Here is a 57,671-nt window from a genome sequence, read left to right as displayed (position 1 = left end):
CATTTCAGGCTGTTATTGGCAGCCGATGCAACAGTTGAACCTGGATAAAATACGTTATCAAAGTTATAACCATTACTGTTGGCAGTTGGGCCGTAATCAGGGCCGCCGGTTGAAATTTTTACATATTGCGGGCTAACGTTTTCGTTGCCAATAGCGCCATAGCTACCCCTGATTTTTAAATAATCAATAAAAGGTACTTTAAAAAAGTCTTCGCTGGTTACTACCCACCCCAACGAACCGGAGTAGAAATTACCGAACTTATTATTGGTACCAAAAGCGTATGAACCATCGCGGCGGGCCACAAATGATGCCAGGTACTTTTCTTTATAATCGTAGTTTACACGACCGAAGTACGAAACATTCCGGCGGAAGTACTGGTAGTAGTAACCACTAAGCGCATTGGTATTTGTAGCTGAGTTTGTGCCGGTTGCAGCAGTAAAATCGGCAAATTCCCATGAGTTATAAGGCACATCCTGCCTGCTTGCGCCATCGGCGTTGCCCGATGTGCGGTATAATGAGAATCCTGCGGTAGTTTCAAAATGATTGTCTTTATCCAGGTTAAAATTGTAATTACCATAGGTTTCCCATGAGTAATTAAAGTTGCTGTCCTTCTCGTGCGATACGCTGTTGTGCATGCCGGTAACAGTTGTTCCGTCGGCATTCATCGTATTATCTACGTTTTGAGGACCGTAAAATACAAGAGGTGTAAATGTTTTTGCATTTGAATCATATTTGGTATAGCCAAACCTGCTTGTTAAGGTTAAGCCTTTAAATACATCGTACTGTAACTCAAATTTGCCGTACAGTTTGTTGCCTGTGTTGGTATTGTAGGTATTCTCCAGCTTGGTAAGCGGGTTATAAACCTCCGAGAAAATATGGTTACTGAAGCCGTATTTACCTACCGTATTGGGTACATTATTATAAATAGGCACGGTTGGATCAAAGTTTAAGGCGCTACCTAAAATACTGTTGAACGAATTTTCCTGGATACCTTTTGATTTAAGGATAACATCAGTTGCGTTGATGGTAAATTTTAGCTTTTTGCTTAGCTGGAAGTTAAGGTTGGCAGTAAAGTTTCCCCTGTCAAACCTCGATTTATCAATCCCCCCTACTATACCACCCTGGCTTTGGTAACCGCCCGACAGGAAATAGCTCACGTTTTCGCTGCCGCCCGTAGCCGATAAATTATACGTTTGCATGGGCGCTGTATGGAAAATTTGCTTTTGCCAATCGGTACCAACGCCAAGCGTGCTCAGGTCGGGAAATATCACGCTGCCACCCGAAGTAACACTGCCCTCATTTACAATAGCGCCATATTCGGTAGCATTTAACACACCAATTGTGCGCGCTACTTCCTGGATACCATAATTGGTGGTTAGGGCAATTTGCGGTTTCTGGTTCTTTTTACCGGTTTTGGTAGTTACCACTATTACACCGTTACCACCATGTACGCCATATATGGCTGTTGTAGCCGCATCTTTAAGCACGTTGATCGATTCGATATCAATTGGATTGATGGAGTTAAAATCGGTTAAAGTTTGCTGCACACCATCGATGATTACCGTTGGGTCGGTACCCGAAAATGATGGGATACCCCTTACCAGCACCGTAGGTTTTGAGCCCGGAGAACCGCTTTGAATAACGCTTACACCCGCTGCCTGCCCCTGCAGCGCTTCTTCTGCCCGTGTTGGGGTTAATTTTTGGATGTCAGAAGCTTTAATAGTTGATATAGCGCCCGAAACTTTGGTTATTTTTTGCGTTCCGTAACCAACTACCACTACCTCATTCAATGCCTTAGCTGCATTGTCTTCTAAAGCAAAGTCAAGTACGCCGCCTTTTGACGTTGTTTTTTCCGCGGTTTCCATACCCAGGAATGATACTACTATTGTAGCGCCAGCCTGCGGTATACTAAGCGTATAATTACCATTGATATCTGTTATTGCACCTGTGGTTGTACCTTTAATAGATACTGATGCACCAGGTAAAGGTTGCCCATCTGATTTTTGGGTTACTTTACCGGTTAATCGAACGTTTTGCGCAAATGCACCGCTTACAAGGCAAAATAGTAAGGCGATGCACATACAAAACCTGAGTTTTACTTGCATACAATTTTGAATTTTAGGTTATATAATTATCATTGATAGCTACATTCCGGATTTATTACCCGGATGCAGCGCACCTGGTCAGGGTGCGGTTAAAAATATTTGAAATGGTTTATGGCGGAAATTCCGGACTGATTGGCGGGATATTTTCCATACCGTATTTACCGCTACATAAATTAATTATACAGGGCATCGTGAGGCATAATACATTCATACTCGCGTTAAAATTTTTAATATTATAATTGGTTTGGTCAATTGGTTTCGACGCTTCAAATGTAGATGCAAGGGCCATTGCAGCGAAAAAACCGACTACATCACTACCACACAGTTTGAAAAAATCGTCATATTAGTAGCTAATCGCACTTATAGTTGATACATTTATTAAAATGTTCATCGCCGCATTATAACCTGATATGTTTTCACGTACTATTATTTTTTTACTTCTGTTTGCGGGTGTACTGCGGGCATCTTCACAAACTTATATTGGCCAGCGCGAAACGGTTAATTTTGATAAAAAACAATATAACGGCGGCACACAAAACTGGAAAATAAGGCAAGACGCCCAGGGCCGCATGTATTTTGCCAACAACGAGGGCGTGCTTGTTTTTGACGGGGCATACTGGCAGTTATATCCGCTCCCTAATAAAACTATAGTTAGATCTATTGAATTTGGAAAGGACCGGAAACTTTACGCGGGCGGACAAGACGAGTTGGGGTACTTTGCTCCCGGGAACAACGGACAGCTTACTTTTACGTCGTTAAAAAATCTGTTGCCCAAAGCAGACCAGAATTTTTCGGATATCTGGGATATTGTGGCCTATGGCGATGATGTGTTTTTTCGGTCACACGATAAAATTTTCAGGTATAGCTCGGGTAAAATGGCTATCTATAACTCATCATCGTGGTTATTTTTGGGCTTGTACCAGGGCCAGCTAATAGCACATGATGAGCAAAAGGGTGTACTTGTTTTTAAAAACAACAATTGGCAAACCTTTATCGAAAAAAAGGATCTCCCCAATGGCTTCTACATTACCAGCGTTTGCCGGTTTGGCGAAAACTCCAGCCTGGTTACTACTGCCAAAAACGGCGTTTTTGTTTTAACCGGGAATCAGCTCAAAAACTGGCAGCTTAGCGGCTTCGATATAGGTGGCCAGCAGGCATTTTCGGCGGCGGTTGCCATCGGCGAAAACAATTACCTGCTAAGTACCTATACCAACGGCATTTACCAGGTTGATGAAAACGGTACTGTAATAGAAAAGATATCGAAAAAAGAAGGGCTTCAAAATACCAATGTGCGCTGCATGTTTATGGATGTAAACCATAATATATGGCTGGGACTTGATAATGGCATCGATTTTATCGCCTTCAATAATGCCGTAAAACATATTAACCCGGCCGTGTTTAAAGATGGCAGCGGCTATGCCATGGTCAAATACCAAAACGCGCTGTATTTTTCTATGTCGACAGGCATATACAAGTTCCCTGTAGAAGATATTGCCGATTTAAGCTACGCTAAAAATAATTTTAACGTTTTAGCCGAAGGCTTATCATGGCACCTGTCGGTAGTTAACGACGATTTGCTGGCTGGCCGCGATGATGGCATGTTTAAAATAAGTGAAGATAAGCTACTACCAATTTATAATGCCACAGGGTTTTGGCTTTTTGAACCTTTATTAAACAAACCCGGCACCAATTTAATTGCCGCCGGCAATTATTACGGTGTGCGGTTATTTGAACGCACAAATACGGGCTTTATCGATAAGGGAAATATTGGCAAATATTACGAGTCAGCGCGTTTTATGGCCGTGGACGCGGAAAGTAATATCTGGACATCGCACCCCACCCGTGGCATTTATAAAATAAGCCCCGACAATGCGCAGGTGAAAATGTATACCCAGGCGCAAGGCCTGCCATCAACCTTAAACAATTTTGTTTTTAAGATCAGGAACCGTGTAGTTGTAGCTACAGAAAAAGGTGTTTATGAATATGATGCTTCGGCAGATAGATTTGAGCCTTCCGAGGCTTATAAAGGAATTTTCGGAACAAGGAGCCTTAGGTATTTAAGAGAAGATCCATCGGGCAATATTTGGTTTGTGCAGGAAAAAAGCCTTGGCGTGGTCGATTATTCATCCTCCAAACCAACCATTACCTATATCCCCGAGCTAACCGATAAAATATTAAGCGGCTTTGAAAATGTTTATCCCATTAATGATAACAACGTTTTTATAGGGAGCGAGAACGGCTATTATCATATAAATTACGCCAAATACAAGCAGAATATTCATCCGCTGTCGGTTTTTATCCGCAAGGTTAAAGCAACGGCAGGCGCCGATAGCCTACTTTTTGGCGGATATTTTGGATTGGTTAATGACGATAATAAGCAACTGCCATCCAATACCCGTTCCCTGGGTTATTTATGGAACTCACTTCACTTTGAATACTCCTCGCCTGTTTTTGAGGGACAATCAAACGTTACCTATAGTTATTATTTGGAAGGTTTTGACCAGGAATGGTCGGCCTGGTCAAAAAAGACTGAAAAGGACTATACCAACCTATCGGCAGGTACCTATACTTTTATGGTAAAGGCGCGCAATCACCAGAATAACGAATCGCCGGTGAGCGTTTATACTTTCACCATTAGTCCGCCCTGGTATCAAACCATCTGGGCGTACCTTGTTTACCTGATACTGTTTAGCTACCTGCTTTATTTTGTTTACCAGCAACAGGAAAAGCGGCACATTCGCAACCAGCAAAAAGAATTGCTGATACAGCGGCAAAAGAACGAGGAAGAGCAAAAGCAAATGGCCTACCTGCACCAGCTGGAGCTGGAGCGGTCGGAAAAAGAGGTGGTGAAATTGAAGAACGAAAAACTGGAGAGTGAAATTGAATATAAAAACTCCGAACTGGCCAGCTCGGCCATGAGCCTGGTGCAAAAAAAGGAGTTTATTTTAAAAGTAAAGGACGAACTGCAACGCATCAATAAATCGGGTAAGGATGTTGTTGAAACGGTAGAAATTAAAAAAATCCTGCGATTGCTGTCCGAAGAAAAAAAGGTAAACGAAGAATGGGAACAATTCTCGCTGCACTTCAACAAAGTACACGCCGACTTCCTGACTGTGATTAAAGACCGCTACCCCAGCATCAACCAGCAGGAGCTAAAGTTATGTGCCTACCTCATCATGAACCTATCCAGTAAGGAGATTGCCCAGTTAATGGCTATATCTGTAAGGGGGGTTGAAATAAGCAGATACAGGCTGAGAAAGAAACTGCAAATCCCTACGGAGATCAATTTATTTGAGTTTCTGTTTGAAATTCAACGGGAAATAATGAAATAAATACCTTGATGCAGGTATTCCGGGCAAAAAAAGATAAGATTAGTTTTACTGTTACAAAACTATTTTATCATGATGACAATAACCTACAATGGATCAATCCAAATTCTTATTGATGGCGTAGCAGAAGCAAACAAACTTTTGGCCGATGGTGCCTTTTATCAGGCAATTGCTGCCAAACCCGGCTTCTATTTCACCACTGCTACAGGCGCGCAGGTAGCCGCGTCGATGCAAAATTGCAACCTTCAGTTATCTGTAAAAACATTCAAGAAATATTTCACCAGGGAACTGGGGTATGAAGATCCAAACGATCCAACTTCTATCCATATCAATATTGCAGGCAATAAATTGAACAGATCATTAGGGAGTATAACCGGTACGTTCATTCATGAATCAGTACATGCTGCCGACTCTGACGACCAGGCGCTTGATTACCCCCACGATGGCAACAGTTCGGCCGGAAATGAGGATACTGCACCATATTGGATAGGCAACCTTGCTGTACAGCTTGTAGATCAACCCGGATCACCTGTTGACGTAAATGCTGTGGCTTCGGTTGTACATGCGCTTGATGACGTTATGGTATAGTATCCCCAAAACCACTATATAAATAACAAAAACGGGATCTTAATTAAAATTTCCCGTTTTTTGTTACAAATTTAAACAGCGTCTGATAATGAGCTAAACGTAAAGTCCCTGACCTTCAAAGCAGGGATCAAGTAACTGCGATAACTTTCTACACTGATGCTTCGCTCCTGCTTGCCCAGGGCTTCCAGGTTGTTAAGCATTATAACCGGGCTCTCGTTAAACCTGAAGTTTTTAACCGGGAACTTGATTTTGCCGTTCTCGATATAAAAAGTACCATCGCGGGTAAGCCCTGTTAACAGCAACGATTGCGGATCAACCATGCGGATATACCACAGGCGTGATACCAGGATACCCCGTTCGGTGCTCTTGATCAGGTCTTCCAGGCTGGCATCGCCGCCATCCATGATGATATTGCCGGGCCCAGGCAAAGGCTTAACACCTTTTTTATCAGCCCAATAGCGGCTATAGCTTAAGTTTTTAACCACGCCTTTTTCAATCCAGCTGGTTTTTTCGCGTGGCAAGCCTTCACCGCTCCATGTGGTTGATGGCAGGTCGGGGTTAAAAGGATCAGAGTAGATATTTACTTTAGAGTCCATTAGCTGCTCGCCCAGGCGGGTGCCTCCACCCTTTTTACTCAGAAAGCTGCGGCCTTCCTCCGCGCTCCGGGCATCAAAGCGGAACATGTTCTCCAACAAATAGGTAGCTGCAACGGGCTCCAGTATCACGGTATATTTACCTGGCTCTATCGCTTTTGCACCAGACGAACTTAAACATTTACCTGCTGCGTATTTGGTTGCCGAGTAGGTATCCATCTTACTTACATCTGTAAATCCCCTGGCAGCATAGCCAGATGCTGTGCCTTCCTGGTTACGGGTGGTAACAGAGAAAGTAACATCGCTACCTTTGTTATAAGCAAACAGCCCTTTGGAATTCATTACGGCGTTAAAACTGGTAGAATTCTCAAGGAACCCCGCGGCTGTCAATTTTGCATCTTTGGTAACCGCCAGGCTTTTGGCTACCATTTCGGCGCGGGTATCGGGCGTTATGGCTGCTGTGTTGACATTAAAGGTGATAGCCTCGGCAAAAGTTTGCGGGCCTAACATCGGCATATATTCGGGGTTGGCCGGTGCTAACTGTGCCAATTCCTCCGACCGGCGCACAACTCTTTCCAGGGCCGCATCGTCAAATTCGTCAATGGTGGCAGTACCTGCCTTTTTGCCAAAAACCGATGTTACAGCCAATCCAATAGTACTGATATCACCGGCTGTTGAAACGGCGTTTAATGCAGTGCGGATATTCCCACCTTCACTTCCGTTTAAACTTACCTCACACTCCTCGGCTTTTGAATAGGCAAGTACCTTTTTTAGTAAAGCCTGGGCTTCTTCTTTATTTAATATAGGCATAATTCAGTTATCCGATCTTTCTTTTAGTGTTGATTACATTAACTCCCTTAAACAACGCGGTGGATGATCCGTGCGACACCGCACTTGACTGGCCCGGCTGGCCTTTACCGTCGTTAAAGGCTCCGCCTAAACGGTAGTCACGCTCGTCGCAAACCTGGCTGCATGAATTCCAGAACTCCTGTGTGTTGGCCTGGTAGGCAACATCGTTAAGCATCCCGGCTATCTTGCCGTTTTTAATCTCATAAAACAGCTGCCCGCCAAACTGGAAGTTATAGCGTTGCTGATCGATAGAGAACGAGCCATCGCCAATAATGTAAACACCTTTCTCGACGTTTTTAATCATCTCATCAACGCTTAATGGGGTTTTGCCTGGTTGCAGGGATATATTTGGCATACGCTGAAATTGCACATCCTGCCAGCTTTGGGAGTAACAGCAGCCTTGTGATTCGGTAAGCCCGATAATGTGCGCCTGGTCGCGGATGGCCTGGTAGTTAACTAAGGTGCCTTCTTTAATGATATCCCATTTTTTACACTTAACACCTTCATCATCATAACCTACAGCCCCTAATGAACCCACCTGGGTTTTATCGGCCACAATATTTACGGCCTTGCTGCCAAAATTAAACTTGCCCGATTTCCATTTATCCAGTGTCAAAAAGCTGGTACCGGCAAAGTTAGCCTCGTAGCCCAATACACGATCAAGCTCGGTAGGGTGGCCAACAGATTCGTGAATGGTTAACCATAAATGCGAAGGATCAAGCACCAGGTCATATTTGCCCGGCTCAACCGATTTTGCTTTTATTTTATCGGCTGCCTGCTGGGTAGCAAACTTCATATCTTCAATCATGTCATAACGCTTTTTGTAGCGGGTAGTTATGCCAGCCACTTTCTCGCTATCCAATGAGTCAAGATATTCGTATCCCATGCCAACCGGCGAACTTAATGATCTGCGGGTTTCAAATGAACCGGCAGCCGGGTCTATCTTGGTTACCGTAAAACTTGGGAATAAGCGATGTACATCCTGGTCGATATACGAGCCATCGGTAGACGCAAAGTATTTTTGTTCGTTTACAGCAAACATTATCGAGTTTACAAAGTTGGCGCCGCCCGCCATGGCCACGCCGTTGGCGTTAAGCAACAGGTCAACCTTTTCTTTGATGGGTACTTCAAATGCGTTTTTGGTAAGCGGTGTTTTCCAGCTCACTTCGCCGTAACCTTTTTGAGGGGCAAGCTCTACAGGCGCTCCGCCAATTTTGGCATTGGCTTTGGCAACTGCAACTGCTTTAAGGGCAGTTTTAGCCATGCCCTCTTTAGTTACATCGTTGGTTGCTGCAAATCCCCAGCAACCATTAGCTATAACCCGGATACCGATACCATACGATTCGGTATTGGCCACATTAAGCACCTTGTTTTCACGGGTTACCACAAACTGGTTAAGGTATCGGCCAATCCTGACATCAGCATAGGTAGCTCCGTTTGATTTGGCTGCGTTTAAAGCCACATCTGCCAGCTCCTTTTTGATCTTTACATCAACGCCCTCCAGCGCCTGTATAGGATCGATTGTTTTACCGAGGGCATTCATACCGGGCAGCATTAAAGCGCCGGCACCCATACCCGTTAAATAGATAAAGTCACGTCTTCTCAAAGTATATTTCCTCCTTTTGTTAGTAGTAGCTACTGAAACCTGGCCTCTAACCATAAAAAGGCGCAAGCAATCAATAGCAAAATATAAAAATAAATTTTACTTACAGCAATCGTGGCTTTTTCGTGTATCTGTTTCGTTACATTGCTCTTAATCGCATTGTTGGCGATATAGGTCTTGGTGTCGGCTTGTTTTTTTAGCGCTCTTATAGTGTTCCAGTCATTATAATTATAAACATAAAACCAGCTTAAAGCACCGTTACCTTGTTTTACAGATTGCCAGCCATCTGCCTGTGGCCAGTAGTTAACCCTCCATTGAAAAGGGAGTTTGCTATTTTGTATCGGAGAGATAACCGCACTGTCAATTTGTATTACCGATGGCGCTACGGCGCTCTCCAACTGTAACTCAACCAGATTTGAGACTGTTGGTATAGCCGATTTTACCGTCCAGGATTCAGGCGTGGCAACTTTTCGTGCTGCCTTTGCAATTAATAACGACCATAAAGCTGAATAATCGGCTTTATTACCACTCAACACCCAGCTGAATGTATTATTCAGGGGGGTGAATACCAATTTACCTGCACCTGCCAATGTATTGGCCGCCAGAACATGTCCGTAGTAGTCACTAACCAATGATTGTGTATTAGTTTGGGTTGCCAGGTAAACCATTCCGGCATTCAATTTGGCTGTATTACCGGTTTTGCCTTGTATGCTGAGCGATACCGGGGCCGGATCTTTCACCGCCAGCCGGTCAGCAGGAAAATCGCGTTGTAGCCACGAATTTGATCTTAAGGTACTATCGGCCCGGATAACTACCCCCAGGCCTTTTTGGGTTACTTCCTGTTGTAAAGCGGCAGCCTCGGCCCCGTTTAGTGTTTTCAAAACAGAGAGGTCGGCAATTAAAACGTCAAACTTTCTAAAGACTGACGCTGATAAATGATCAAGCGGAAATTGCGCCAGGTTGATGAACTCTTTATTGAATTTATCTTTACTGATTGCCGAGCGGACTGCCACCGCGTATCCGTTTTCGGAAAGCCAGTTCTTTAAAAAACGGCTCTCAAAATCGGGCGATGCTGTTAGCATTAAAACGTTCAAAGCCTTGGCCGGCTCAATTTGCAATGGGATATTTTCATTTCCGAGGGTATCTGTCCCAGCTATAGCCAGTAAATTGTAAACGTTTTTACCCAAATTTTTTGGCGTGCTTTTTAAGTTAAACGGACTGGCCTGCCCTGGCGGTATAATCACCGAATCCAGACCCGTACTTAAACCTTTCAGTACCAGTTTTATTTTTTGAGACAAGCTGTTTTTATACGTTCCGGCAACGTTAATCTCATCTCCTGCTTTCAGGTGCTCATTCCAAGTAACAGCGGTTATTCCTTGTTTAAAAACCGCAGGATGGAATATTACCGGTACATGATCTAATCGCTGCAGTTCTTCCTTATCCAAACCATCGCCCAAAATCCGTATTTGTGTAATTGTCGAATCGGATTTCAGATCTGCTAAATCATAGATCAGCACTGCCTTTGGATTCTTTTTGCTGATTGTGCTATTTAGGGTGAATATTTTTTCGGTATTGTACCTGCTTAAACTATCGCCGCTAAAACCTTCGGTTAGTAATAGCACTTCCATTTTATCCTGCCGGTTTACTTCAACCTGGTAAGTTAAAGGCAAAGCAATACAGGCTAAGGCAATTATGGCCGTTATAGTTGCAAGCAGTCGTAAAACTAAACGCGATTGGTTCGCCCGAACGTACTCTTTCCAAACCGCAAAAGCAGCAATTAAAATACAAATGACGATAACAATGGTGTTCCAGTTCATTTGTATTTAGCGGTTTAAGCGGTTAAGGTTTTTATAATACTGCTGCGATAAACCCAAGTCGGCGGGGCTTTGCGTCGCAACCGGCATTCTATCAACAGGAATTAGTGTTTTTTGAATGGCCCTTTCCACCAACGGGATATCGCCCGGCTTAATTTTACCTGGTTTCGATAATATCCGGCGCATGGCACTCAAAGCCGACAAGTAGGAACCAGGTTGAGCCGAAGCCTTTGAACTGAGCTGCTGGTTGGCTAAAGCAAGCACATGCTCATCTGCAACGGTCATTTTTGGCGCAACCTTAAGCTGCGCTAAAACCTGCACCGCCTTTTTTAAATTTTCATATTGATCGGTCCCGGGTTTAACGTCCGATTTATTGATAGGTTGGTTAATCTTCGACAAATCGCCGCTTAGCCGTTTCTCTAACTTTAACGCCGGTGGATTATAGGATGTTTTAGCTACATACATCCTTGATTTTTGCTGCAAATCTTTTAACAATCGCAGTGCTTTATACTCAAATGGCAACGCGTCTTGCGGCTTGTAAAGCCTTAATTGCAATTCGGCTTTCCACATTTCTGTAAGTGTGGCTTTGAGTTGTTTTTTAAGTTCAGGATCAAAAAACTGGGCGTCTTCGGCATTATCATGTTTATCAGTGTATTTATCCAATATTACCGCCGCATTACCGTAGTTTTTGATATCCCCAACCGGATCATCTTTCACATCCGCAGGGTTAATATCCGATTCTGATTCTTCGCCCAAAAACTTGCCATAGCGCAGCCGAAGCAGCTTTTGATCAACACCCAGATCATTGCTTCGGTCGTTAAACTTTACTGTTGTGATGCTGTCTTTATCCTTCAGTAATTTTTCGGTATCAAGTATAATCTGCCGTTCACTACGAAAAAACTCCGGCTTCTGGTTTACCCCGCTCAGCATACCATCCATGCTTAACAATTGAGCAGTATCCTGTATAGATACCGTATAAACATCCGTACGGCTTTGCTGTTGATGGGTGTCAGTAGCCTGGATATAAAAATAAAGTTCGTCGCCAGGCTCCATGTTTAAAGCCGGCAAACTAATTAACTTTTGCAGGCTATACTGCGGCAGGTGCGAACTGAAGGAGGTAGAAAAATTGAGTTTATACTCTTTAAATTTCACGGCCTCGCCACTTCCCTTGGCGACCGTCGCAAAAACCAGCGCGTTTGCTACACCATAATCATCATTAACAGTTGCATCAATATTTACTTTTTGCGCTTCGCCGGCATCAATATAGGTGTATTGTTTAGGCGATTTGATATGGATAACGGGCGGCTGGTCTGTTATTACCTGTACCTGGTATAAGTCCGAAAGCTTGCCATCAACCTTAACCTGGTAAAAACCGGGCTTGTTAATCAGTTTTTCAATCTGCCAGACGGTTTTATCGGGGTTTATATTTTTAAGGTTGATAGTTTCCTTATCGTTAAAGAGCAATGCCACCTGTTTAACCGCGATATTGGTGGCGATTTTCCAGCTCACCGTCGCACCATCCTCTACATTTAAAGTAAACTTATCCTGGCTGCGTAGCTGTTTACCCGTGTATGTGGGTGGATGAACCATAACATTAACCGAGGATATTTGAGGCAGTACCTTTTCCGGAATAGCATTGTTTTTAGTTGATAAGGCTTTTCCCCTTAAAGATTGATTTGTTGCCGACGGCTTGTTTAGTACCCAGGTCAATCCGAATGAAAATAGCAGCAACAATAGCGCAAGTTTAGCCCGCTTTAAAAACGAATTATGCCACTGCGGAACAACCTGCAACTGGGTTTCTACTTTTTGTAGTTGCAATGTTTCCAGCAGGTTTAATTCTGACGCAGGTTTTAATATCAACCCACTGCTTTCTTCCAGTTCGGGATATTGTTGATCAAGGAATTTAGCTATTAAAACGTCGCTGGTTTTCCAGACCCGATGAATGAAAATAAAAATTGCAAGGCATAATACAAATAACGGTAACACCCAAAGCACCGGCACTTTAAATAAATACTTTAACAAAGCAATTGAAAGCAGCGATATAGCAGCGGCAAAAAACACATCGGCAAGCAGCTGATAACTGATATACCACCTGCGTATCGCGTTTATTTTGTATATACCTGTTTGTTCAATCATTTTAATACAGGCTTGTTTTTATGAGCAACCCATCTTTCGACAATAAACACAGCAACCAGTATCAGCCAGAAATAACGCGACAGATCTGTTTGCACAATTATTTTACTTTCACCAGTGTTTTTTGCTGACCAAATTATATTTGGCACCATTTGCTGGTGGTTAATTTTAGTTAAATCACGACTATTTAACGCCTCATAATCAGGATTAAATAAAACCAGCTTCAATAATAACTTTGCAAAATTATTACTCCAAACCAGGTCATTCCAGGCGGGATTGAAGCGGGAATAAAAGTGGTACTGTGTAGTTTGTGGGCTTTGCTCCCGCGTTAAAACAGGGTTGCCATAACCATCAACCCAAATAGATTTACCACTATAACTTTCATTTTTAACCAGTTTATAAATCACTGTGGGTTCCTCCCTTTCGGCTAAGGCAAAAGCACTGCTGGTTTTTATTGATGATGATTCCGCCTCGATCTTCCCTTGTTGATAGTTTAATACATAGGCTGCTTTACCCAGTACACTGGTACCAACGGGTTTGTCGGAAAGCCAAAATAACCAGTCCTGTTTTGTCGGTATTTGCGCCGCATCAGTATACTTTTTGACTACAACTTTACGTTGGGTAAAATCGATAATAGTCTGTAAAGCAGCACCTAAGTACTTTTCATCAACACTGTATTTATCGCTATAGATAGCTACCCGTAAAGTGCCTGTATCAATTGGCGTACTTTTTTCCGGAGCCGTTTTCAAACTGATAACCAGGCCGCCATGGTTAACATTTACCATGAACGGCGATTTTGGATCGCCTTCGGATTGGATAACATAGCTTGTAAAATAAGTACCCGACGGCCGGCTATTGCCCTCGATAACTTTTATTGAATTATTACTGGTGAACCACGCATTTTCAACCCATGTGCTTACCGAGTCGGCGGGGGTATAAGTTTGCCAATGCAGGTTGAGCGACACCGATGGTTTGCTGCCGTTAAAGTACCTTGCCTGGTTTGGGGTGAGTAAATAAACCGGCAGGGTTGGCGGTAGCTTTTCGTTTAATTTCGCCACCAGGTTCCAGTAATTTTTTACTTCATACTTATCTTTTAATAAACTATCATTCAGCACTTTATTTAGTTCGAACTTCGTAAAATTTTCATCAAAAAAATGAAACTCATAACCCGCTTTAGACAAAGAATCTACAGTAAATTTCAAATTTTCATAGGTCTCTTTCAGATTGGCTTTAGGGATAAGCACCAACCCTTTTACTTGGGCTGTTGCCTGGCTGCGCTGCCAAAAAGGAGCCGCCAATAAAAAAGCAAGCGTTAATAAAAACAGGCATCGTAAAATAAATAACAACACATCGTTCAGCTTAAAACTCCGGCTGCTTTTTTGGGCCGCGGCGGTTATCAGGGCGATGCTGCCAACCTTTAGGGTTTTGCCCGGCCTGATGTTCCATAGGTGTATTACTACCGGGATGCTTATCGCGGCAATGGCAAACAACCATATGGGATTTAAAAACTGCACCTTTTATTAATTATTGAATTAATGAGTTATTGAATTAAGAAATGAATAAAGTAAACAGTTTATTAAAATTTGCTTTTATGTCGTTGTGTTAAAAAATCGCGCAGGGCTTCATCTAATGGCTGTGCGGTGCTCAGCATCCTGTAATAGATGTGCTTGCCCAGTAATTGCATCCGGATTGCCTCTAAATGGCTTTTCAGCTTTTGCTGGTAGTCGGCTGCCTGTTGGGTATTTATTTCGATGGTGTCCCCGGTTTCCAGGTCTTCTAATGAAGCATATCCACCAAAGTCAAAGTCAAGCTCATTTTTGCCCATCAGGTGAAATACTACCACTTCATGTTTTAAAGCTGTTAGTGAATCCAGCAGTTTATTTATCTCGCCATCAGCCTGGTACATATCGGTAACAAATACCAATAGCTCCTTACGGCCATCGCCGGCAAACAACTCTTTGTAATGAACAGGCTGCGTAAACTTACCGTTGGGTTTAACCTGTTGCAGGTGATAAAATAACCGTTGCAAATGTTGCGGATCGGGTTTGGATGCTAACGAAAACAAACCGCCATCCTGAAAAACGTACAACCCTACCGAATCGCCCTGCAAATTGGATAGCCAGGCCAACGATGCCACCAGGAAACGGGCATAATCTATCTTTTTTATCCCGTTATCATCATGATCCATCGAAGCGCTGGCATCAACCAAAAACTTTACAGAAATACTGGTTTCCACCTCCGATTCGCGGATATAATACCGGTCGCTGCGGGCAAACATGCGCCAGTCCAGCCAGCGCAGGTCATCGCCGGGCTGATAGCTGCGATACTGGCTAAACTCCAACCCGGGCCCCTTCACCTTGCTTTTGTTAAACCCATTCATAAAGCCATCAATAACCGTTTTCGCCAGTAACGGCAAATCCTTAATGGTCATTAATACTTTGGGATCAAGCATTTTAATTTCGGATTTGAGATGTTCGATGTCGGATTTTATCTGAAAGCGGATTAATACGCGACCGTCATTGCGAGGTACGAAGCAATCCTCGATTTGCTAAACGGATTTGCATAGTTCACGATTGCTTCGTACCTCGCAATGACATAGTCTTATATAGCTTTACTTCTTTCCACTATTCTTATCAACTCCGCCGTTACTTTATCTGATGTAATACCCTCTGCCTCGGCTTTAAAGTTCATCAATATCCTGTGCCTTAAAACGGCCGGGGCCATAGCGTGGATATCCTCCATCAAAACGGAGTAACGTCCTTTTAATAAAGCACGTGCTTTGGCTGTTAATATTAACGCCTGCCCTGCCCGCGGGCCCGCACCCCAGCGTACCCATTCTTTTACGTAGCCAACCGTGGTGGTATCCGGGCGGGTTGAGCGGATTACCTGGCTCACGTATTTTACCAGGTCTTCGCTTATAGTAACCTGCCTTACCAGTGCCTGGGCCTGAATGATCTCTTCGGCAGTTATTACTGCCTTAATGTCGGCTTTTTGGGTACCGGTAGTACGGTTCAGTACTTCAAACTCTTCCTGCTCAGTTGGATATCCAATTTTTATCAGCAAAAGAAAACGGTCTAATTGTGCTTCGGGTAATGGGTATGTTCCGGCTTGCTCTATAGGGTTTTGAGTTGCCAGGATAAAAAACGGCTTATCTAACGGGTATGTTTGCCCACCGTAGGTTACCTCAAACTCCTGCATCGCTTCCAGTAATGCCGATTGCGTTTTGGGTGGTGTACGGTTAATTTCGTCGGCCAGGATAATGTTGGCGAACAACGGGCCTTTATTAAATTTGAAGAAACGCTTGCCTGTAGCATGGTCTTCCTCCAGTATTTCGGTACCGATGATATCTGTAGGCATCAAATCGGGGGTAAACTGGATGCGCCTGAAGGCCAGGTGCAGGGCTTGCGACATGGTTTTTACGATGAGTGTTTTGGCCAGGCCGGGTACGCCTTCCAACAGGCAATGGCCTCCGGCTAAAAATGCTACCAGCAACTCGTCCAATATGGCATCCTGCCCTACTATTACCTTCTGAATTTCGCCTTTTAAAGCAGGCAACTTGGCAAGCAGCGCTTTTATATTATTTTCGGTCAGTTCCAACTTAATACGTTTTTAATGTACTCCCCCAATATATCACCCTTTTGATTAAAAACCAGTATTTTTTATTAAAAATTAAATAAAGTATCCAAAACTTTACAAGCAATGCAAACAAATGTAGCATCAGCATAAAATATTGTACTACTTTTAAGTTTTTAAAACACGATGGCATTCAGCGGAAAGTTTACGTTTACCAGGTTAAGTTACCACTCCGGCGATTGGGACACCGATCAGCGCATGCCATCAAACCTCCTCAATTCGCTGCTGGAGTATACCACTATTCCCATTGATCAGCAGGAAAAAGTGATCCCCTTAAGCAGCGATGATATATTTTTGTACCCATTTTGCTACCTGAGCGGCCATAAGCTTGTTCAGTTTGACACTAAAGAGCGGGCCAACTTTAAAAAGTATGCAGAAAATGGCGGTTTTATTTTTGTGGACGACTGCAACCATGATATAGACGGCCTTTTCGCCAAATCATTCGAAGCGCAAATGGCAGCTTTGTTTGGCCCAACTGCATTGAAAAAAATCCCCAACAACCATAAAATATACCATTCTTTTTTCTCTTTCGATAAAGGCCCCCCTACCACCAGCTTTGAGTTAAATGGCTGGGGAGATGATTTGGTGCACGATTATTTAAAAGCCATAGAAATTAACGGGCGCATAGCTGTATTGTATAGCAGTAAGGATTATGGTTGCGAATGGGACTATGATTACCGGAATAAGCGTTTCCTGGCCGAAGATAATACCAAATTTGGGGTTAATATTATAATGTACGCGCTAAATTATTGATTGGGATTAATTTGCCCATAATTACAATTTTAGTTAATTTACACAAACCTAAACTGTAAATTAATGATAAACGAATATTATATTTTAAGAGGTAGCCAACAGGATGGCCCTTACACGCATACCCAACTGATGGATATGAACATCGAGGCGGATGATTTCTTATTATCGCCTTTAGCCGATGGATTGCAATACGCCGCCGATTTACCAGAATTTCAGGATTATTTCATTTCCAAAGGCATATACCTGCCTGATGAACGTAATGTTGCCAATTTTTGGTGGCGGCTGCTGGCCTATATTATTGATTACGCACTTTTATTTGTAGCCACTACTATTGGCACTGTTGTGATATTACTTGTTAAAAAGATGCTATTTCATAATATTGATGATGAAACCGAAGATAGCAGGTATTTGCCAACGCTTATAAGCGTACTTGCCTGGATTTTTTATAACGCCGTTTTTGAAGCCACGAAATTGCAGGCAAGCATAGGAAAAATTGCCTGCAAGATGATTGTAGTGGATGCCCGTGGCCAACGGTTAGATTTTAGTAAATCCCTGGCACGGAATTTTGGCAAAATATTATCAAGCCTGTTATGTGGTGTTGGCTTTTTAACAGTTTTGTGGAGCCCTATGCACCAAGCCTGGCATGATCAGCTTGCAAAAACGTATGTAGTCAGAAAATCTTAAGATAATCCGTAACAAATCAACCTGTTTTGCTTCAAACATTCAAATATTCAAACTTCGCTCGTTATATTTAGGACTTAAAACTGACTGACCTTGAAAAGAAAAGATTTCCTTTACCTAACCGGAATGGGCATTAGTGCATCCATGCTTAGCAGGATCCCCGTTTTCGGTTCGCCCGTTTTGCCCGGCCATGATATGAGCCCGGTAGACGTGGCCCTTAAAAAACGAATGGCCGACGTGGTTTTAAACGCCGCCCGGTCAAAAGGCGCAACTTATACCGATGTGCGTATAGGCCGCTACCTTAACCAGTTTGTGGTAACCCGCGAAAACAAGGTTGAAAATATAGTTGATACCCAATCGTACGGTATGGGTATCCGCGTTATTGCCAACGGTTGCTGGGGTTTTGCCGCTACAGATAAGCTGGATAATGATAGCATTGCCAAAGCAGCCGAGCTTGCCGTAGCCATCGCCAAAGAAAACGCACGCATCCAAACAGATCCGGTTCAGCTGGTGCCTCAAAAGGGCCATGGCGAAGTAAGCTGGAAAACGCCGATTGAGCGCAACGCGTTTGAAGTTCCGATGAAAGAAAAAACAGATTTACTGCTCTCTGTAAATGATGCAGCCATGAAAGGCGGTGCCAATTATGTAAACTCTATTTTGTTTTTGGTAAACGAGCAAAAATACTTTGCATCAACCGATGGTTCATATATCGACCAGGATATCCACCGCATCTGGCCTTTATTCGCGGTTACTAAAATAGACTCCAAAACCGGTAAATTTGAAACGCGTCAATCCTTAAGCGCACCACGCGGTATGGGTTATGAATATATGACCCCGCGCGAAAGCGATAAGATAAAAGGTGTAACAACCCTTTATAAAGACAGGTACGATATGCTGGAAGATGCCCGTGCGGCAGCTACCCAGGCTGATCAAAAGCTGAAAGCAAAATCTGTTGAAGCAGGCAAATATGATCTGGTTTTAGATCCAAGTCACCTTTGGTTAACCATCCACGAATCTGTTGGCCACCCTACCGAGCTTGACCGCGTATTAGGTTACGAAGCAAACTTTGCCGGTACCAGTTTCCTTACCCTAGATAAATGGGAATCAAAAAAATTCAATTTCGGCAGCAAAAATGTAAACATTGTGGCCGATAAAACCCAGGTTGGTTCGCTTGGCGCCGTTGGTTATGATGACGAAGGTGTTGAGGCCAAAAAGTGGGATATTATTAAAGATGGTATTCTGGTTAACTACCAGGCCATCCGCGACCAGGCCCATATCATTGGGTTGAAAGAATCGCAGGGCTGTTGTTATTCGCAAAGCTGGCAGGATGTGCAGTTCCAGCGTATGGCCAACATATCCTTGCAACCCGGCAAAGTGCCTATGGGCGTAAATGATATGATCAAAAACGTAGAAAAAGGCATTTATATCATTGGCGATAGTTCGTTCTCGATAGATCAGCAGCGGTATAACTTCCAGTTTAGCGGCCAGCTTTATTACGAGATCAAAAATGGCAAAATTGTAGGTATGCTGAATGATGTGGCCTACCAGTCAAACACTCAGGAGTTTTGGAACTCCTGCGCCGCAGTTTGCGATGCCAATGATTATCGCTTAGGCGGATCATTTTTTGATGGTAAAGGCCAGCCTATGCAGGCCAGCGCCGTGTCGCACGGATCGTCTACAGCATTATTTAAAGGAGTTAACGTAATTAATACAGCAAGAAAAATTTAATATATGGCAATTTTAACAGAAGATGAATGCCGCGCGATATTAAAAAAGGCGCTGGGCTATTCAAAAGCCGATGAATGCGAGATCAACTTTGGCGGATCAGACTCGGGCAACATCAGGTATGCCCGCAATACAGTATCTACCAGTGGTTCGTTAAGCCAAACCAGTATGGTTATTTCATCAGCCTTTGGCAAAAAACTGGGCGTGGTAACCACCAACGAATATGATGATGCCTCGGTTGAAAAAGCCGTTCGCTTATCCGAAGAACTGGCACAACTGGCACCCGAAAACCCGGAGTTTGTATCCTTTTTAGGCCCGCAAACCTACGCACCACGCTCAAAAACTTTTGTATCCGAAACGGCGGCAATTACACCTGCCTTGCGTACAGATATGGTGGGCAAAAGCCTGGACACAGCAAAAGAAAATAAGTTAATAGCAGCAGGCTTTTTGCAAAACAGCGCGGGCTTTAGCTCGATGATGAATTCGCATGGCCTGTTTGCCTACAATACCTCTACAGATGTAAATTTCTCGGTAACCTTACGTTCTGAAGACGGTACAGGCTCGGGATACTCTACCAAGGGTTATAACGATGTGAGTAAACTGGATACATTGGCATTTACCAAAATAGCTGCCCAAAAGGCAACCGGATCGAAAGGCGCCAAAGCTATTGAACCGGGAAAATACACGGTAATTTTAGAGCCCGCCGCCGGTATTGTATTACTTGAACAATTGTATGGCGGCCTTGATGCACGCAGCGCCGATGAAGGCCGCAGCTTTTTAAGCAAACCCGGCGGTAAAACCAAACTTGGCGAAAAAATGGTTGATGAAAGGGTAAACATTTACTCCGATCCATCGCATCCCGATTTGCCAACAGGCAGTTGGGCCGGTGATGGCCAACCCCAGATAAAAAGAAGCTGGATTGAAAAAGGAGTAGTTAAAAACTTCACATACTCGCGTTATTGGGCTCAAAAACAAGGCATTAAATCAATTCCAAATCCCGATGGTATCATTATGGAGGGCGGGAATGCAACTTTAGAAGAATTGATAAAAGGCACCGAAAAAGGGATTTTAGTTACCCGCCTGTGGTATATCCGCCCGGTTGATCCGCAAACATTATTGTTTACCGGCCTTACCCGTGACGGTACATTTTATATTGAAAACGGACAGATCAAATTCCCGATCAAGAATTTGAGGTTTAACGAAAGCCCGGTTATTATGCTTAATAACCTGGATGCTTTAGGTAAACCTGAGCGCACTGTAAGCGGAGAATCAGGCCAAAACGCGTTGATTCCTCCTATGCGAATCCGTGATTTTACCTTTACGTCACTTTCAGACGCGGTGTAGATAGTGAGTGGTTGATTGGGTTTATTAAGTGAGTGGTTTTTGAAAACCCAACATCTTTAACCTTATCAGCTACTCGCTTAATCAACCATCCATCAACCAAGCCCGGCACTATTAAAAGTCGGGCTTGGTTGGTTATGTGATTTATGTTGAATATTTTAACTATACTTAATTTCTGTTTTATCTGAATGAGAAGAAAAGACGACATCCTTTGGAAAGGGATACTCGAAGATGTTTTTGACGATTTCCTATGTTTTCTTAATCCTGATGCCCCGGAGATTTTCGACTTTGACAAAGGGTTCGAATTCCTGGATAAAGAGCTGGAGCAGGTTTTCCCGCCTGAAAACAATGAGTATTCGCCAAAGGTGATCGATAAGTTGGTTAAGGTTTTTACTAAAACCGGTAAAGAAGAATGGATTTTGGTGCACGTGGAAGTACAGGGCCAGTATCAAAAAGATTTTGCCAGCCGCATGTACACTTATTTTTACCGGATACTGGATAAATATCAAAAACCAATAGTTGCCTACGCCATATTTACCGAAGCCAATACAAAAGAAAGGCCCAATTATTTTGCGATAGACTTTATGGGCACCAGCCTACGTTATACATTCAACACTTATAAAATAGCCAGTCAAAGCGATGAGGCACTACAAGGCAGCGAAAACCCTTTTGCCCTTGTTGTACTTACCGCAAAGGCGGCACTTGCAGGCAAAGATTTGAAAAGCAGCCGGGAGCGTGATGAACTGCTGCTGAACTTAAAGCTTAACCTGACAAAGTTATTGCTGACCAAACAGATAGCAAAAGAAAAGATAAGGGTACTGATGAATTTTTTAAGGTATTACATACGCTTTGAAAATCAGGATATAAACACTAAATTTGAACAACAGGTAGAAATTTTAACAGAAAGGAGCAACACCATGGGCATAGAAGAACTTTTATTAGACAGGGCTGAAAAAAAAGGTGAGAGAAAAGGTGAAAAAGCAAAAGCTATTGCTATTGCCCGTGAAATGAAAAAAGATGGCATGCCTGTTGCCCAGATCGAAAAATTCACCGGGCTTTCGGTTGATGAGATAGAAAGATTATAAGCAAATCCGCTGTAAACAGGCAAAAGCTGCTGTTATGGCGTGCTGATACAAACAACAGAGCCCGGGCTTATTACAAGTTCGGGCTTTGTTGTTTGTATATATTAACATCCTTATGTTGAATCTTCATCCACCACCTGGATAACTTACTTGCCCTTTACCTGTCCATGTACTCCTGGTATATTTAAAACTACCAAAAACGCACGTAAATGGCAGATAGAAACAGCAATATTACCGCGATAAGCACTATCGATGACGATTTCAACTTAAACATTCCTTTATCAACCTCGATAGATTTTGCATTAACGACAGGGCCAAATAAGCTTACTAAAACCATCACCCCAAAAGTTGTCAGGAACGACCAGCCAAGGCAGATAAAAAAAGGAATTTCGTAAACACCGGATGGGTTGATAAACGCGGAGTACAACCATGTTTCGGGTCCGAATACCTTAACCGCAAACTGGTTAAAGAACACCGAAGCTGCAAAGCCAGTCAGGATGCCTATGATGGCAGCCTCACCGGTGGTGCGTTTCCAAAACATACCTAACAGGAAGGTAGCCAATACGCCCGGACTTACAAAGCTGCTGTATTTTTGAACAAAAGTATAACCGCCCTCGCCACTGATACCCAGCATATCGTTCCAGGTAAAGGCTACAGCGATTACAAGGCTGCACACAATAACTATGCGCCCTACCCAAACCATATTGCGTTCGGTAGCTTTGGTACTCATATAGTTTTTATACACATCCAGCGTAAAAATGGTTGAAATGCTGTTAACCTTACCAGCAATCGAAGCGACAATTGCAGCGGTTAAAACGGCAAGCGACAAACCTTTTAAACCGGAAGGCAAAAAGGATAATATGGCCGAGTAGGCGCCGTCCTTTTTACCGCCAACAAGCATTGGCAAATCGCCGTGTTTGTACAATACAAAGGCTACAATGCCCGGTAGCATTACAATAACCGGCATCAGGATTTTAAGCAAACTGGCAAACAGGATCCCGGTACGGGCAGTATGCAAATTGGCGCCCAGTGCACGCTGCGTGATATACTGGTTACAGCCCCAATAGTTAAGATTGCTTATCCACTGACCACCCGCGTACATGGCAAACCCGGGCAGTATTAAATATTTACTTATTGTTTCTACAGATGCGCCATGCGCAGGCTTTTTAAAGATGAGGTGAAAATGATCGGGCGAGTCTTTCAGGATCAGCTTTAAACCGGTAAGCGCGTTTTGGCCGAAACCAAATTTATCACTCACAATAGTCAGCGATAAATAGGTAATGGCAAGTCCGCCAATAATCAGTACAGCAACCTGTACCACATCCGTATAACCAACCACCTGCATACCGCCAAGCGCAATAATTACTCCAAATATGGCCAGGCCAATCATAATTTCATGTAAATACCCGCCGCCAAGCAAGCCGTTAATGGCCAGTGCGCCAAGATATAAAATAGCGGTAAGGTTAATAAATATGTACAATGCCAGCCAGAATATCGACATCACCAAGGCCACACCGCTGTTATACCTGTCTTTCAGAAACTGCGGCATGGTGTAAATTTTATTTTTGATATACACTGGCATAAAAAACACCGCTACAATAATCAGCGTGGCCGCGCCAAGCCATTCGTAAACGGCCACGGCAATGCCTGCAAAAAAACCATCGCCGCTCATGCCTATAAATTGCTCGGCCGAGATATTGGATGCGATGATGGATGCGCCTATAGCCCACCAGGTAAGTGACCCTTCGGCCAGGAAAAAGCTGTGTGAACTGGAATTGGTTTCTGCTTTTTTACGGCGATAAACCAGGTAACCATATACGGATACCAAAACGAAATAAGTAAAAAATACGATAAGATCGCCTATGGAAATGTGCTTCAGCATGTTTGTTTTTGCAATGGGAATTAGGTTATACCCGGTTCAATTCTCAAATCTATAAAATAAAATGGACTGGCAATGGTTTAACATTATCAAATGTCAATGATACAGCTGTTGTAAACTATTAATACCATAACAGCCACTAATACATCCCGAAAGGGTGTTTCTTTTAACTTGCTCATAAGTTTATAATTTTATTAAAGGAAATGCAATTGGCAAACAGTTCCTTACGGCTATAAAATCCAAACATGCTTAATTACTACTATACATTTAGCAAAATCATATTATTTATTTGCTTAAACGTTTAACTAAATTAGCGCCCTTATTATATCAGATAAATTACATTTAACCGTTATGGCCGATACACCCAAAAGCGATAAAATAGATATGAAAACACTGGCCAAAGTGCTCAATGTATCTATTGCCACGGTATCAAAAGCCCTTAGAGATAGCCATGACATCGGTCCCGAAACAAAGCTGAAAGTAATTGAAGCCGCCCGCAAACTCAATTACGTACCCAACCCCTATGCGAGCAGTCTCCGTAAAAAAGCCAGCAACACCATCGCAATTATTATTCCTGAAATTGCCGATAGCTTTTTTAGCCAGGCCATCAACGGTATTGAAAGCATAGTAGCCATAAAAAAATACCATACGCTGATTTACCTAACCCATGACAGTTATGAGCGTGAAGCCTATATGTTTGGCGAACTTGCCAGCGGCCGGGTTGATGGGGTAATTATGTCGGTAGCCAGTAATACCGAAGATACCAGCCATATTAAAACCCTGCAACAGGCTGGTGTTCCTGTCGTATTTTTCGACCGGGTTTTTAATGATCTCAATTCGGTGAAAATAACAACCGACGACCTCAACAGCGCGTACGTTGCCACCAATCATTTGCTGGATGCCAGTTGTAAAAACATCTCGCTCGTTACAATCAAAGGTTACCCCTCCATCCTATCGGCCAGAGAACAAGGCTATAAACAAGCGCTGGCCGAACGAGGCGTCCAGCCGAAGGAATCGGGCGTTGTTACCTGTTCAAATAAGTATAATAACGAAAATGTTGAAGTAATAAAAGAACACCTCAGGCTTCAAAAGCCCGACGGTATTATTGCAACGGTTGAGCACCTGGCAACATCAACTTACCTGGCCTGCAATGAACTGAAGCTAAATATCCCCCGGGATGTTAAAGTAGTTTGCTTTACCAACCAGATAACCGCCCCCATCCTAAACCCGCCGCTCACAACCATTTTGCAGCCGGCCTTTGATATGGGCAAAAAAGCCGCGCAATTATTATTTGACCATTTGGCCGGCAAAGCGGTTGAAAACAATAAGGAAATAGTTTTACCCTCAACGCTGGTAATAAGGGAATCTTCAATTATGGAATTGTTGAATTAGTGAATTATTGATTTTTTGTGATCGGGCGGATCGAATCAAAATCAAGATTACGACTTAGATTGAAATTCACTCCCTAAGTTGGGCAATGCCTGCGGCCTGGGCTGTCTGTTCATAAGCCGTAATGGCCTTACACCCAGACCGGTATCCACGCCCATCCCTATCGCAAATTTATCTCAACCTGTATTGCATCAGATTGCCGGATCGTTACATTTAACATAATCTCACTCACAACTCACAACTCAAAAAACTACCCACCAAACACCAGCTTCCCATTCACGATGGTTGCCTGGATATTTATCTGCTCGTCAAAAATGGCGATGTCTGCATCAAGGCCCTCAACCAAAGTGCCTTTACGGTCATCTACTCCCATAATTGTCGCAGGGTTCTTAGTCATCATTTTTATGGCTTCATGCAGCGGCACATCGGCCATTTCCATCATCGTACGTACCAGCCTGTCGCAGGTGGCCACACTGCCGGCAAATGAACTGCGGTCGGGCAGTTTGGCAACGCCGTCTTCTACAATCACTTTTAAACCGGTATCCTTATTGCCCAGTACGCTATCCCCCTCGGGCATACCTGCCGCACGCATGGCATCGGTAATGAGCGCTACCCTGTCCGGGCCTTTAATTTTGTAAACCAGTTTTAATAAGGGCGCTGGCAAATGAATACCATCGGCAATAACCTCTACATCCATCGCATCAATCAAAAAAGCTGCTTCAATAACCCCGGCGTAACGGTAGGCATTGCGCCTGGATACCCCCGACATACCAGAATATAAATGTGTTGCAAGCGTGTAACCGTTTTCAAAAGCTACGGCAACTTCCTCGTAAATAGCATCGGTATGGGCCAAAGCCGGCATAATACCATTGGCCTGCAGGTATTTGGCAAACTTAATTGCACCCGGCAATTCCGGCGCGGCGCTCCAGCGTTTGATTGCTTTGGAGTAAGCAATAATCTCTTTATACTCCTCCTCATCGGGATTGCGAATATAGCGCGGGTCTTGCGCGCCACGTTGGTTCATGGCAAAGTATGGCCCTTCCAGGTGCATACCTAAAAATTGTGCCCCCATGGTATTTTTAACATCGGCACTGGCATACAGATCCAGCGTTTTGAGCAGATCGGCCTTCTCGGCAGTCAATGTTGTTGGCACCATGGCTGTGGTGCCATAACGGGCATGCGTACGGGCTATTTCCAGGAAAGCTTCCTCGTTGCCGTCCATAAAATCGTGGCCACCGCCGCCATGCACATGAATATCAATAAATCCCGGCGAAACATAATTGCCATGAGCATCAATTACTAGGGCGTCAGGTGCGTCGATATCGCGTTGGGATATAGCCGTTATTTTTGTTTGGCTGATGAGTATAGTGCCGTTAATGATGCACTGGGGCGTGATGATGCGGCCATTTGTGATTTTTAATTGCTTGTTCATTTGCTGATTGGCGTACAAGTTAAGCTGATTTGGCGAAACTTAAAGTATCAGCATTAAAAAAGTACCAGGTGCTTTATTTAAGCCAAATGGTTTGCGTAAAAGCACCATCGGCGGCAGCGTCCCATATTTCTAAACGTGCCCATTTACGGCCTTTAAGATTTTCTGTTACGCTGAATATCTGGTTGCCAAATGCTTTGGTTGCATCAAGGTTAACGTGTTTGCGATAAACCTGCTTACCATCACCAGATATAATTTCGGCAAAATTAAGCGGGAATGTCCAGCTGGTTTTAAACGAGATGTGGCATTGACCGTTGGCGGGTAAGGCAGCGGTTTGGCCAGACGACCGGCCATTTATTTTAAAATCTTCAATCAAAACTTCGCCGGTGGCGGAGAAAAACTTACCCTGCTGCAACACATCCAAAACCGGCTGCCAGCCCTGTTTATATTCCGGTTGTTTATCCAGTTTCAGGTAATTAATGTTCATGTGGGCATACATCTCGTTTTCCGGTTCAATGCTAAACAAGTCGGCTTCCGAGAGTACTTTTTTATGCAGGCCCCAGTTATTCATATCGTCCATCAAATCCAGCACCCGCTTCCCTAACCTGGGTTGCGACAGATCGGCCGGCATGGCCTTCCAGGCGGCACCTAAAAACCTGTCCGACAGGAAAAAATCTTCCTTTTTATAGGCATCCGGAAACCCTGTTGATCCTTTGGTACGGGCATGGGCGGTCCAGGCCAGTCCATTTTCTACTTGCAGCAGCTTCATCATATCGTTTTTATCACCAATGTGGTAAACCTTGCCATGTTCGGCATCAGTAGTTTCAAATGGCGTACCCTGCTTCCTGTCCATAATCCAGTAAACCGGTTTTGGGAAAAACTCAAGCCAGTGGCCTCCAAAAAACTCATTCGGCTCTTCGCCGGGCAACAACAAAAAATTTGATGAGGATAAGCGGGCGCATTGCTCAAACAGCGTTTTCAACTCCCGTAAACGTTGTTCGTCGGGACCTTTAGGGTGAGCAGTATAGTGAAACTCGGCCAGGTGCACAATGTTTACGCCCAGTCGTTTAAATACTTTTACAAAGCTGGGGCTATCTGGTACGGGCTTACCTTTGAGCACAACACTCATAATAAACTCATTATGGAAATGGCTGGCCATGGTTTTGTAACCCGGCAAGGGTTTATAGCTGTCATTATGCGTAAATTGCTTCACGTGAGTTAATAACGCCGGCGCGCCGCTGATACCTAACAGGCAAAAAAAGTTAAGCCGCTGTTTTGTTCCTGGCGGGGCATTAAACCAGGGCACATAGCGTTTATCGCCATTTAACTCCTGCCTTACACCAATGCCAAAGCCATCGAGCATTTGGCGGTAATTGTTGCCATACCACACAAATTTGAGGTTGAAAGCTTCATCTAATGGATAAAAGTATTGGTGCGGCGCCGGGAAAACCGCAATGCTTCCTTTATCATTTGTGCCGATGATTGTACGATACTTTACGGCTATATTTTTAGCAGTATCAGGCTGATTGATATCATTTGTTTGCAGTTTTTCGTAAACATCACTGTAGCTGATGCTCTTTACAGGCAGGTGCTTCCCCACCAAGCCAGCATCGTACAGTATGGCTGTCGAATCTTTTTGGGTTGATACAACCGCGGCTATATTAAACAGGGGCTGGCCGTTATATAGTGTTATCTGCAGGTCGCCGTTAAAGTTGGGGGCTGCTACCCCACCCATTGTAATTACAGTTCGTGAACCCGAGCTATTTAGGTTGATATCCTTTTTATGAAATTCAACTTTATAGGATTGATGCGGCTTTAAGGGCACCTTATCAAAAAATATGTTCCAGCCGTTTTGGGACACCAGGTCGCGCTTACCTTCAGAGATGATGAATTGCGGGTCGACGTTTTGGATAATAGTTTGATATACGCCGCTCTTACTTAATTCGATGCTGCTGAATAATGGTTCATCATTTTTCAGATTCAATACCAGGCGGCCGTTGTTACCCTGGCCGGTGGGCCAGGTTATGGTAAACCGCGTACCTGTTGTGCTTACAAATACCCCCGGGCTGGTTTTAAACTTTTTTTGTTTAATGACCTGCGCTGATGCCATATCAACAAGCAACAATCCTATTAAAAAAAGGCAAGCAGCAACTAAATAACTTTTCTTTTTAACCCTCATCGCTATTTGTTTAACAAGCCAGGTGGCTATTAGTGGAAAAATGGCAAATTGGCCAAACTTACGAAGTTTGAAAAACTTTAAGTTTGGTTCGGCTGATCAGGCTTTAATTTGCAAACGCATCCAGCGCTATAGTAGGCTTTCCGGAGGTATCAAAAGCTCCTAAACCATAGCCCTGCCAGCTGTTATAGGCTTCGGGTTCCCAATAAAAAACGCCTTTGCCGTTGCTGCCATTTACAGCTTTCACTTTGCTGATAATATCTGAAAGGAAAGCTTTCGACTCGGTTGGTGCGGCGGCTTCCATCCCTACCTCAACCACCATAACCGGGGTGGAATACCGGGAAACCATATCGTTCATGTTGGTTAAACATTGCGAATCCAAATCGGCCCAGTTTGTTTTGGATGGGTATAAAGACATGCCTATGATATCCCACTTGGCCCCATTGGCTTTCAACCCATCAAACATCCAGCGGAAAAGGCCATTATCATAACCATTGGAGATGTGTACAATTACCTGACTTGTAGGGCTCACTTCTTTAACAGCAGCATAACCGCTTTTGATCAGTGCAGCAAAATTGGCCATGTTTTTTGAGGCGCGACCGTCTTCCCAAAGCATGCCATCGTTGGTTTCGTTACCAACCTGCACCCATAGCGGGGTTATGCCGTTATCTTTTAGCGTATTCATAACGCTTTTGGTGTAATCGTGCAATGTGGTTGTCAGGATAGCGAAATCAAGCGCGGTCCAGCCGGCTGGTTTGGCCTGCTTACCGGGATCGGCCCAGGTATCGCTGTAATGAAAATCAATCATAATATCAAAACCCTGAGCTTTGGCCCGTAGCGCCTTAGCCACCACGTCGGCGGTGTTGCAGTAGCCATTTGTTGGGTTAACCCAGGCACGTAACCTTATCGCATTAAATCCAAGGCTTTTTAACAGGGCGAATAAATCTTGCTGAGCGCCTGATTTATCGTAAAACTTAACGCCTTTGGCTTCCATTTCGGTAACCCAGCTAACATCAGCGCCCTTCGTAATGGTAACAGACGGATCAACAACCGGATCGGGCGTTTTATCGGTTTTTCCTTTTGAACATGAAAAATTAAGGAAGCTTAACAGCAAAATACCAGAGCACAAAATCTTCTTCATAATAACACTAATCTCACAAATTAAATCGAATTTCACGAATTGATTAAACACGAATTGGGTTGAATTAACACAAATCTTAAAAGTTTAGCTATTCATTAATGTTAGCTGTTTACTATATTTTGTGTCAATTCGCCCCAATTCGTGAAATTTCTGCTATTTATAGTCTACCCGTTCTCGATGGAACGGTGGCAGCAGAGACGTAATTAAAACTTTGTGTTTGATCGCCTACCATGATCTTGAACTCCCCTGCTTCGGTTACAGTTTTACTTATATCGTTTACAAATGCCAGGTCTTTCGGGGTAATTTTAAATGATACCGTTTTTGTTTCGCCTGGTTTTAACGAGATTTTGTCATAAGCCCTTAAACGCCTGGTATCCGGCGCAATGCTGGCATATTGCTGACTGGTATACAACAACACCGATTCCTTACCTTCTACCTGGCCTGTATTTTTAACATCAACCGTAACAGTTAATGTCTCATTGTCCTTTAACTCCGGCTTGCTGATGTGCAGGTTATTGTAACTGAATGTGGTATAGCTTAGGCCTGTGCCAAACTCGTATAGTGGATTGTATCCGTGTTTATCATCCGGGTTGCCGTTTTCCAGGTTTTTGCGGTAATAGTTATTCAGCGCATTAGGAAAACGCGGATATGTAACCGGCAATTTGCCCGATGGGTTCACATCGCCAAATAATATGCTTGCTATAGCATCGCCGCCTTCGTTACCCGGTAAATAAGCCATCAGCGTGGCTGCCGAAAGTTTCTCTGCATCAGTAACAATCCTCGGGCGGCCTTCTGTCAACACCAATATGACCGGTTTACCTGTTTTGGCCAGGGCCTGCGCCAGTTGAATTTGGGCAGGTGGAAGATTAAGGTCTTCAATATTACCTACGTTTTCGGTATAGGATAATTCGCCAAGGCAAAGTACTATTACATCGGCTTTTTTTGCTGCACTAACAGCTTCGTCGATATTCTGCAGGCTGTCAAAAGCAGCGCCGACTTCGTAGCTTACATTATTTTTGCCGATCTTTTGCTGAATAGCCTCCAGTATAGTGTTTTTATTTGCGGCAAATTTATCCGATTCGTCACCTTGCCAGGTATAGCTCCATCCCCCATCCAACGAGCGCATGGTATTGGCCGTAGGGCCGGTTACCAGCACTTTCATGCTTTTTTTAAGCGGCAACACATTGTTGTTGTTTTTTAGCAGTGTGATGGCTTCATTTGCAGCCTGCACGCTTGCCATGCGGTATTCTTCCGATCCAAATTTCGGATAATCATCGGGGTTGCCAACCGGGCGCTCAAATAAGCCCAGTTCGTACTTAACTTTCAAAATACGGTGTACGGCTTCATTAATACGGGCCATGGGTACTTTACCTTCCTTAACCAACTCAACCAGGTAAGTAAAAAAAGTATAGTCGTAAGGTACCATGCTCATATCTACACCGGCGTTAACTGCAATCATCACCGCATCTTTTTGAGTGGCAGCTATATGATGGCGATCATGCAGGTATTGAATATCGCGCCAGTCGGTAACGGCTACGCCATCAAAATGCAGTTCGCCGCGCAATACGTCGGTCAGCAAATATTTGCTGGCATGTACGGGTACACCGTTAATCTCGCCAGAGTTAATCATTAATGTTTTGGCTCCCGCCTTTACGGCTTCGGCAAACGAAGGCAAAAAGTATTCGCGCATATAACGGTCAGGAATCCAGGCCGGGGTACGGTCTTTACCGCTTAACGGAAAGCTATAGCCCAGGTAATGCTTCATACAAGCGGCTACATGGTATTTATCGCCTACATCATTACCCTGGTAGCCTTTTATAATAGCGGCACCCATGGTTTTCACCAGGTATGGATCTTCGCCAAAGGTTTCATAAATGCGTGGCCAAAGGGCTGATTTTCCCAAATCGAGCACCGGCGAATAATTCCATGGAATATAGCTGGCGCGGGTTTCATAGGCGGTAATTTCGCCGGCTTTATGGGCAATATCGCGGTTAAAGGTAGCCGCCACGGCAATTTCCTGCGGGAAAAGCGTACTGCCTAAGGTATAAGTTACGCCATGTATGGCATCGATACCATAAATAACCGGAATTTTTAAACGATCCTGGTCGGCAGCCTTTTGGATGGTCGATATTACATCATACCAGTGCTCGCGGCTATAGGCATGCCCGCTTACGTTAAGGATAGAGCCAACATGATATTTCGTGATAGCTTCTTTTAGCTTATCCGCATCCAGCTGATGATCAGCTACATTTGTTTTTGACACTACATCGGAGGTAACTTCGGTCATCTGGCCTACTTTTTCTTCCAATGTCATTTTAGCTATCAGTGCATTTACCTTTGCATCGATAGCGCTTAGCACCTGCTTTTTTTGAGCATGTACTGCCGGGGATATTACATTGAGCAAAAGTAAACTTGCTGCCGTTATGTAAATTTTTCGCATTTGTTGATTGATTTTATTTGAGATGTTTTGAGTTAGTTGATTTCGTTTTTACGCTTAACTGGCTTTGCAAAGCTTCTATCGCGTTAGCAAGGTAAGCCATTGGAGCATTCCAATTTATAGTAACTTCATTGGCTGCATATGCCTGGGTATCGTCGATGTAAGCTTCGTCGGGCACTTTAGATGGTACTTTAATACCATCCTGCATACCGGGATTTGGCCCGCCTACCAATAACCCTGGTACCGGATCGGTTACCCCATCGCTTGCCGATGGTCGGTGATGCGGGTGCATGGGCGTTTTAGTGCCATACCCGGTTACGTATGAATACCCTGTAGCATTTCTGCCCAGCAGGTAATCCAAATCGGCCAGCGCATTATACAGGTACTTTTTATCGTGCGATAGCCGGTAAGCCTGTAATAATAAAACGCCCTGGTTAGCCGCATCTGAGTTGCTGCCCCAGCCAAAATGCCGCGCAGATAGCGTCATCGAGGTTTGGTAAGCATTGTCGTCCACACCTTTGATCAATTCATCGGCGGCATTTATTAATCGTCTTTTGATCTCCGGCAGCTCGGGAACGGCAGCGTCGTTTTTAAGCAGGGTATAATAGCCCAGTAGCCTCACCTGGCCCCAGGCCGGTACAGGCATTTTATCATCGGGCAACAGGTTAATATTTTTCAGGTAACCGACATCGCCGGTGCTAATAACTAACTCAGATGCTGCCCAGATAAATTCATCGGTAAAATTGTTATCGCCATAACCGCCGGTGGTTACAGCCGGGATAAACTTTTTATTATTCTGATCCTGCCGGTAAGCAACATTGGGATTATTAGCGGCCCACTGCCAGGCCTTTTTTGCTGCGACCAAGCATGAATCGGCCAGGCCGGGTGTTTGTTGCGGGAATTGCTTAAAAATCCTTGAGGCCTGTGCCATAACCGCGGCAAAATCAAGGGCAGCAGCCGTACCTTTTTGTACTACATACCGGGGCGTGGTATCTTTATCCGGCATTTCAAACTTATCAAATGCGGCGTTGGTTAATTTATGATACACCCCTCCATCGTCAGGATCCTGCATGGTAAGCATCCACCGGAGGTTCCAGAGCACCTCGTTCAGCAGGTCGGGTACGCCATTGCCGCTTTCGGGGATATTAAGCTTAACGGTTTTCATGTATGCCGGATAATCCTCGTATAATGAGAGCAGTGTACTTGTGCTGATGCCGCTGTTTACCACGTATTTGTTATAGTCCCCGGCATCGTACCAGCCACGGGGCGAGGAGATAATGGTACCTGCCAGCCGTTTGTCGCTTGCCGCCGACGGATGCACCAATACCTTATCGTCGGGGTGCCCCGCTGCCCTGCTCCATTTACCGGCATACTTTGCCGGTAGCGCGGTTGATGCCCGCATAAAGTAATAGGCTTTGATAACTCCTTTAGCTAAGTTTTGGTGAACGTTGCCCGCTATTTTAAATGGGTAAGAATTTCCAGAGCCGGTTACAGTCAAAATGTATTCTCCCGGTTTGCTAAAGCTGCTAAAATCTGCGATATAGGTGGTTTTACCAGCGAATGATGGAGTTGCAGACGGTGTTAAAATACCACTAAATACAGTACGGTTATTTAACAACCGGATGGTAAATGAACGGCCATTGCCATTTAAAACTATTGCCCTTTTGGGACCGTTTGGATAAAAGCCAATTTGGTTTAGTCTGATTGGCCTTGATGAGGTATCTTTAATTTGGGCATTCCCAAATTTAGCCATTAACAGCAATAAAAATATCACTGTTAATCTGCCTGTTAAAATTTTAACGCTATTTGAATTTATACTCATTATACTGCAACCTTTACCTGTTTTTGTTGGGTAAAAACCGGAATTTAAATATAGGTGTACAACTTACAATAAGTATAATACTATTATTGCCAATTAGCCTGAAATTATAATACTAAAAAGACATTTCAATGATGCGTAATCAACAAGGTTACTTCAAATAAAAAAGGCCCGCCATAGTACGGCGAGCCCTTCAATATCAGTTGGAATTAAACTTTTTATAATGAAAATATCTTGTACGCCAATGAAAGGCTAAAAATGCTAACCCGGGTATGCGAATAGCCGGGTCCGTAGCTAATTTTATTCAAACCGCCTTCGTATCTTAAATCGACAGAAAAATCTTTAATATCTAATCCAGCGCCAAGCTGAACGCCGTAGTTAGCATCTTTGTAATTTAATTTTGCAACTTCGGCAGCGGCATTGCTGTAGCTTTGGTCTCTGTTCACTGTAAATGAAAAAACAGGGCCACCATAAAACCGACCACCTAAACCAAATGCGCCAATTTTAGTACCTATAAGTAAGGGTACGTCCAAACTTGTAAACTTAGCTTTGTTCTCATTTCCGGCATCGTCTTTAATGGTTAGGTTTTTGGCTGTGGCATATAATTCCGGTTGAAAATTAAAGCCGAGGGCACCGAACCGTGCCCAAACGCCACCTAAATAACCGGCCTGCGAGCTGTTATCGTACTTCCCATTTGCGGGAAATGCCGAAAAGTTTAATCCTGCTTTAGCGCCGAATGAAAAGCTTGGTATCACCTGGGCAGATGCAAAGCCTATAGCTAACAGGCAGATACTAAATGTAAGTAAGAATGTTTTTTTCATTTTTCAAAGGGTTATGATTAGTCGATAAATTTATGAAAATTATTTAGAAGTAATTAAAAAGTAGATTAGCGGCGCCCTTAAATAGCAATCCGGCTTATATCATCAGGCCTAATGGCGTTAACAATATAAACCGGACATATCAGAAATAAATTCTGAGATAAATGTAAAACTTTTTTACAATTCCTAAAACTTTTCTGTTTTTTTTACAACGTTAACTTGCCCTGGTAATAATCTAATATTTTGTTGTAGATAAAGCAATCGTAACGGGCATTTATCAAATTGATTTTTGACCTGTCCAGGTTGTTTTTAGCCAATACAAAATCATAAGAAGTTAAAACCCCATTATTAAAGCGGATTTCGGCAATCCTGAATGATTCGGCATAAGCTTTAACTTGTTCTGATAATACGGTGTATCTTTCGTAGGCAGATGTCATGTTAAGGTACGCCTGTTCTACGTTTTGTTTTAAAACTATTTTGGTGTTGCTTTCCACATACTTTGCTTCCTCAAGGTTTATTTTTGCCAGCTTGACCTTGTTACGGTTTTGAAAATAATTAAGGATCGGGATTTGCAAATTTAAACTAACCTGGGTACTATAATTGTTTTTAAACTGATCATAATAGCCGATGCTATGATTGCTGTAATTAGCCTGGGTAGAATAAACAGGCTGTTTGGTGCCCCCGGCACCATTTACAAATGCCCCGGTATTTACGGTGGTCGAATCTATAAAAGTTGAACTTTGTGCCGCGCTCGAGTAATTCGTAAAAATTCCGGCTCCTAACGACAGTGTGGGCAGCAAGGCGCCCTGCGCCACCTTTACACCTTTCTCGGCGCTTTTACTTCTTAATTCGGCAGCTTTGATATAAGCCAGTTGTTGCAGCGCCGCATCATATACCTGGTCTGAACTGGCATCTGTTTTTGCAGATACATCCTGTACTGTTAAAGGTTCGAGTTTAAGGTTCTTATTGTAGGGGATGTTCAGCATTTGCATCAAGTTAAGCTTTGAAACTTCTAAAGCGTTTCTGGCTGATACCAAATTTAGCTGATTATCACCAAATGTACCTTTCAAATCGTAAAGGTCTGACGGTAGCTTATTGGCGCCTTCTTTTTCTAAAATATCCAATCGCTCAACCTGTTTTTTTGACACCTCAAGCTGGTTAGTTACCTGGCCAAGCAGTTCTGCGTTATCTAATACCTGGAGGTATGCTGTAATTACATTGATAGTTACCTGGTCTTTGGCTTGCTGAAAATCCATTTTCCCTGCCTGGTACGAAAGTGAGGTTTGCTTAATGTTATTAAGATTTTGCATTCCGCTAAAAAGCGTAAGGTTACCATTCAGGCTATAATTACCATATGTAAGTGATTGCGTTACGTAGCTGTTTGTAAAGGGGTTAATATTGCGGCCATTATTTATACCATGATTAACCGAACCGTTAATGGCAGGCAATAAATATTCCTTAGCCTGGTTGTAACCAACCTGCAAACGCTCCATCTGCAGTTCGCTTTTCTTTACATCGAGATTGTTTTTTATCGCAATGTCAACACATTGCCTGATAGATAGAACAGAATCGGTTTGCGCCTGTGCCTGTGTTGCCGACAGCGCTATCAAACCAAAAAATATAAATTTAAAATATCGCATTACTATATGATGATCAGAGTTGTTTTGATGATGCTATTTTACCGTCGAGCAGGTTAATGATGCGCGTACCGTATTCGGCATTCTTTTCGGAGTGGGTTACTTGTATAATGGTTACCTTGTCTTCTTTGTTCAGCTTGCGGAAAAGCTCCATGATCTCTTCGCCTTGTTTGGAGTTAAGGTTACCTGTTGGCTCGTCGGCTAATAACAATTTGGGTTTGGCAATCAATGCGCGGGCTATACCTACCAATTGCTGCTGCCCGCCTGATAACTGTGCCGGAAAAAGATCTTTTTTGCCCACTATATTAAATTTATCCAGTATATCGGCAACCATTGCTTTACGTTCCGAGCTTTTAAAATCCTGGTAAATTAAAGGGGTTTCGATGTTTTCATACACGGTAAGCTCGTCAATAAGGTGATACGCCTGGAAAACAAAGCCGATATATTGTTTATACAAAGCAGAGCGTTGTTTTTCTTTAAGCTGGTGTACAGCATGGCCTGCAAAGTAGTGATAGCCGTCGGTTGGTTCATCCAGCATACCTATAACGTTAAGCAAAGTTGATTTACCAGATCCTGATGGCCCCATGATAGAAATAAACTCGCCCTCGTCAACCTCAAGGCTCAGGTCGTTGAGCACATAATTTTTAAGTCCACTTACCTGGTAGTATTTTGAAATATGCTGAAGTGATAACATTTTTTGTTGTGAATTAATAAGTTGGTGAATTAGTGATTTAAATTTTACTTAACAGCAATAATAATAATCATTTTATCATTCAGGTATCAATAATATACCAAACTTTCAAACAGTTAATTATCAACAACTTAATCAAAAACAAATAAATAATAACTGTACGCTTATGTAACATGGGGCGTACGGTAATGATACAATGAAAAAAGGGAATCAACGTAGCGCTGTTTAATTCGATGGTAAAATCGGCGCGCCTGGCGTCGGATGGCAGCAACTCCCAAGTGCGCCTTACGGTATTACATATTTCATTACCTTTTATGTGGTTGTTATAATTTCTGTCCCCGATTTGAAGTAGCAGGGCAAAAGCATATCAATAATTAACGGAATGAGTTTCTGCCATGGCGAAGATATAAGCATCAGGCGGCGCCTTGCCTTTATTGGCTGATCCTGGTTAAATGATGCGGATGACGAAGAGATGTGTTGGCCAATAACAGGCACAAGTATTTGGCTCTGTCTAAATTGCAACATCAATATAATGTTAACCATGAAAAAATGTAAAATATTGACTATCAAATATTTATAAATAAATTAACTGAAATGTGTTAAGTTATGTTAACCTTATTAGATGCGGTTGTCCTGGGCCCGCCATACAGTTAAGGACAGTTGGCCGCCAACTTTCATTAAATTCGCTTCTTGTATCCGGTTAATCCTAAATAACGCCCTCATGAAAAAAACAAGGCTAATGTTATTGCTGGCAGTTGTACTGCTATTGCTCAGCGCTTATAAGCCCCAAGAGCAAACCTGGGTGGCTATCGGCGATTCGATCACTTATCTGAACGACCATTTGGATGAAACGGGCAGCAGGGTAACCAAAGGTTACCTGACCCGGGTGGCCGAACAATTTCCTGGCTTGCACTATATCAATAAAGGGTTCAACGGATGGACTTCTGGCGGTATTGCGCAACATATTGACAGTTTGGGTATACCCGCCGCAGACATTTACTCCGTTTTTTTAGGAACAAACGATTGGTGGCAGGGCAGGCGGACGGGCAGCCTGGATGACTATAAAACAGGCAAAGATAACGCTACAGTATATGGCTCATTCCGGATTATCATCAATAAGTTGCGGCGTTTAAACCCAACTGCCAGGATTGTTTTGATAACACCGATGCAACGGGCCGATTTTGTTTATATCAACGATCCCCGGAACAATGCTTTTGGATCTTACCGCCAAAAAAACGGTCAGGCACTCGAAACCATCGTGAACGCTATTGATTCTATCGGCCGCTATGAACAAATACCCGTTATTGATCTGTACCATGACGGCCAGCTTGCGATGGACAAACTGGTAAAATTTAAACGCCTTAAAGACCCTGCATCTGGCGCTTATGTTAATTACACTTATCCTGAGTTTACAAAAATTCCATTTAATCCTGCAACAGACGATTATCCTTATCCCAGGGAGGCCATTAGTTTAACCTACGATGGCTTACACCCTTCAGATCAGGGAAACGCGGTTATTGCAGGCGAAGTTGTTAAAGTATTCAATCCCTTGCTTAATGCCGAAGACTGGAAAAAATATATCGATTTAAGGGCTTACACCAAACCATTCTGGAAAACAGATACCGTTATAGATGAATCTGTGCAAGTCATCCGAGATCAGGGCAGCTTGAATGCGAAACTACTTTTCAGGCCGGCGAAAATATTATCGGTTAGGGCGGCCGACTATAGCCGGGAATATATAAAGGGAAAAGATTGGGATGAAAGTAACGGAGAACTGGTGATCCTGAAAGGTTCGTCTGTTCCGTTCTTTTGCCGGGAAGACCTGATTTTTAAGGAGGCCAAACCCGGGCATTCGATGAATGGCATGATGCCCGGTACCTTTGTCTTGTTTAGCGAAGGCTCCTATTTCAGTTCCAGGCAACTCGTTGTGTCATACCTGCCGGAAAAGTTACGTCATTGGAGAGGGCCTGTACCTGAACTTGCCCGACTTACGCTTAGCAATACGGTCAGTAAATTAAAAAAGCAAACCGGCCTGAAAGTGGTGTTTTATGGCAACAGCATTGAAGTGGGCTATAATGCCAGCGGCCTGGAAAAAACCCCACCCTACATGCCGGTATGGCCAGAATTGGTAATCAACAGGTTAAAGGCCGTTTATGGCAGCCAAATAACATTTGTCAATAGCTCAGTCGCTGGCCGGTTGGCAAAATGGGGACAGGATTCTGTACGCCAGCGCGTGATGAGCGAAAAACCAGACCTGGTGGTTATAGGGTTTGGGATGAATGATGGCACCGCACACGTAGCACCCGGAACTTATCGGGAACAAATTAAAGCCATCATTGATTCGGTAAGATCAGCCAATACCAAAGCAGAATTCATCTTGATAGCCCCTATGCTCGCCAATCCGGCTTCTGCTTTTAATGGTTTTCAATCTTTATACAAAACAGAACTTGATAAACTGGCTGGTCAAGGTATCGTGGTTGCCGACCTGACAGGCGTACACCGGGAATTGTTAAAACATAAAACTTACCAGGATATGACGGGTAACAATGTCAATCATCCGAACGACTATCTTGCCCGGTGGTATGCCCAATACCTATTGGGGCTTTTAACCAGGTAAGCCGGCTGTATAAAATAGACGCTGGCCGATAACGTCTGTCATTGATAAGTTAAGCAACCCGGTGCCAGGCAATAGCAAATAGCGAAACCAGGCCTCAAATTATTTATGGTATCTACAGCCTATCATCCGTTTTTGAATATCTTTTATTTAAATATGCTAAAGAGTACCCAAATCAAAAGCTGCACCGTTAGCCCCATCAGTAAAGTAGCCACGCTGTATACCTTCAATGTGGAAGCAGTATCCAGATTAGAAAAACGACTGATTACCCAGAAATAGGCATCATTGGCATGGCTTATCACCATGCTGCCTGCCCCCATGCTCAATATGGTTAATGTAAGACCCATTGGCGACGACAAACCTAAATTTGAAAGCAATGGTGTAACCAGCGAAGATGCTGTAATAATGGCAACTGTTGACGAACCCTGAGCTGTTTTTAAAATGGCAGCTACCAGGAATGGAAAGAAAATACCTAAAGACAGCCCGCTCAGCATGCCGCCCAGGTTTTTTCCCATCCCAGTGGCCTGCAACATTTCGCCGAACATTCCGCCCGCGGCAATTATGGCCAAAATCATCCCTGCCTTGTCTACCCCCTCTGTAAGCCAATGATTCAGATCTTTCTTGAATGGCTTTTGAACGAGTTTAAATGAGGCAACAATCCCAATAGCCAACGCCATAACCGGTTCTCCCACAAACGAAATGATTTGCAGGCACCCGTTTTGCACCATCAACGCCGGTGCAACAAAAATTGGCATTACCGATTTACAAGCAATCAAGACAATTGGCAAAAGGACAGGCAGGAAAGAATATACAGCCCGCGGCAGCTGTTTTATTTCATCGGGGATAACTTCGGGCTCCGTGTATTCATATTCAACTTTGCCCCCGCGCCACACGCTCCAGATATAACCAACGAATGCGGCTGGTATAGCAACTAAAATACCCCAGAGCATTACTTTACCCAAATCGCCACCTGCTGTACCTACCGCCGCTGTAATACCCGGATGCGGTGGTACCAGGCAGTGCACCGCGTACAACGACGTTGCCAGGGCGGCAGCCATAACCGGCATCCTGTTGTGTGCTTTTTTTACAAGGGAGTGGTTTAAACCACTCAAAATAATAAATGCACTATCACAAAAAATAGGGAAGCCGATTATAATACCGGTGAGTGTAACGGCGATTGGTGCATTTTCCTCTTTAACTACACGCAAAATATAATTCGCCATGCTCATGGTTGCGCCGGTTTTCTCCAGTATTACCCCCAAAGTGGTACCCAGGATAATAAGCAACCCGATTTTTTCCATGGTATGCCCAAAACCGGTTTTAAGTGCAGTCACTATTTCTACCAATGGCAAGCCGCTGAATAAGCCAACCCCTAAGGCAGCTATTAATAGCGTAAAAAAAGCATTTACTTTTTTATACGCTGTAAACCATATAATAAAACCAATGCTGGCAATCAGAAGAAAAAACAGATAGTACGTATTTATCATCATGCTTTATTTTACTATGGCTATCATAATATCCATTACATTGGTTTGCGTTGGCCCGGTTATGATTAAGCCATTTGTTTGTTTAAAGAAATGGTACGCATCATGTTTCTTCAAATATTCTTCTATCAGCAATCCACGGTGCAAAACCAGGTTTAAAGTATCATTGTCCACAACTGCTCCGGTTGCATCGGTTGGCCCATCTGTTCCATCGGTGCCCCCGCTTAAAATGGTAATTTCATCAGAAATATTTTGTTGGCGCAGCTTATTCAACTCACTTAACGCAGCCAATGTAAAGTGCTGATTGCGGCCACCTTTTCCTGTGCCCGTTACTTTGACGGTTGTTTCGCCGCCTTGTATTATACAAACCGGTTTTGGGGCTTTATATTGACGGGCCATATCCACCAGTATTTTTGCTTCCGTCTCTGCATCTCGGGTTATCAAATGATCTACTATGTGTACATGATATCCTAATTTTTTTGCCATATTGGCCGCTTCCAGAACAGCCATTTTATTATTGCCGATAATCCGGTTGACAGTATTATCAAAAAGTGGGTCTCCTGGCTTAGGCGTATCCTTAATTGTTCCTTTAATGCCATCCTTAATATGCCGGCTGATGCTTTGTGGTAATACGGATAATAGGTTATACTTTTGAAGGATAGTTTCTGCATCCTCAAAGGTTGAAGCATCCGGAACGGTGGGCCCGCTGGCAATTGTCTCCAGGTCATCTCCCGGCACATCACTTATAATGAATGAAAAAACTGAGGCTCCGTTGCAAGCTCGTACAAGTTGACCGCCTTTAAAGTTGGACAGATGTTTACGAACCGTATTAATTTCATGAATAGCGGCTCCTGATTTTATCAACCGGTCAAACGTTGCTTGCACCTCCTGCAGGGTAGCTCCCGGCGGTAAATCGCACCATAGGGCCGATGCACCGCCACTTAACAGGCAAATTACTATGTCGTTTTTTGTTGCTTTTTTAAGCAGTTTTATGGTTTGAGTAACGGCGTCAACACAATTTTCATCCGGCACGGGATGCGCCCCTTCAATAATTCTTATTGTAGAAGTGGGCAAGGCATGACCATATTTGGTTGTGACCAAACCCTCGCTAATGTACCCGCCCAAAATCATTTCGGCTTCTACGGCCATTGCTGCTGCAGCTTTTCCGGCTCCAACCACATAAATATGATTGATGGTTGTTTTGGGAAAGGCCACGCCTCCGATAGTCAACGAATCCTTACTTACAGATAAGTGTTGCCGTAACAGATGCCCCGGCTGTACCGCCGATACAGCTGATCTGAAAATTTGAATCGCATGCTTTTCTTCAATCATAAAACATTTGTCACGTAAAAAAACCCGTTCTTTTCAGTCATCACGATGTCTCCAAATTACGGAGCATTTTATTTTTAAACGAAGGGTTTATATCGTGTTGTTAATCAAACTTACAAACCTTTTTAGCCAATAAAAAAACATTGCTGGACCTGCACAAAAATCAATTTTTAATTTGTAGGTAATGGAAAGTACCGGGCACTACGGAAATAACAGCGGGGTTTTGCCCGAGATTGGACAATTTGACGACTGCTGTTTTTCGCTGACCAACACCGTTTTCTGAACTGTGGGTATGAAAAACATAAAACAGCTCGCCGTTTTTTGTGGTAAATAAGTCGCCGTGCCCGCTGCCATTCTGCCCGGTATTTTTCCTGCTCAGTATCGGGTTTCCCATATATTTAGTCCATGGCCCGGTTGGACTGGCAGACGTAGCATATCCCACCGCGTAATCAATGTTCCTGAAATCGTTAGCAGAATAAAATAAGTAATATAGGTTATTGATTTTGGTTACCGTCGGTCCTTCCGCCACAGGCCAGCCGGAAGCTGCAGTATTTTCCCAGCCTTGATCAGCATGGATACACTCCATCAGCGTCGAACTGTCAATATCGCTCAAGTCATCCTTCAACCGTGCCACATAGATACGGTTACCCTTATCTAACCGGACATGATAGAGGTACAACTTTCCATCGGCATCTTTAAAAATAAACGGATCGATCTGCTTCCCAGGTTCTGTGATCGGTTGATGTACGCGTTGTGTAAAAGGCCCAAGTGGACTGTCGCTCACCGCGATGGCAATATGCTCATCGGCGGCGTACGCCATATAATATTTGCCGCGATACTTAAATACTTGCGGAGCCCAGAAGCTTTTCAAACCATAACTATCACTCTTTAACAAAGCTGGTTTATCCTCTCGCTTCCAATTTTCGAGGTCATTTGATGTGTAAACCGCAAAACCATCCGGGCTGCCCGTACCATAAAGATAATAGGTGCGGTTGTCATAAAATATAGTTGGGTCGGCCAGCCTGATCGTATCCATCCGACTTTGCGCGTTAGCGGCACTGACTGCTGTCATCAGCAAAAACATGAGCAGTTGCTTTTTCATGCTCATCCAATTTTGTAATTACTATCCCAGCTACAAACCTTCTGACTGTACAATGCCTGGTTGGCCAGGTGCACGCTGATGGCGGTACGGGCACCGGTGAATACATTACTGTCGGGTAACTCTTTACGCTTAATTTTTTGATAAAAATCATTAAATGCGTACCAGGTTCCATCCTTCGTGGGTTCGGGTAAAATGGACGTCCCTCCTTCTTTGTTCCAGACGATGCGTGTTGCACCAGTAACGCCGTCAACCGTTCCCTTTTCACTAAGGAGCTTTTTTTCCGGGTAAAACATTCCCTGGTCTGTGAGCAGAGATACGGTACCCAGTGTACCCTTGATCTTAAAAAGATACCCATCATGTGCATTACCGCACATCGCCCCGAAATTACCTATCATACCCTGGTCAGGGTAGCGCAGCATAAGCTGTACATTATCGTAGGTTTCGCGGCCGTCTTTAAAAACATCAATCCCTCCTGTTGCAAAAAACTCCTGCGGATGGGTATCAAAGGCCCAGTTGATAAAATCTATCTGGTGAGAAAGTAATTCGGCTACCAGCCCGCCCGAATATTCCCGGTACATGCGCCAGTTAATGGCCCGCTCCAGTGCCGGGTTGGGTACCGGGCGCCGCCAGTTGCCATTGCGGTCCCACCGGCAATCTACCTGGGTCACTTTGCCGAGGTATCCCTTCTGGATCATCTCCTTCACCCGGTAATATAAGGGCGAATAGCGGTATTGGTGCCCAACCTGCAAAACCTGTTCATTGCGGCCATGCATCAGGCTCACCAGCTCCAGCGCCTGATCAATGGTATAGGTCATCGTTTTTTCCAGGTATAAATGCCTGCCGGAACGGATCACATCTGCTGCTATCGGGTAATGCAGGTATAAAGGCACGGCTACAATAACCGCATCTACCTCTTTATCATCTAACAGCTTTTTGTAATCGACATAAGTTTTTACGGTACCGGTTTTAACCAGCTTTTGTGCAGCCGTCAGCCTGAAATCGAGCACATCGCACAAAGCGGTTACCCGGAATTGATCAGGCATTCCGTTAAGGATATTCATAATGCCGGTACCGCGATCTCCGCAACCTATCACTGCTATTTTAATGGGCTCCCCGGCGGGCTGCAAAGCACTCAGTTTATTTCCAATCAACAGCCCGCCGCTCAGCAGGCCGGTATTTTTCAGGAACGTTCTTCTTTCCATCTATTCAGTTTTGTGTTGATATCCCTTAAAAAAAGCACTTACAGTATCTGCGATACGACCATCGGGTCGCCGGTAAACCATGTAAGCGCCCATATCTTTCCGTTTTGCTAAAAAAGCCAGGCTGCGCTGCAAACCCATGGCCATAAAACCATTATCATACCCATCGGCGGTGATTGCGTCCCTGGCGTACACCGTCACACTTATCATTTCGTTTTGTACAGGATAACCCGTGAGCGGATCCATCAGGTGCGATACTTGTTTGCCCCCGGACTCATGGTGTTTGCGGTAATTGCCCGAAGTGGTGATGGCACCGTCGCCCGGCTCAATCACCTGTCGCATGGGCGCAGGGTCCAGGTCATCGCCGCTGATTCCCTCAATGCCAACCCGGAATGGCTCATTGCCGGGTTTATGGCCTTTAATGCGCAGTTCGCCACCCAGTTCAATCAAATAGTCGTGAATATGATGCCGCTCCAGCAAATCGGCCAGCAGATCAACCGAATACCCCTGGGCTATACCATTCAAATCCAGTTGTACACCGGGCACCGTCTTATATAAAAAATTCCCTTTCAGCCTTATTTTATTTGCACCCACCTGGCGCAGCATTTTTTTCACATCTTCCCTACCGGGTTCGTGGTCGGCTTTAAAAACGCCGAAGCCCCAGGCGTCAACCAGCGGTTTTACTGTGGGGTCTACCAGCCCGCCGGTAGCGTGACTTATCTGCAGGGCGCGGCTAACCAGCACACGAAAAATATCATCCACACGGATGCCTTTTGGCGAGCGGTTAAACCTGCAGATAAGTGATTGAGGCAGGTAAAGCGATACCGATTTATCAAACCGTTGCAACAAACTGTCCGTTTGCTGCTGGCTAACCAGACTATCAGCTGCATAATAAACAATGCTGTAGGTAGTACCCTGGGCATAACCTTTTATCGCAAAAAGGCGCAACGATGGTTGTTTCCCGAAAGCACAACACAGCAACGCCAAAACAACAATACCAGGTAGCCAATTATTTTTCATAGGTGCGGGCAAAGTTAAAAATTCCGGTAAAGCCGTTACGAAGGAACCAATGTGTTTTATCCGCAAACCAATTCAATCAATAACTTACCGATCGAGAATTTTTCTTTCCTTCTTTGAATAAATTATTTCGAAAATTTCTCGGCTATCATATCAAGCTCTTTTGCACCGATAGTCTGCCCGCCATTCTCAATCACAATCCTATACCTAAAAGTCACCGACTCCCCTTTATTCAGATGCAAATTTTTTGCCGATTTACCATTGGTAAAAATCTTTTCGCCCAGGGGATTCGCGGCAAATAACCCATAGCCCCTCGCATGCCAAAAAGTAGGATAATTGGGGTTTTGAGGATGATCTATAATGGCAATACTTACCGAATCGGCCCCCATTTTACCGTAAACTTTGCACCATACACCGCGTGTGCTCCAGGCATCGTTGCCGGTTTTGCCGGCGCTGGTCAGATAATTTCCATTGGCTACCTTATCGGTACCAGCCTTCACTATGGTTACGTTGCCTTTGTCGTCGGTAAATTTTTGGTCTTCGGTGGCGGGCATTTGCAGGTCATGTGCCAGCCGCAAGCCAAGCAGGCCGTCTTTAGCATCCGTAAAAGTTGCGTCTACTACAGCCTTTAAAGTTGTAATACGATCAACGATGCGCTGGTTACCTGTCCCGCTGAATTCAAACCTTGTGGTTTCTTCTAAAATAACGTCTTTTTGTTGGTTTGTCCAGTTTGCATGGTATGCTAATACGCCGGTTGCACCGCTTTTGGTTTCCAACACCTTGTCGGTACGGATCCAGCCATACAAATTCTTTTTGTCTTGATGGATGGCGTAAGAGTTATTCCAAAAATCAAGCCCATTCAGGTTTTCAAAATTAAACCAAAGGCCAATATGATGCGGATGATCTGTTGGGTCGCCTGGTTTAGGATCCAGCGGGAAACCACGGGTTACAACAGTGCCATTTGCTGCACGCAAGGGATATAGCACCGGTTTTTCTAGGCTATCGGGGTACAGGAAACTTGTAAACGGCTTACCGCCGATAAACACATCTACCTTACGCTCATTTTTTGACGCAACAACCTTTACCTGTTCGCTTTTTTGGGCGGCCGCGCTTGCGGCAAAGGCTATTGAGACTATTATTAAACTTGTTTTTTTAAAGCTTTTCATGGTAATTGCTGGTCAATATTTAAAAACCTTACCATTTGTCATTACTTCCTGGGTGCTTTCATCAAACGTGGCCTTAACACCCGTGTGTACGGCGGCATTGGTCATGATATTAGCTATAGAGTGACTGTACCCCGCTTCAACCGGCGCATTGGGCTGCTTACGGCTGCGCACGCATTCCATCCAGTTGCGTACATGGTTTGAGGTAAGCACATCGCCGCCGGTGTTGGCCGATGCCACAACCTGCTGTGTATTTGCAAGGCTGATTTCGGGCAGCAGGTTGGCTTTCATGCCCATGGCTGCGGCCATTTTTTCTGTAAGTCCGCCATCCGGCGATACCTTATTGGTAATCAGGTTCAGTTCGCCTCCGTTGGAGTAGTATATCTCGGCGGGGTGTTCATCCCCGTTATGCATGCGTGAGCCAAAGGTTACCTGGAAACCGGTTGAAGGATCATCCAATGGGCCATAATCAAAGGCAGCCAAAATAGTATCCCAGTTACGGCGGCCATCCTTCCACATATAAATACCCCCATTGGCAACCACGCTGCGCGGATGTTTTAGCCCTGTAAACCAATGTACAGTATCAATCTGGTGACTCATCCACTGGCCGGCTAAGCCGGATGAATAGGGCCAAAACAAACGATACTCCAAATATTTGCGTGGGTCGAAGGCCTCGTATGGCCGGTTCATAATAAAACGTTTCCAATCGGTATCTTCCTCTTTTAACTTACTCAGCAATTCTGGGCGGCGCCAGCGGCCTGGCTGGTTAACATTCCAGGTAAGCTCAACCATGGTAATAGGGCCAAACTTGCCCGAGCGGATAAAATCATTGGCAGCGTGGTAATTATCCCCGCTCCTGCGCTGCGATCCTATCTGCACTATTTTTCCGGATTCCTTAACGGCTTTTAACGCTGCGCGGTTATCCTCCATTGTTTCGGCAAAAGGCTTTTCAACATAGGCGTCACAGCCTGCTTTTACCGCTTCAATGGCGTGGCGGGCATGCTGAAAATCGGCGGTGCTGATAAATACCGCATCAACCGTTTTGCTATCATACAACTCCTCGTTGTTGCGGTATGCCTTTACATCATGCTGCATTTTTTCTTTCCAGGTAGCAGCCCCTTCCTCTCGCCGGTATTTCCAGATGTCGGATACGCCAACCACTTCGAAGTTAAGTTCTTTACAATGATTCATAAAGCTGGGGATGTGCGAGCTTTTATGCCTGTCGGAAAAGCCGACAACACCCACCCGAACGCGGTCATTAGCACCAATAATACGTTTGTAGCTTTTGGCACTCCATGCATTTTTAGTGATCAATACACCTGTCCCGGCTATCGCGGCCTGTTTTATAAACGTACGACGAGAGTTTTCCATGCTGTTAGGTTTACTTGTTTTTATAGTGTAGATGAAAATTGGTTTAAACAGCGGCCTATGGCACCGCTATCATCAAATATCGAAGAAATCAGGTAAAAACCAGTATCCTGTTTGTAAGAAGCTTATTACAGTGTAAACAAAGTATGTTAACGTATAGCTGCTTAAATGGTTAGCGTTTGATAACATCCCATGATTTTACGATATAGTATCCCCAAAGCCCCTTACTTAACGTAATTTCTATTTTATAATCGGAAGGTTTTACTTTATCATACCGATACGGGTTTGAATAACCGATATCCAAAGCTTCAATGTTATTTTCAAATTCAAAATACACCTTTGGTTTTTTGCCGGTCCAGAATTGGGTTACCTTGCAATATATTTTTTCTGTTGGATTGTTAGCAGCTTTCTGCTTATTCAGGTAATCCCAGGCAACATCGGCCACAAACCCGAAACTTAAATAAGAAAAAAGTAAACCCTGAACCAGGTAAAAACCAACAACAAACAGCTTCGATAAAAAACCTTTGCCGCCCCTATAAGCGTCCAATAGAAAAGCGCGCCGATAAATACCGAGGACAATAACTCCCGTTAGCGTAGGCAAAGCCAAAACAAATAAACTATATCGGCAATCATGCCCTATCGTTTTCGGTTTTATAAAAATATCATATAGCACAAAAACTATCATCAACGCAGTCACTATCCTATAATGTAAATTATCGGTCTTTTTTTTTGCGGTAATTGTTGGTATCTGTTTGGGTATCTTCATCGTTTGGGGGCATGGTTAACGTTTTTGGCCGCTTTCAAAGTCAAATCAACACAAGTGATCAAAAAACCTTGTACACTTGCCCGGTCTGCGCTCCCAGAACACTTTTAACGTAAGCCTGCGCAACCCGCGCCATAGTTACCGGGATGTGGCCGGGGAAGTACGGAAAATAACCGGGCGAATCTTCTACAACACCCGGGCTTATGGTATTTATGCGTACACCGTTTTCCAGTTCAATAGCAGCTGCTTTTACAAAAGCTTCAAGCGCACCGTTTACCGCACTTAAATTAGATCCTAATACGATAGGATCCTCACTCAAAATACCCGATGTTAAAGTAAAAGATCCTTTGGGATTGATAAAATGCTGACCCATTAAAACCAGGTTTACCTGCCCCATAAGTTTGCTGTTAATCCCTTTCATAAAATCGGCATACGTCATAGCTGTTAGCGGCCCAAAATGGCCATGGCCGGTTGTGCTTACCAAGGCGTCGAACTTGCCCGCCTGCTCATAAAATTTTCCGATAGATTCGGGCGAGTTGATATCAACCTGTATGTCGCCGCTTTTGGAACCGGCAGTTATTATTTCGTGATTGCTTTTTAAAGCTGCGGTAACGTGTTTGCCAAGTGTGCCACTGGCGCCCACAATGATTATTTTCATGATGATATTGTTTTGATATGTTAAAGATGATGAATATTTATGGCTGTAAACGATATTACAATTGTAAAATCCAAGGCAAACGCATCTAAATATTTAGCGATGATGATTTGTCATTTAATAATAGCTAACGAAGTAAGCTTATAGCGTCGGGAAGATATAAGCATCAAACGATACCTTGCTTTTATTGGCTGATAGTGGTTAAACGATCCAAGCATCAAAGGGACTTGTATTGGCCGACAACGGGCACAAATATTTGGATGCGCCTAACTTGTGAGATCAATTTAGTGTTAACTATGCTAAATCATAAAATATTGATTATTATGTATTTATAAAAAATATATTTAAAATGTGTTAAGTTATGTTAACCCAATTTAGATGCGTTTGCCCTGTTGTAAAATCTATCTCATTTCAGCACGTTCTTAAAAAAGAATATATTTACGTTTAAACGTGCACCTCCTTATGAAAAAACTGTTACTGCTTACAATCCTTTTAGCACCTGCAATAGTATTTGCTCAAAATGCCGACTCAACCTGGTTTGTAAATAATTATATCAAAAAAGAAGTTCAGATCCCGATGCGCGATGGGATAAAGCTTTTTACATCTGTTTATCAGCCCAAAGACCAGGCTGAAAAGCACCCGATCCTGATAACCCGCACCCCATATTCCTGTGCGCCGTATGGCAAAGATTACCGTGGATACTGGCGAAATTTCATGATCAAATATTGCAGGGAAGGCTATATCATGGTGATCCAGGATATCAGGGGGCGCTGGATGAGCGAAGGGACATTCGAAGTGGTACGTCCTTTCAATCCCAATAAAAAAACAAATAAAGATATTGATGAGGCCAGCGATAGCTATGATACTATAGACTGGCTTGTTAAAAACCTGGATAACAACAATGGTAAGGTTGGTGTAACCGGGATTTCGTTCCCCGGATTTTATGCAACTGAAGCAGCCTTAAGCGGCCATCCGGCGTTGAAGGCTGTTAGCCCGCAGGCACCGGTTACCGATAGGTTTTTTGGCGATGACGACCACCATAACGGCGTTTTATTTTTGATGGACGCATTTGATTTTCATGTAGGTTACGGTTTTAGCCAGCCACGCCCCCATCCTACCATATTGCCTGCAAAAACGTATCCCATAAATGGCCCTGATAACTATGCATGGTACTTAAAAACGGGAGCATTACCCAACTTTACCAAAGCATCGGGCGACAGCCTTAAATTTTGGAGCGATATGATGGTTCATCCCAACCTTGATGCATGGTGGAAAGCCCGCGATACGCGCTCGGGGATCAAAAACGTAAAGCCTGCCATGTTGGTTGTGGGTGGATTATTTGATGCCGAGGATGGCTACGGGGCGTGGAATACCTACCAGGCCTTAGTGAAGCAAAGCCCGGCAACCAAAAGTAATTTGGTAGTAGGTCCCTGGTTTCACGGGCAATGGGCAAGCAAAGATGGTACTCACTTAGGCAACATCCAGTTTGGCAGCAAAACCAACGAGTGGTACCAGGAAAACATCGAAATCCCCTTCTTCAATTACTATTTAAAGGGGAAAGGCTCGATAGATACGCTTAGTAAAGCAACTATATTTTTTTCGGGGGAAAATAAATGGCGGAAGTTACCTCAATGGCCACCTGCTGATGCGGTGCCTACGCCGATTTATTTGGAACAAAACGGGAAGTTATCCTTTAATAGCCCAACAAATACCAAAAATACCTTTGACAGCTATACGAGCGACCCGGCCAAACCGGTTCCCTATGCCGAAAAGGTGCACGAATACCGCACACGCGAATACATGACCGACGACCAGCGTTTTGCCGCCCGCCGCACTGATGTTTTAACGTACAGTACCGATACATTAACTAATGATATCACGCTTGGCGGCCCGGTAACTGCCGACCTGACCGTTAGTATTTCAAATACCGATGCCGATTTTGTAGTAAAAATCATAGATGTTTTCCCCGATAATACACCAGCTAACCCGGTTACCAAATATCCTATGGGCGGCTACCAAATGCTGGTACGGGCCGAAATTATGCGCGGTAGGTACCGTAATAGCTTCCAGGCACCCGAAGCATTTGTGCCTGGATTGCCTACACAGGTAAAATTCCAGGTGCCCGACGTTGCCCATACTTTTAAAAAGGGTCACAAAATAATGATCCAGGTACAAAGCAGCTGGTTTCCTTTAGCCGACAGAAATCCGCAGCAATTTGTGGATATATATCATGCAAAGGACAGCGATTTTGTGAAAGAAACCATCAATGTTTACCATGCTAAATCGAAGATAATTTTGCCGGTGATAAAATAGTGGTTATTGAGCCAGCAAAATAATTTCGTTCAATAACCTACGTAGATACCCCGGCACCTGCAACAACCTGCTCCCATACCATGAAAACATTTCGCCGTCAACCAAAACAGCTTTTGCTTTTGGCACCAATTGTTTAAACTCGTGGACATGTTTTTGTTTGAACGGATATGGCTCGGATGATAAAAATATCACGTTGGGATTAGCGGCAGCTAAGTCATCCGGAGACACTTCAGGGTATCGTTCTGATTCGAAAGTATTGGTTAAGCCACACTTTTGCAGCAGGCTATCAATGTACGTTTGCCTGCCAGCAACCATATACGGGTTTTTCCATATAAAGTAGGCTACAGTGATATTCAAAGGGGGGAATATATAGGTATCAAAACGGTGTCTGATTTCGAGATTTAAAGCGTAGGCCTCCTGCCCCTTGCCAACAATATCACCAACACCCTCGATCATGGTTAAGGCAGTCTCCAGGTCATATATATCACTTACCCAAACAGGACAAACATCCATGAGCTCTTCAACCTGGCCGCGATCGTTCTCTTCCTTGTTAGCGATAATTAAATCGGGGCGCAGGGATTTTATCAGTTCAATATTTAGCTGCTTGGTGCCCCCTACTTTGGCTATTTCTTTAACTTTTGCCTCCGGGTGAATGCAAAATTTGGTAATACCAACAATTTCAACATTCAAACCAAAATAAAACAAAAGCTCGGTTTGCGAGGGTACTACAGAAACAATGCGTTTTGGTATAGACGGCAGATTAATAACGCGGTTTAACTGATCGCGAAACACCGCCATGTTAGAAAGCGTTCTTTTCTCCCCTTAAAGCATTCCAAAACGTTAAGAAAACTATTTTCATATCCAACAGGAATGACCAATTCTCCAGGTACCAAACATCAGCTTCAACACGTTCAAGCATAGCTTGTGTTGTTTGGGTTTCGCCCCTTAAACCATTAATTTGGGCCCATCCTGTAATTCCTGGTTTTAAAAAGTGCCTTACCATAAACGTATCAATAAGCTGCGAATATTGCTGTGTATGGCTAATCATGTGCGGCCGTGGCCCCACTACAGACATGTTACCTAAAATCACATTAAAAAACTGGGGAAGTTCGTCAAGGCTGGTTTTACGAATAAAGGCCCCTGTTTTCGTGATACGGGAGTCACCACGGGTTGCCTGCTTTTTATCAGAGTCCTTGTTTACCCGCATGCTACGGAATTTGTAACATTTAAATGGTTTGTTATCCCTTCCCGAACGTTCCTGTACAAAAAATACCGGACCTCTTGATTCAAGTTTGATCAGGATAGCCAGGATTGGGAATAACCAGCTGAACACGAAAAGAATAATAAATAAAGAAAACACCACGTCAAACAGTCGCTTTATAAACCTGTTGAGCATATTTTCTAATGGCTCGGGCCTTACAGATATAACGGGAATATGACCAAAACTTTGAATGAAAGTTGGTTTTTTCGCATAATCATAATACTCTGGAATAAACTTAAACCTGATGAGGTTTTTATCAGCATCAAGCATTAGCCGCTCAATTGTTGCCGCTTCAGAATTGGGCAGGGTACAAAAAATTTCGTCTACTTTATTATTCAATACATAGCTTATGCAATCATTAGTACCACCCAAATAGAGGTGTTTATCATTTACGAGTTCGGGATTATCATCAAAAAAGCCCACCAGGCTGTAGCCACGCTCTGGGTTTTGTTTAAAAAAACCGTACAGATCTGCACCTATCCTGCCACCACCAATAATAATAACGGCACGGGTATCAATCAGCGATGCCCTGTCGCTTTTACGTATCGTAAGGAATATCAGTTTCCACAAGCCAAGTAAAAATCCAAATAATGCAAGTGAATAAAACAGGTATTCGCGTGTAATAAAATAGGCTTTTGTACCTATAAGTATAATTATAGTAAAGCAAATAAAACTTACAAACAGAAGGTATGTTTTTATTACTCCGCGATAAGTTTTGATAGAATCTTTATTCAAAACATGTTCATACAAGCCGGTAATATTGGCTGATAACAACCATATCAAATTAAACACCAAAACAATGGGTAAATATTTCCTGTTGTTTATCCAAAAAATGTATGACCTATCTTCGATAAAGTAAGAAATTACCATGCTCATATTAAGTATAATATAATCGATGGTAAGGTTCACCGCTTTAATAAAAGTAGCGTATCTGTGAATCATGTATTAGAGCTTGTTGAAGTATATAACACCCGCTAAAATTAGCATATTTATTTATAAATAACAATGTGATAATTGAAAGTACAATTGATTACAAATGTGTTATTTCATATGTACCAAAATTAAAAATTAAGAAATTGACACCAAATCAAATATAAAATTACAGTAAGTTTTTACAACCATTTTGTGTGAAAAAAATACAAATTAAATTACAACCGGCCATCAACCATGTTTTTATCCAGTATACCCTTTATATCATATATAACCGATGCAGCCCCTCTTTTTAACTGCTTATAATCAAGGCTGAAAAACTCCCTGTGCGATACTGCTACAATAATAGCATCGTACCCACCTTTCAATTTTTCAAATGCGTTAATGGTTTTAACGCCGTACTCCAGTTCAACCTCCGATGGATCGGCCCAGGGGTCGTAAATCTCATAGCATGCTTCAAACTCACTTAAAACCTTTACAATGTCAATTACCCGGGTATTACGTACATCGGGGCAGTTTTCTTTAAAAGTAAAACCGAGTACAAGCACATTTGAGTTTTTTACCGGAATATCTTTCTTAACCATAAGCTTAATTACCTCCAGAGCTACATATGTGCCCATGCCATCATTTAGCCTGCGGCCAGCCAGTATAATCTCGGGATGGTAACCTACCTCCTGGGCTTTTTGGGCAAGGTAATACGGATCAACCCCGGTGCAATGGCCGCCAACAAGTCCCGGTTTAAAATTCAAAAAATTCCACTTGGTACCGGCCGCTTCTAAAACTGCATGAGTATCAATACCCATGATCTGGAAAATTTTTGCCAGTTCATTTACAAACGCGATATTAATGTCGCGCTGGGAGTTTTCAATTACTTTACAAGCTTCGGCAACTTTTATACTTGGCGCCTTATGCGTCCCCGCTGTAACTATAGTTTGATAAAGTTTATCGATAAAATCGGCAGCTTCGGGCGTCGAGCCTGAGGTCACCTTCAATATATTGGTAAGTGTATGTACTTTGTCTCCCGGGTTAATCCGCTCGGGCGAATACCCCGCAAAAAAATCAATATTAAACCTAAGCCTGGATACCCGTTCAAGTATCGGCACACACACATCTTCGGTAACTCCGGGATAAACAGTTGACTCGTAAATCACTACATCGCCAATCTTAAGTACAGACGCAACTGATTCGCTTGCTTTTTTTATTAGCTCAAGATCAGGACGATTGTGCTGATCGGTAGGTGTTGGCACCGAAACTATAAATACATTGCAATCAGCTATATCCTCAACCTCCGATGTAAATACAAGTTTGCCACTGTCATTGCCAAGCAAAACTGATTTTAACACCTCGGAATTGGTTTCCAAGGTACGGTCATGGGCCTTATTAAGCTCATCAACCCTTGTTTTTTTTATATCAAACCCTTTTACCAGAAATTTTTTTGCAAACTCAACCGCGAGCGGCAATCCTACGTAACCTAACCCTATTATTGCAATGCGGGCAGTTTCCGGAGCTTTAAATTGTTGCAGAATCTGATTTGACGGATGATCAAACATTTTTAAACAGGGGTAGATATTTGCAAATATATATTATTTTTTGAGTTGGATAAACCACTTTACTGACTATAGATCTGGTATACGCCGTTGACCGACCTGTTAGATGCCGAGCCGACGAGTAACGTGGTGATTTTTTTTTCAATCATCAATTGTTCGGCATAACCCGCAAATTCCTCGCCATCAATAATTAGTGGGTTAACTGTCATTATTTCCAAAACACTTAATGTAGATGGATCAGGGTGCTTTAATAAAGCGCGTCGTAAATCGCCGTCGGTAATAATTCCTTTAATATTATCGGCCTGCCCAACAATAACCATTCCCAATCGCCCTGCCGACATACTAAGCAATAACTCTGTAAACGACGCATCTTCACCTATAAAAGGTAACTTATCTGTACGCATGATATCTTTTACCTTTACCAATAATTTGCGGCCAAGGCTGCCACCAGGATGAAAACGGGCAAAATCGTGCTGCTTAAACCCCCGGGACTCCATTAATGCGATGGCAAGCGCATCTCCCATAACCAGCGCAGCTGTGGTTGACGATGTTGGCGCCAATTCCAGCGGACAAGCCTCACGGGAGATTTTTATATTTAAATGATGATGACTGTTTTTAGCAACGGTAGAGGTTGAATTGCCGGTAACGCCTATAACCAGGTTATTATTCCATTTTAAAAAGGGGATTATGCGTAACACTTCATCAGTTTCGCCCGAATACGAAATCAGCATAACAGCGTCATTAGTACCAACCATCCCAAGATCGCCATGAAATGCCTCACCGGGATGCAGGAAAAAGCTTGGAGTACCGGTACTGGCAAGTGTAGCTGCAATTTTTTTTCCTATCAATCCGGATTTACCTATGCCAATAACTACTACCTTACCTGTACAATTCAATACAGCCTCGACGGTTTTAGTAAATTCATCGTCAATTAATTTCGCTACATGTTGCAGCGATTCTATCTCGATAGCAAAAACTCTTTTAGCAATATCCTTCATTAATGTTATACGTATTACGTTTTACGTTTTTAATGATAATTCACGTACTACTTGCAACGTAATACGTAAAACCCAACACTATACAAGCGAAGCTATCAGGGCATCCAAATCATGAAGCTTCAGCATGTTGGGGCCGTCGCTCAAGGCGTTATCCGGATCAGGGTGGGTTTCAATAAAATAACCATCCGCCCCAAATGCTTTTGCGGCAAGGGCCATCATAGGCACAAAAGTGCGATCGCCGCCTGTTTTACCGCCCGCGCCGCCTGGCCGTTGAACCGAATGG

At 43.6% G+C, this 57,671-nt stretch carries 41 protein-coding genes (2 of these 41 cut by a window edge); 10 read left to right on the top strand and 31 right to left on the bottom strand.

Going from position 1 to position 57,671, the window contains the following annotated elements; translation table 11 throughout:
- Positions 1 to 2,105 carry the 5' portion of a SusC/RagA family TonB-linked outer membrane protein gene (locus FSB76_RS30050; RefSeq protein WP_147060122.1) on the bottom strand. The gene continues 1,018 nt to the left of window position 1, outside the view, so the window shows 2,105 of its 3,123 coding nt (coding positions 1–2,105); its start codon is at positions 2,103 to 2,105; the stop codon falls past the left edge of the window.
- A gap of 410 nt (positions 2,106 to 2,515) precedes the next feature.
- Between FSB76_RS30050 and FSB76_RS30045 the strand changes: the two genes are divergently transcribed.
- Together FSB76_RS30045 and FSB76_RS30040 are read left to right on the top strand one after the other, a co-directional pair.
- Complete coding sequence (locus tag FSB76_RS30045; RefSeq protein WP_147060120.1) at positions 2,516 to 5,437, top strand: ligand-binding sensor domain-containing protein; 2,922 nt, start codon at positions 2,516 to 2,518, stop codon at positions 5,435 to 5,437.
- A gap of 69 nt (positions 5,438 to 5,506) precedes the next feature.
- Positions 5,507 to 6,022, top strand: coding sequence for a hypothetical protein (locus FSB76_RS30040; protein ID WP_147060118.1), 516 nt, complete (start codon positions 5,507 to 5,509; stop codon positions 6,020 to 6,022).
- A 71-nt stretch (positions 6,023 to 6,093) separates the two neighbouring features.
- Here the strand turns inward: FSB76_RS30040 and FSB76_RS30035 are convergent, their stop codons facing one another.
- The 7 genes from FSB76_RS30035 to FSB76_RS30005 form a co-directional block, all read right to left on the bottom strand.
- Positions 6,094 to 7,425, bottom strand: a complete 1,332-nt coding sequence (locus tag FSB76_RS30035) for a TldD/PmbA family protein (protein ID WP_225976352.1) — start codon at positions 7,423 to 7,425, stop codon at positions 6,094 to 6,096.
- 7 nt (positions 7,426 to 7,432) lie between these two features.
- Complete coding sequence (locus FSB76_RS30030; protein WP_147060113.1) at positions 7,433 to 9,070, bottom strand: TldD/PmbA family protein; 1,638 nt, start codon at positions 9,068 to 9,070, stop codon at positions 7,433 to 7,435.
- Between the two features lie 29 nt (positions 9,071 to 9,099).
- Positions 9,100 to 10,884 carry a Rossmann-fold NAD(P)-binding domain-containing protein gene (locus FSB76_RS30025; protein ID WP_147060111.1) on the bottom strand — a complete coding sequence of 595 codons (1,785 nt, stop codon included), beginning with the start codon at positions 10,882 to 10,884 and terminating at the stop codon, positions 9,100 to 9,102.
- Positions 10,885 to 10,890: 6 nt separating this feature from the next.
- Positions 10,891 to 13,017 (bottom strand): DUF4175 family protein, encoded by a 2,127-nt coding sequence (locus FSB76_RS30020; protein ID WP_147060109.1) that lies wholly within the window; start codon positions 13,015 to 13,017, stop codon positions 10,891 to 10,893.
- Positions 13,014 to 14,528 (bottom strand): BatA domain-containing protein, encoded by a 1,515-nt coding sequence (locus FSB76_RS30015; RefSeq protein ID WP_147060107.1) that lies wholly within the window; start codon positions 14,526 to 14,528, stop codon positions 13,014 to 13,016. The genes FSB76_RS30020 and FSB76_RS30015 overlap by 4 nt, the downstream gene beginning before the upstream one ends.
- Positions 14,529 to 14,590: 62 nt before the next feature.
- Positions 14,591 to 15,466, bottom strand: coding sequence for a DUF58 domain-containing protein (locus tag FSB76_RS30010; protein ID WP_225976351.1), 876 nt, complete (start codon positions 15,464 to 15,466; stop codon positions 14,591 to 14,593).
- A gap of 149 nt (positions 15,467 to 15,615) precedes the next feature.
- On the bottom strand, positions 15,616 to 16,611 hold the full coding sequence (locus FSB76_RS30005) for an AAA family ATPase (RefSeq protein WP_147060105.1): 996 nt from the start codon (positions 16,609 to 16,611) through the stop codon (positions 15,616 to 15,618).
- 162 nt (positions 16,612 to 16,773) lie between these two features.
- Between FSB76_RS30005 and FSB76_RS30000 the strand changes: the two genes are divergently transcribed.
- The 5 genes from FSB76_RS30000 to FSB76_RS29980 all read left to right on the top strand — a co-directional run bounded on the left by FSB76_RS30000 (position 16,774) and on the right by FSB76_RS29980 (position 22,232).
- On the top strand, positions 16,774 to 17,400 hold the full coding sequence (locus tag FSB76_RS30000) for a DUF4159 domain-containing protein (protein ID WP_147060103.1): 627 nt from the start codon (positions 16,774 to 16,776) through the stop codon (positions 17,398 to 17,400).
- Between the two features lie 63 nt (positions 17,401 to 17,463).
- Positions 17,464 to 18,084, top strand: a complete 621-nt coding sequence (locus FSB76_RS29995; protein ID WP_147060101.1) for an RDD family protein — start codon at positions 17,464 to 17,466, stop codon at positions 18,082 to 18,084.
- A 90-nt stretch (positions 18,085 to 18,174) separates the two neighbouring features.
- Complete coding sequence (locus FSB76_RS29990) at positions 18,175 to 19,809, top strand: TldD/PmbA family protein (protein ID WP_147060099.1); 1,635 nt, start codon at positions 18,175 to 18,177, stop codon at positions 19,807 to 19,809.
- Positions 19,810 to 19,812: 3 nt separating this feature from the next.
- Positions 19,813 to 21,150 carry a TldD/PmbA family protein gene (locus tag FSB76_RS29985; RefSeq protein WP_147060097.1) on the top strand — a complete coding sequence of 446 codons (1,338 nt, stop codon included), beginning with the start codon at positions 19,813 to 19,815 and terminating at the stop codon, positions 21,148 to 21,150.
- Between the two features lie 185 nt (positions 21,151 to 21,335).
- Positions 21,336 to 22,232 carry an RpnC/YadD family protein gene (locus FSB76_RS29980; protein WP_147060095.1) on the top strand — a complete coding sequence of 299 codons (897 nt, stop codon included), beginning with the start codon at positions 21,336 to 21,338 and terminating at the stop codon, positions 22,230 to 22,232.
- Positions 22,233 to 22,419: 187 nt separating this feature from the next.
- Here FSB76_RS29980 and FSB76_RS29975 read toward each other — a convergent pair whose 3' ends face one another.
- A complete protein-coding gene (locus tag FSB76_RS29975) occupies positions 22,420 to 24,111 on the bottom strand; it encodes a sodium:solute symporter family transporter (protein ID WP_147060093.1) in 1,692 nt (563 codons plus the stop codon).
- 348 nt (positions 24,112 to 24,459) lie between these two features.
- Between FSB76_RS29975 and FSB76_RS29970 the strand changes: the two genes are divergently transcribed.
- Positions 24,460 to 25,500 (top strand): LacI family DNA-binding transcriptional regulator, encoded by a 1,041-nt coding sequence (locus tag FSB76_RS29970; RefSeq protein WP_147060091.1) that lies wholly within the window; start codon positions 24,460 to 24,462, stop codon positions 25,498 to 25,500.
- 247 nt (positions 25,501 to 25,747) lie between these two features.
- On the opposite strand, the gene nagA is transcribed toward FSB76_RS29970, so the two are convergent.
- From nagA to FSB76_RS29930, 8 genes are all read right to left on the bottom strand, one after another.
- Complete coding sequence (gene nagA / locus FSB76_RS29965; protein ID WP_147060089.1) at positions 25,748 to 26,929, bottom strand: N-acetylglucosamine-6-phosphate deacetylase; 1,182 nt, start codon at positions 26,927 to 26,929, stop codon at positions 25,748 to 25,750.
- A 73-nt stretch (positions 26,930 to 27,002) separates the two neighbouring features.
- Complete coding sequence (locus FSB76_RS29960; RefSeq protein ID WP_147060087.1) at positions 27,003 to 29,105, bottom strand: CehA/McbA family metallohydrolase domain-containing protein; 2,103 nt, start codon at positions 29,103 to 29,105, stop codon at positions 27,003 to 27,005.
- Positions 29,106 to 29,208: 103 nt separating this feature from the next.
- Positions 29,209 to 30,243, bottom strand: a complete 1,035-nt coding sequence (locus FSB76_RS29955; protein WP_147060085.1) for a glycoside hydrolase family 53 protein — start codon at positions 30,241 to 30,243, stop codon at positions 29,209 to 29,211.
- 157 nt (positions 30,244 to 30,400) lie between these two features.
- Positions 30,401 to 32,683 (bottom strand): glycoside hydrolase family 3 N-terminal domain-containing protein, encoded by a 2,283-nt coding sequence (locus FSB76_RS29950; RefSeq protein ID WP_147060084.1) that lies wholly within the window; start codon positions 32,681 to 32,683, stop codon positions 30,401 to 30,403.
- Between the two features lie 13 nt (positions 32,684 to 32,696).
- A complete protein-coding gene (locus FSB76_RS29945) occupies positions 32,697 to 34,433 on the bottom strand; it encodes a glycoside hydrolase family 9 protein (protein ID WP_225976350.1) in 1,737 nt (578 codons plus the stop codon).
- 284 nt (positions 34,434 to 34,717) lie between these two features.
- The gene (locus FSB76_RS29940; protein ID WP_147060080.1) at positions 34,718 to 35,320 is read right to left on the bottom strand and encodes a porin family protein; all 603 of its coding nucleotides are present in this window, start codon (positions 35,318 to 35,320) and stop codon (positions 34,718 to 34,720) included.
- A 203-nt stretch (positions 35,321 to 35,523) separates the two neighbouring features.
- Positions 35,524 to 36,957: a TolC family protein gene (locus FSB76_RS29935; protein WP_147060078.1), complete on the bottom strand. Its 1,434-nt coding sequence runs from the start codon at positions 36,955 to 36,957 to the stop codon at positions 35,524 to 35,526.
- A 13-nt stretch (positions 36,958 to 36,970) separates the two neighbouring features.
- Positions 36,971 to 37,648, bottom strand: coding sequence for an ABC transporter ATP-binding protein (locus FSB76_RS29930; RefSeq protein WP_147060076.1), 678 nt, complete (start codon positions 37,646 to 37,648; stop codon positions 36,971 to 36,973).
- Between the two features lie 718 nt (positions 37,649 to 38,366).
- Here FSB76_RS29930 and FSB76_RS29920 point away from each other — a divergent pair.
- On the top strand, positions 38,367 to 40,262 hold the full coding sequence (locus FSB76_RS29920; protein ID WP_147060072.1) for an SGNH/GDSL hydrolase family protein: 1,896 nt from the start codon (positions 38,367 to 38,369) through the stop codon (positions 40,260 to 40,262).
- A 143-nt stretch (positions 40,263 to 40,405) separates the two neighbouring features.
- Here FSB76_RS29920 and FSB76_RS29915 read toward each other — a convergent pair whose 3' ends face one another.
- The 9 genes from FSB76_RS29915 to FSB76_RS29875 form a co-directional block, all read right to left on the bottom strand.
- Positions 40,406 to 41,749: a GntP family permease gene (locus tag FSB76_RS29915; RefSeq protein WP_147060070.1), complete on the bottom strand. Its 1,344-nt coding sequence runs from the start codon at positions 41,747 to 41,749 to the stop codon at positions 40,406 to 40,408.
- A 3-nt stretch (positions 41,750 to 41,752) separates the two neighbouring features.
- Complete coding sequence (locus FSB76_RS29910; protein ID WP_147060068.1) at positions 41,753 to 43,075, bottom strand: glycerate kinase type-2 family protein; 1,323 nt, start codon at positions 43,073 to 43,075, stop codon at positions 41,753 to 41,755.
- Positions 43,076 to 43,235: 160 nt separating this feature from the next.
- Positions 43,236 to 44,174, bottom strand: a complete 939-nt coding sequence (locus FSB76_RS29905; protein ID WP_225976349.1) for a glycoside hydrolase family 43 protein — start codon at positions 44,172 to 44,174, stop codon at positions 43,236 to 43,238.
- Positions 44,175 to 44,176: 2 nt separating this feature from the next.
- A complete protein-coding gene (locus tag FSB76_RS29900) occupies positions 44,177 to 45,376 on the bottom strand; it encodes a Gfo/Idh/MocA family protein (RefSeq protein ID WP_147060064.1) in 1,200 nt (399 codons plus the stop codon).
- Entirely contained in the window at positions 45,377 to 46,393 is a 1,017-nt protein-coding gene (locus tag FSB76_RS29895; RefSeq protein WP_147060061.1) for an FAD:protein FMN transferase, read from the bottom strand.
- Positions 46,394 to 46,515: 122 nt separating this feature from the next.
- On the bottom strand, positions 46,516 to 47,556 hold the full coding sequence (locus FSB76_RS29890; RefSeq protein WP_147060059.1) for a DUF6807 domain-containing protein: 1,041 nt from the start codon (positions 47,554 to 47,556) through the stop codon (positions 46,516 to 46,518).
- Between the two features lie 12 nt (positions 47,557 to 47,568).
- The gene (locus tag FSB76_RS29885; protein WP_147060057.1) at positions 47,569 to 48,924 is read right to left on the bottom strand and encodes a Gfo/Idh/MocA family protein; all 1,356 of its coding nucleotides are present in this window, start codon (positions 48,922 to 48,924) and stop codon (positions 47,569 to 47,571) included.
- 169 nt (positions 48,925 to 49,093) lie between these two features.
- Complete coding sequence (locus FSB76_RS32585; RefSeq protein ID WP_147060055.1) at positions 49,094 to 49,687, bottom strand: hypothetical protein; 594 nt, start codon at positions 49,685 to 49,687, stop codon at positions 49,094 to 49,096.
- A gap of 58 nt (positions 49,688 to 49,745) precedes the next feature.
- On the bottom strand, positions 49,746 to 50,342 hold the full coding sequence (locus tag FSB76_RS29875; protein WP_147060054.1) for a short chain dehydrogenase: 597 nt from the start codon (positions 50,340 to 50,342) through the stop codon (positions 49,746 to 49,748).
- A 459-nt stretch (positions 50,343 to 50,801) separates the two neighbouring features.
- Here FSB76_RS29875 and FSB76_RS29870 point away from each other — a divergent pair, with 459 nt between their 5' ends.
- Complete coding sequence (locus FSB76_RS29870; protein WP_147060051.1) at positions 50,802 to 52,652, top strand: CocE/NonD family hydrolase; 1,851 nt, start codon at positions 50,802 to 50,804, stop codon at positions 52,650 to 52,652.
- 3 nt (positions 52,653 to 52,655) lie between these two features.
- Here FSB76_RS29870 and FSB76_RS29865 read toward each other — a convergent pair whose 3' ends face one another.
- The 5 genes from FSB76_RS29865 to kdsA form a co-directional block, all read right to left on the bottom strand.
- Positions 52,656 to 53,450, bottom strand: coding sequence for an ABC transporter substrate-binding protein (locus tag FSB76_RS29865; protein ID WP_147060049.1), 795 nt, complete (start codon positions 53,448 to 53,450; stop codon positions 52,656 to 52,658).
- Between the two features lies 1 nt (position 53,451).
- The gene (locus tag FSB76_RS29860; RefSeq protein ID WP_147060047.1) at positions 53,452 to 54,855 is read right to left on the bottom strand and encodes an undecaprenyl-phosphate glucose phosphotransferase; all 1,404 of its coding nucleotides are present in this window, start codon (positions 54,853 to 54,855) and stop codon (positions 53,452 to 53,454) included.
- Positions 54,856 to 55,061: 206 nt separating this feature from the next.
- Positions 55,062 to 56,393 (bottom strand): nucleotide sugar dehydrogenase, encoded by a 1,332-nt coding sequence (locus FSB76_RS29855; RefSeq protein WP_147060045.1) that lies wholly within the window; start codon positions 56,391 to 56,393, stop codon positions 55,062 to 55,064.
- A gap of 59 nt (positions 56,394 to 56,452) precedes the next feature.
- Positions 56,453 to 57,388 carry a KpsF/GutQ family sugar-phosphate isomerase gene (locus FSB76_RS29850; protein ID WP_147060042.1) on the bottom strand — a complete coding sequence of 312 codons (936 nt, stop codon included), beginning with the start codon at positions 57,386 to 57,388 and terminating at the stop codon, positions 56,453 to 56,455.
- A gap of 78 nt (positions 57,389 to 57,466) precedes the next feature.
- Positions 57,467 to 57,671, bottom strand: the final stretch of a protein-coding gene (kdsA, locus tag FSB76_RS29845) for a 3-deoxy-8-phosphooctulonate synthase (RefSeq protein ID WP_317131376.1). Its footprint extends 554 nt past the window's final position; only the last 205 of its 759 coding nucleotides appear in the window; its start codon lies off the right edge, out of view; it ends in the stop codon at positions 57,467 to 57,469.

It is taken from the genome of Mucilaginibacter ginsenosidivorax (assembly GCF_007971525.1).
In the GTDB taxonomy this organism is placed as follows: Bacteria; Bacteroidota; Bacteroidia; order Sphingobacteriales; family Sphingobacteriaceae; genus Mucilaginibacter; species Mucilaginibacter ginsenosidivorax.
This window is presented reverse-complemented; position numbering and strand designations above follow the sequence as displayed.

Bases quoted from the DNA above. Each gene is read 5' to 3' on its own strand.
- FSB76_RS29865 (WP_147060049.1), bottom strand. From the start codon at position 53,450: ATGGCGGTGTTTCGCGATCAGTTAAACCGCGTTATTAATCTGCCGTCT.
- FSB76_RS29885 (WP_147060057.1), bottom strand. From the start codon at position 48,924: ATGGAAAACTCTCGTCGTACGTTTATAAAACAGGCCGCGATAGCCGGG.
- FSB76_RS29855 (WP_147060045.1), bottom strand. From the start codon at position 56,393: ATGTTTGATCATCCGTCAAATCAGATTCTGCAACAATTTAAAGCTCCG.
- nagA (WP_147060089.1), bottom strand. From the start codon at position 26,929: ATGAACAAGCAATTAAAAATCACAAATGGCCGCATCATCACGCCCCAG.
- FSB76_RS29895 (WP_147060061.1), bottom strand. From the start codon at position 46,393: ATGAAAAATAATTGGCTACCTGGTATTGTTGTTTTGGCGTTGCTGTGT.
- FSB76_RS30045 (WP_147060120.1), top strand. From the start codon at position 2,516: ATGTTTTCACGTACTATTATTTTTTTACTTCTGTTTGCGGGTGTACTG.
- FSB76_RS29980 (WP_147060095.1), top strand. From the start codon at position 21,336: ATGAGAAGAAAAGACGACATCCTTTGGAAAGGGATACTCGAAGATGTT.
- FSB76_RS29860 (WP_147060047.1), bottom strand. From the start codon at position 54,855: ATGATTCACAGATACGCTACTTTTATTAAAGCGGTGAACCTTACCATC.
- FSB76_RS30025 (WP_147060111.1), bottom strand. From the start codon at position 10,884: ATGAACTGGAACACCATTGTTATCGTCATTTGTATTTTAATTGCTGCT.
- FSB76_RS29935 (WP_147060078.1), bottom strand. From the start codon at position 36,957: ATGCGATATTTTAAATTTATATTTTTTGGTTTGATAGCGCTGTCGGCA.
- FSB76_RS29975 (WP_147060093.1), bottom strand. From the start codon at position 24,111: ATGCTGAAGCACATTTCCATAGGCGATCTTATCGTATTTTTTACTTAT.
- FSB76_RS30010 (WP_225976351.1), bottom strand. From the start codon at position 15,466: ATGCTTGATCCCAAAGTATTAATGACCATTAAGGATTTGCCGTTACTG.
- FSB76_RS29850 (WP_147060042.1), bottom strand. From the start codon at position 57,388: ATGAAGGATATTGCTAAAAGAGTTTTTGCTATCGAGATAGAATCGCTG.
- FSB76_RS30040 (WP_147060118.1), top strand. From the start codon at position 5,507: ATGATGACAATAACCTACAATGGATCAATCCAAATTCTTATTGATGGC.
- FSB76_RS29985 (WP_147060097.1), top strand. From the start codon at position 19,813: ATGGCAATTTTAACAGAAGATGAATGCCGCGCGATATTAAAAAAGGCG.
- FSB76_RS29875 (WP_147060054.1), bottom strand. From the start codon at position 50,342: ATGAAAATAATCATTGTGGGCGCCAGTGGCACACTTGGCAAACACGTT.
- FSB76_RS29900 (WP_147060064.1), bottom strand. From the start codon at position 45,376: ATGGAAAGAAGAACGTTCCTGAAAAATACCGGCCTGCTGAGCGGCGGG.
- FSB76_RS30020 (WP_147060109.1), bottom strand. From the start codon at position 13,017: ATGATTGAACAAACAGGTATATACAAAATAAACGCGATACGCAGGTGG.
- FSB76_RS29945 (WP_225976350.1), bottom strand. From the start codon at position 34,433: ATGGCTAAATTTGGGAATGCCCAAATTAAAGATACCTCATCAAGGCCA.
- FSB76_RS29955 (WP_147060085.1), bottom strand. From the start codon at position 30,243: ATGAAGAAGATTTTGTGCTCTGGTATTTTGCTGTTAAGCTTCCTTAAT.
- FSB76_RS30035 (WP_225976352.1), bottom strand. From the start codon at position 7,425: ATGCCTATATTAAATAAAGAAGAAGCCCAGGCTTTACTAAAAAAGGTA.
- FSB76_RS29950 (WP_147060084.1), bottom strand. From the start codon at position 32,683: ATGCGAAAAATTTACATAACGGCAGCAAGTTTACTTTTGCTCAATGTA.
- FSB76_RS29920 (WP_147060072.1), top strand. From the start codon at position 38,367: ATGAAAAAAACAAGGCTAATGTTATTGCTGGCAGTTGTACTGCTATTG.
- FSB76_RS29910 (WP_147060068.1), bottom strand. From the start codon at position 43,075: ATGATTGAAGAAAAGCATGCGATTCAAATTTTCAGATCAGCTGTATCG.
- FSB76_RS29970 (WP_147060091.1), top strand. From the start codon at position 24,460: ATGGCCGATACACCCAAAAGCGATAAAATAGATATGAAAACACTGGCC.
- FSB76_RS29870 (WP_147060051.1), top strand. From the start codon at position 50,802: ATGAAAAAACTGTTACTGCTTACAATCCTTTTAGCACCTGCAATAGTA.
- FSB76_RS29905 (WP_225976349.1), bottom strand. From the start codon at position 44,174: ATGAAAAAGCAACTGCTCATGTTTTTGCTGATGACAGCAGTCAGTGCC.
- FSB76_RS29995 (WP_147060101.1), top strand. From the start codon at position 17,464: ATGATAAACGAATATTATATTTTAAGAGGTAGCCAACAGGATGGCCCT.
- FSB76_RS29915 (WP_147060070.1), bottom strand. From the start codon at position 41,749: ATGATGATAAATACGTACTATCTGTTTTTTCTTCTGATTGCCAGCATT.
- FSB76_RS30000 (WP_147060103.1), top strand. From the start codon at position 16,774: ATGGCATTCAGCGGAAAGTTTACGTTTACCAGGTTAAGTTACCACTCC.
- FSB76_RS29940 (WP_147060080.1), bottom strand. From the start codon at position 35,320: ATGAAAAAAACATTCTTACTTACATTTAGTATCTGCCTGTTAGCTATA.
- FSB76_RS29890 (WP_147060059.1), bottom strand. From the start codon at position 47,556: ATGAAAAGCTTTAAAAAAACAAGTTTAATAATAGTCTCAATAGCCTTT.
- FSB76_RS32585 (WP_147060055.1), bottom strand. From the start codon at position 49,687: ATGAAGATACCCAAACAGATACCAACAATTACCGCAAAAAAAAAGACC.
- FSB76_RS29960 (WP_147060087.1), bottom strand. From the start codon at position 29,105: ATGAGGGTTAAAAAGAAAAGTTATTTAGTTGCTGCTTGCCTTTTTTTA.
- FSB76_RS29930 (WP_147060076.1), bottom strand. From the start codon at position 37,648: ATGTTATCACTTCAGCATATTTCAAAATACTACCAGGTAAGTGGACTT.